A 54,001-nucleotide genomic window follows, 5' to 3' on the forward strand; every position below is an offset into this window, starting at 1 on the left:
CTCCTGGGGGAAACCCCCAGACGCTCTCTACGAGACGCTACGCGTAGCTTGCTTCTCCGTAGGAGTACGCAGGCTCGCTACCGCTGCGCTATGCGCGGCATCGTCTCCCTTTGGGAGAAGACCGGACTGCCGACGCTCCTACGTCGCTCTAAGCGTTCGCGTAGCGTCTCGTAGAGAAGCCATGCCGCAGGCTTTACGCTGCGCTAACACCAGACGGCTGGCTCCCCTACATATACTTAGATTTTTTCACGCAATCAAATCAAATTGCTATATTTGTAAATCTTATAGTAGCGAATCGCCAAGTACTAACTTTAGTAGATTATCTCCACAAGCTTGAACTCTAACTAAACACTGGAATGCTTCACCACTAGCCGTGTGACACAATTAGAAGAATAATATAAGGAACTGCTATGACACAAAGGCTAGATCGGATTGAGGTAATCCTAGAACGGACAGCACAGAGCGCTGAAGCGAATACGATAGCTATAGAAGCGAACGCACCAGCTATAGATGGTAATAGAGTAGCCATAGAAGCGAATAGAGTTGCGATCGCCCAACTACCCTCAACCGTAAATTCCTTGGTGCAGGTAGTTGAAATCCATCAGCTCAACCATCAAGCAACTCAACATAACTTTGAAGGAATTGTCACCGAACTCAGAGAAATCAGATCGGAAATTAGAGGGTTGAGAACTAAAAGTCAACCCATTCTAGAACATTTGTTCGGCAGACAGGAGGACGGGGAGTCATGAGCGATCGCCATACCACCACTGCTGCAAGTCTTAATGTCTACATCCAAGGTCAAGGATTCCCCATTTTGGGCTTACACGGTCATCCTGGTTCTGGTCGTAGTCTATCTGTCTTTACCAATCATTTATCAAAACGCTACAAAACTTTTGCCCCTGATTTACGTGGATACGGCAAAAGTCGCTGCAATAGCAATTTTGATATGAATGACCATTTGACCGATTTAGAAGCGCTGCTAGACCGCTTTGAGATTGAAAAATGCCTAGTATTGGGATGGTCACTTGGGGGCATTCTAGCAATGGAACTGGCATTACATTTGCCAGAGCGCATTACAGGGCTGATTTTGGTGGCGACAGCCGCAAAACCTCGTGGCAGTCATCCTCCTATCACTTGGCAAGATAATTTATATACTGGCGTTGCTGGCCTCATAAACTATATAAAACCGAGTTGGCAATGGAATATTGAAACTTTTGGCAAGCGATCGCTTTTCCGCTACCTAATCCAACAACATACATCTACCACTTACAACTATATCGCCACCGATGCAGTACCAGCTTATTTGCAAACCTCTCCTGCTGCTACTCGCGCCCTCTATAGTGCAATTCAATCAGGATACAACCGACTTCTAGATTTGCAACAAATACAATGTCCTAGTTTAGTACTTGCTGGTGACCAAGACCGCCACATCACATCTGATTCCAGCTTAGAAACTGCTCAACACCTCCAAAATTCTCAGTGGCAGTGCTATGCCAACACCGCCCATCTTTTCCCGTGGGAAGTTCCCCAGCAGGTGCTGAATGACATTGACCGTTGGCTCGAAGTTCATCCGCAGGTAATTGGTATTGATACTGCCCATGTCTAAAGTAGGGGGGATTCTTGAACAATTAATATAGACTTTCAAACGTGTGTACCAACCGCCCCGTCAATAGTCAAAAGTCCAAGGGTTTTTGACTATTGAACAAATAATTCGTAATTAGAACTCGAAATTACAAATTACGAATTACGAATTACGAATTACGAATTACAAACTACGAATTGTGTTCATTCTCTGGCCTAACTTAAAATTTGACCGCCAAAGGTAGGCTGTACTTTGCGGTCAATCTTTTCCCCCAAGTCGTCAGCGATTGTTAAAGTATTAGGTTTGCAGCGCTTGACATTCACAGCAATTCCCTGCGCTCCTTCTACTTCCAAATCTTCTATATATCCAGTACTTGACAATTTTGCTTCAGAAGAACTCAGAAATGGGCCGAAGTAGTACGTGCAGCGGGGATTCTGCGTCACAATCTCTACCCACCAAGCCAAGCCGAGGTAGTCGAATGTGTTAATCAACACTTCCTTGAGGTTATGCCAAATGGTTTTCATGATTTTCGCCGATTTATAAACGTGCTACAAGATGTTAAACGATATGCTACTTTATTATCTTTTACATTTCTTTATACTCTAGTTACTGTTATTTTTTCAAAGAAAATTTTTGTAATTTATCTAAGTGCAGCGTATTTAGCGATCGCTGCCGATAAATTTCATAAAGCGCCATACCCGCTGCTACGGAAGCATTGAGGCTGGGAGTCTTACCCTGTAGAGGAATCGATACTAAAAAATCACAGGAGCGTTGAGTTAACATACTCAGACCTTCGCCTTCTGAGCCGATTACCAAAACGATTGGGCCAGTGAAATTGACTGTATGCACGGGTTCGCTCCCACTTGCAGCAGTGCCGTAAATCCAAAAGCCAGCTTCTTTTAATTCTTCTAAGGCGCGGCTGAGGTTGACAACTCTAGCTACAGCAAAATTTTCTAAAGCACCTGCTGCCACTTTCATGACAGTGGAAGTGATCCCAGATGCCCTTCTCTGGGGAATCACTAATCCTTGAGCGCCTATTGCTTCGGCGGTGCGAATAATTGCTCCCAAGTTGTGGGGATCAGTAATTCCATCAGCCACGACAATTACAGGATCGGTTACAGCTTTTGTCTGTTCAATTAGATCCGGCAATTCGATGTAGGCGTAGGGAGCAATTTGTGCCGCCACACCTTGATGATTAGCCCCATTGGTGAGATGGTCTAAGCGCTTGGGTTCAACTTCATCAATAACTGTGCCATTTTCCTTCGCTTGCAAGAGAAAATGGTGAAAGCTGGGATCGTAGCGTAGACGGGTAGTAATCCAGAGCCGATTGAGATTGCGCTGATTTTGCAATGCACTCAATACTGGATGACGACCGTAAATGAGATCGCTATCTTCTTCTGTCGATGTAGATACAGACGCCTGGGAAAAGTTGCTATTTCGTTGTCGGGAGTTGCCAGAAATGGGGTTGCTATCTATTTTCCTGGGATTGCGAGTAGGATTAGCGACAGAAATGGGGTCGCTATCTATTTTTCTGGGATTACGAGTAGGATCAGCAACAGAAATGGGGTTGCTATCTATTTTCCTGGGATTGCGAGTGGGATTAGTAACAACACGCTTACCCTGAATTTTTACGGGTTGTCCACGATTTGGTTCGCTAGAAGTCTTGACTTTTCTTGGTTTATTCTGCATTTGAGTTATGGATATAGCGTATAGTTGATCATCCCGATTACCTCAATTTCTTGAGCCGAATTTACTGCTGTGGCTACTGTGAAATTGAGTTTTCACTCTTTTTCTACATGAAGTATTTGCAACAGTTCGGTTAGACGCTGGTAATCGGTGAGATATAAGTAGCCGATTAAGGTTTCTAGACTAGTTGCCTGTTGATAAATTTCGGGATTAAGTCGCTTTGGGCGTCCTGTAGCGGCGTTTCTACCCCGTCGGACAATTTCTAATTCAGTGTCTCTTAGATAAGGAATCAGCGATCGCAAATGTAGCGCTTGTGTTTCCGCTCTTACCTGCTCCACTACCAGACTATGGTAAATTCCTGACCGCTGCAATGGCAGCAGATAGAACATTCTAACATATAACTCATAAATTGCATCCCCCAAATATGCTAAAGCAGTAGGAGAAATTTGTTGCACTTGTGAAAGGGAAATCTGTTGGAATGGCCCTGTGGTTGCCAAGAGTGCTTCAGTCCAAGATAAACTCTGTTTGGGAGTTTCATCTTGTCCATCTAATAGCTCTTCCTCCTGTGACTTCACAAATAAATCATTCCTTAACGGGCTACATTTGGCAGGCATTCTTCGCAAAGACTGATTTTTCTGAAGTATGCCATGATAGTATACTTAGTATAATCAATACTATCAAAATTACTTCCTAATTTCATCTTTTTGCTTGAGAGTTGGCATTTTAAATCACCCTAATGTCAACGCCTATAAACCAAATTTCGCCTACTTCTTGTGGTCTATGCCTAAGATAGAGTAAAATTTGGACATCAAATTCACCCTTTTACTTGATCACATTGCCAGGCTTACTTAGTAAGCGACAATTTCTAACTATACAGTATCAAGTCAAGTTTATATATAGACAAATTGCTGGCTTTGTATTTGCGAGAACTTTTTCAGACTTGATTGTTTATCCGAATATTCTAGCCAACGATTACATATCCAATGTCTGTGTGTCTATATCTTTAGTTATTACTCAACTTTAAACATAATAACTTAACTGGCTTTGTGCCTCCCCCACAAGGAGAGAGGTTTTCTGCCAGAAGTTTTAAAAATTAAGCTATCCAATGTTGAATCTGGATAGCTGAATCGATCTCTCGGTTCAAGCAATCAAGATTGCTTAACGTTTTCTAGAGCGTCTTCAACTGATTTTTGCAGGGAGAGAAACTTCTCTAGGCGAACAAGCTTGACCGTTTGAGTTACGCGGGCATTCGTGACAATTTGCAAAGTGCCTTCAGCAGTTTGAGCCTGCTTGGCTAGCTGCACCAGAGCACCCAAGCCAGAGCTATCAATAAAGTCGATTTGTGAGAGATCCAAAATAATGTGCTTAGGGCCCTCGTCAATCTTGCTGCCAAGTACTTTGCGAAATGTTGGTTCAGAAAAGGCATCTAACAAACCTGTGAGGCGGAATAGCTGGCAGTTATCCCGGACTTCACGAGTGCCCCTCAGGCTAACGGTTAGATTCAGTGGTTCAGCAATAATTCCCTCCTCATGAGTTAAAGTGAACGCTCAAGTATAGATGGTTTTTGAGCAAGTTGTCTACAATCTTCTGGGGCATTAGATACTGGATACTGGGGATTGGGCATTGAGGATTGGAGATTGGAAAATAGTATTTTTAATCTTATTCCCTAGTCCCCAGTTCCTACTTCCTATTTTTACCTCACCTCGGCTGCAACGGCTTGACGTGCTGTTCGCATTACTTGAACAAATTGCTCAAACAAGTAATCAGCATCGTGAGGGCCAGGACTGGCTTCTGGGTGATACTGTACGGAGAATACAGGCAGAGATTTGTGACGTACCCCGGCAATGGTGCGATCATTTAAGTTCAGGTGGCTGATTTCCACAGATGCCGTAGGTAAAGAATCTGGATCAATAGCAAAACTGTGGTTTTGGCTGGTAATTTCTACCCGTTGTTGTAAGCCCGCAGGCTGATTTAAACCACGGTGACCAAATTTGAGTTTATAGGTTTCTGCCCCTAGTGCATGACCTAAAATTTGGTGTCCCATACAAATCCCAAAGATGGGTTTTTGACTTAACAGGAGGGCTTTGGCAGTTGCAATCCCTTGAGTGACAGCAGCAGGGTCGCCAGGCCCATTAGAAAGAAACACACCATCTGGATTGTAGTTGAGGATTTCTTCTGGTGGCGTATCAGCAGGCACAACAATCACCCGACAACCGTAACTTACTAAGCGACGCAAGATATTGCGTTTTACGCCAAAGTCAAGGGCAACAACAGTAAAGGGTTCCCCAAGATTTTCCGCAGCCTCAGAGTTGAATTCCCAAGCTGGAATTGTGGGATCTGACCATTCATAAGCCGTTGGGGTGGTGACTTCACGAACCAGATTCAATCCCGCCATGTTGGGAACCGCCTGTACCTGCTCTAGCAATTCCCCCTCATCAAGAATGGCTGTGGAAATACCACCGTTCATCGCTCCAAACATCCGAATTTTGCGAGTGAGGGCGCGGGTATCGATGCCGTATATCCCTGGTACTTGGTTTTGTTTAAGGTAGTCAGGTAAAGATTGTGTTGATCGCCAGTTACTTGGTCGGTGACAAATATTACGCGCGATCGCACCCCGCACTTGGGGGCCATCTGATTCCTCATCTTCAGGATTGACGCCAGTATTCCCTAATTCAGGATAGGTAAAAATGACAATCTGACCGCAGTAACTAGGGTCGGTCAGTACTTCTTGGTAGCCAGTCATGCCAGTGTTGAACACTACTTCTCCGATCGCGGTTCCCGTAGCACCGAAAGACCAACCGCGATAGGTGGTTCCATCTGCCAGGACAAGTAAAGCTGGTATTGCGTCAGTCAGGGGCATAGGCGATAGATTATGGATTGGGCATGGGGCACTTGTACTGAGCGACTTGTGCCGAGCAAAGCCGAGGTAAGCCGTAAAGCCTGCGGCATAGCTGCTACGCTTAGAGCGCAGCCTCTCCAAGAGTTGTATTGGGCATGGGATTAATCAATTGTTTCAATTGTTTCCCCTACTCTTTCATCCCTTATTCCCCAATACTGCGATTGTTAATTATCCCATGAGTTGGGCAATTGGGATTTTTTAGAATAGTTAATTAAAATTAAAAGGGAATTAAAGTAGCGGGAGTGGCTTTGGCAAAGCTTGGGCAGTTAAAATTAATTATGCTTCAGTCCTTTTTATCCCGTGCAACCCTTATTTTTCTATCAAGCGCTCTAGCGGTTTTGTGTGTTGCCTGTAGTGAAGACAAACGGAACATTGCGACTGGTGGCAATGAGCAACCCGCGCCAATTGGGGATCTGCCATCAATACAGCCTGCCGTCGAACCAGCAACACCAACAGCTACCCCAGAAGCACAGCCGCTAGAGCCGTCTGAAAGTGAACCAAGTCTTTTTGAGATGGGGCTAGACAAAGCCGTTGGCGCTTGGAGTATCAGCCAATCTGCTCAATCCCCAGGTGATTGGACTTTGGTGGCGAATCAGTACCAGGATGCGATCGCGCTGATGCAAAGAGTGCGGCGACAAAGCCCAGAATTTGCGATCGCTCAAACCAAGATTACTGAATATCGACGCCAAATCAAATATGCCAAACGGCAAGCTAATCCTCGCCCTGTGCGCGTTGCCGAACCGAAGAGGATAATAGTTCTTGTTCCCCACACAGCAACCACACCAAAGTATACCTCACCTCTATCGCCTCTACAAGAAACTAAACCGTTACCACCAGAGCCACGTTTGCCCTCATCAGTAGTACTGATTCCAGATGAAGCAGTATTTACAGCCCCGATTAAAAGGCGAATTGGTGGAACGCCAATTGTCGAAGTCACCTTCAATGGCCAGCGACAATTTGAGATGATTGTGGATACAGGAGCCAGTGGCACTGTGATCACCCAAGAGATGGCCGATGCTTTGGGTATAGTGCCAGTAGGGAGAGCTAAGGCAAACACCGCTAGTTCTAGAGCTGTAGAATTTCCTGTGGGCTATGTTAATTCGATGGCAGTTGGCGGGGTAATAGTGAATAAAGTAGCAGTAGCGATCGCAGGGGCAGAACTAGAAACTGGACTTCTAGGACATGACTTTTTTGGCAACTACGATGTTACCATCAAACGTAATGTTGTGGAATTTCGCCCGCAATTGCGATCGCAAATCAATTCCCCAGAAACTCAACTAACTGCTCCAACTTTGTCCAAGCCGCGCCACTTTCTAGGATATCCTTAGCTACTTTAATCCCTTGGGCGTGATCCAGCAATGCGATCGCACCCGCTACTTGCAGCGCCAACGACGCATTTAAGGCAACTGCATCTTGTTGCGCCTGAGTTCCCTTACCTTGGAGTACCGCCTTGAGAATCACCGCATTCTCTTGGACATCCCCACCCCGAAGCATACCTATGGTAGCAGGCGTTAGATCCAAATTCAGTGGATTAATAGTAGTTACCTGCACTTCTCCACCTGATAACACCGCCAAGTCAGTTTCATCTCCTAACCCAGCCTCATCGAGTTTTTCTCGCCCGTGCAGCACAATTGCCTTTTCCTTGCCCAAATTCTGTAAAGCTTCAGCAACAGTTGCCAAAAGTTTGGGAGTAAATAACCCTACCACTTGCCCAGTTGGACACAAGGGATTTACTAACGGGCCGAGCAAATTAAAAATTGTTCGCACTTTCAAAGTCCGCCGTAATGAGGCAACCGCCTTGAGGGCTGGATGCCAACCAGGGGCAAACAAGAAAGTGATCCCCACCTCTTGTAGTGCAGCTTGCACCTTGTCACTAGAGGCACTCAAGTTTACACCCAAAGCTTCCAAGACATCGGCACTCCCCGTGAGACTTGAAGCTGAACGATTGCCGTGTTTAGCGACTGGTATACCATAGGCAGCGGCGACAAATGCAACCGCTGTAGAAATATTAAAGGTTGATGAACCATCTCCACCAGTGCCACAGGTATCTATTACAGTGCTGTTAGCGGATAGCTGTTGTTTAGCCCGTGGTAAGTGCTGAGTGCTGAGTGGGGAACATTGAGATTGTAATACTTCAGCCATGCCGGTCAACTCGTCGGCAGAAATGCCTCTAAAGTTCAGCGCTGTTAAAATAGCCCCTGATAACTCTGGGGGAACCGCTTCACTAAGCCATCCTTGCATCAATTCAGCAGATTGAGTCCGGGATAATGATTGGCCATCTATTAATTGTTGCAGCAGGATATACCAGCTAACAGAGGATTCTTGAGCAGGGATTGGGGAAGTTGCCATAGCTAAGGTTTTTGTGGGTATGGGAGCTATCCTACCGAAAAATGAGAAAGTAGCAGTCAAGCTTGGAAAACTAAAATCCAACTGATTGGCTTTGCGCCGGATCAGAACGGAGATCAGCCGAAGTATACCAACTGTACCTTTTGCTGTTCTTAGGAGTTGACATTTAAGCAATTACTTATGTATTATTTAAATAGTTAAGCGTTTGCTTAAATATATGGTTAATTGGAATGAGTAGACCTGCTGCCAGTGCCGATGTATTTGTGGCGATCGCAGATCCCACACGCAGGGCGCTACTGGATCTGTTACGTAGTGGTGAGCAACCAGTCAAAGAACTAGCCCAGCCATTTGCCATGAGCTTGCCAGCTATTTCTCAGCACTTACAGATTCTTTGCGAAGCAGGCTTAGTACAAATGCGGAAAGCAGGGCGACAGCGCTTGTATCGGCTAAACCCGGAGCCATTGAAACAGATATCTGAATGGATTGCTCATTACGAGCAGTTTTGGCAAGAAAAACTCGATGCCCTTGGCAATTATTTGGAGGAAAATTCATGCCCCGATTGAATATGGAAGTGTTCTATCCCTATCCTCCCCAACGGGTTTGGCAGGTACTCACCAACCGTCAGGCATTAGCGGTATGGTTAATGGAAAACGACTTTGAGCCGCGTTTGGGACACAAATTCCGATTTGTGCATTCGACACTGCCAGGGCTGGAGGGAAACATAGACTGTGAGGTAATTGAACTTGATGAGCCAAGACGGCTTGCGTTCACTTGGCAAGACAGTATGATGTGCCAGCCTTCAATTGTTACCTGGACAATCCAACCCGTAGTTGGGGGTACGAAACTTCTACTTGAACATAAAGGTTTGATTCAAAAAGCCATCAACCTAAATGAACCAATGCAACTTTCCCAACCGTGGCAAGGTAAATTTATGCATGAGTCCAAGGCAGGGACGCAAACACTAACACTAAATAATCGTAGCACTGTATTCCCATCAATATCTGTTGGTAGATATGAAGCATTAGATAGTATCGTTCTTAGTTATTTTCTCAATGGTGGCTGGAACTACAGTTTGCATGAAAAACTACCGCAAATCTTAGTCACACATTGCACTAGTTAAAGCGGTAATTCACATATTGCACGCCAATATCTACATTTAAATTCAAAGCTTGGCAACATTATCATCTGTGGTTAGAGAAGTATTAGCCAAGCCAAATTAGATTGAGCTTTGGGAAAATTAAATATGACTAAACAGACTTTTGTTAACACTGAAGCCGAAACATGGTTTGAGTTTCAGCCTGTTCCAGGAATAAAATTATTGTCACTAGCTGAACCAGTGCCAAAAGGTTCAATTCATAGACTACGAATGATTGCTGGCACAGTGATTCCAGTTCACTACCATCCTAGTGATGAATATGTTTATGTTCTGTAATGGAACTATTGAAACTGCTGGTCGTGAATGCAAAGCAGGAACATTTTGGTTTACACCTGCTCATACCCAGAATGGACCTCACAAAGCAATTACGTCCGTTGAACTTATTACAATTAGTCTTGGTGAGATGGGAAGATTTGAGGAGTTATCAAAATCTTAATTACATCAAAAAACCAGCCTCAATAATTTCTTAAAAACCTAGTTACTTAATTAAAATATTATCTTTTTTGGAGAGATAAAATATGAATTATCAAACTCAAATCAGCATCCCAATGATTATTCAACAATCAGAAAGAGGGGAGCAAGCATTAGATATTTATTCACGCTTACTTGCAGAGCGAATTATCTTTTTGCAAAACGAAGTTACAGATGAGACAGCTAACCTCATCGTTGCACAAATGCTATTTCTTGATGCTGAAGATCCAGAGCGAGATATCACATTGTATATTAACAGTCCTGGAGGTTCGGTGACAGCAGGAATGGCTATTTACGATGCCATGAATCAAATTTGTTCAGAAGTATGTACTGTATGCATTGGTATTGCTGCCTCAATGGGATCATTCTTGCTTGCTGCTGGAACTAAGGGCAAAAGATACGCTCTACCAAATGCTCGAATTATGATTCATCAACCATTAGGAGGCGCTCAGGGAAAGGCATCCGATATTGAAATTGCAGCCAAAGAAATTTTGTATTTCCGCCAATTGATTAACAAAATACTTGCTGCCAATACTGGTAAATCGTCAGAGCAGATTGAACTGGATTCTGAACGGGACTTTTTCATGAGTGCCGAAGAAGCAAAAGCTTACGGTTTAATTGACAGTATCATATTGAAAACATCTGCATCTATTTAATCTGCAAACAACTCTAATATCGACAAACAGTAATGGAAACCAAAATGAAAATACTCATTATTGGTGGTACAAATTTTATTGGCCCTCCTGTAGTCCGTCAACTGATTGCAATGGGTCATGAAGTGAGCGTATTTCATCGGGGAAAAACTACAACTAACTTACCACCAGGTGTACATGAAATTTTGGGCGATCGCTCCCATCTTTTGGAGATGAAAAGCAAGTTTAAGCAGCTTTCGCCTCAAGTCGTGGTAGATATGATTGCCTATAACGAACAAGATGCACTAACTCTAACGAACACATTTGAGGGTATTGCCCAGCGTGTTGTTGTTATCAGCAGTATGGATGTGTATCGTGCATACGATGTGCTTTGGCGCAAAGAATCTGATGTTGTGCCTGTACCACTTACCGAAGATTCGTCCCTGCGCCAACAACTCTGTCCATACCGGGAAATGCCCTCTAGACCGATCAACGTGCCAATTGATTATGAAAAGATTCTGGTAGAGCGAGTGGTGATGGCATCCAACTTACCCGGAACGATTATACGCCTGCCAATGGTATATGGTTCCAGAGATTTCCGGCATCGCCTGTATTCCTATCTTCAGCGGATGGATGATAACCGTCCTGCGATTGTTTTGGAAGACAGTACCGCTCGATGGCGTGGCTCTTACGGCTATGTAGAGAATGTAGCATATGCCATCGCACTAGCAGTGACAAACGAACGCGCAACGGATCGCATTTATCATGTCGCTGATGTCGAAGCACTTACCGAAGCTCTACGCATCACCAGAGTCGGGGAAATAGCAGGATGGCAAGGTAAAGTTATTATTGTACCCAAAAGCCAGTTTCCATCAGAGTGGAAGTTGCCTATCAATACAGAGCAAGATTGGTTTGTAGACTCAACTCGTATCCGTCAAGAGTTGGGATATAAGGAAATTGTGCCGTTAGATGAAGCATTGCAGCGAACCATTGATTGGCAGAGGACTCATGCACCTCAAGAACCACAGCAGTTTGCAGCACCGTGGTTACTGGACTATGCAATAGAAGATGCGATTTTGTCTAAATTTCGTTGAACTTTGTAATTAGTAATGAATAGCTCTTTTCCCTTAGCAGCACCACTCTGCTTATAGTTATTCATCCCATACTGCAATTCCCATGCTGAAATATTAGCCCATTGAAAATTCTCTCGAATTTGTGGTGAGTCGTCGTAGGTAATTAGCCAGCGATGATGGCATTGTTGCAAAATTTCAGCAAATCTCTGATGTTCAAAAGAGGTGTGTAAGTCACCATCTTTACCATATAACTTTGATTTAGTAGCACTAAAATATGGGGGATCTAAAAAGAAAAATACATCTTCTCCTTCTGCTTTTAATAGGTGGCTATAATCTAAATTAGTAATTTTGACATTTTCTGATAAAATATTTTCTAACTTTTCTAGTCGTTCTATTGAAGAATCAGTAAAGCGCTTATGAAAAGCTTCTTGCGAAAATCCACCTGATTCTACAGTTCCTGAGAAAGTAATTCTATTAAGGACAAAAAAGCGAACGGCTCTTTCTAAATCAGATAAATTATTGACATCTACCTTAGCCAATTCTGTAAATAGTAATTTGCCATCTGTATATTTGATTTTAATATGTCTAATTTCTTTAACTAACTGAGCTAGATCAGATTGGGCAAACTTCCAAAATAAGAAGAGTTCACGGTTTAAATCGTTAATCCAAATCTTGATATGAGGAAACTTTTGTCTTAAATAAATAAATACAGAACCACCACCCACAAAAGGTTCTCGAAATTGCGAAAAGCTCTCTGGCAAGTATTCAACTATTTGATTTATTGCTTTCGACTTACCGCCAGGATATCGTAAAGGACTTTTAATCATAACCAAAAATTAGAACATTTAAAAATTATTGGATACTTCTATTTGAAGTCTCTGATTATTTTGAGCTTCTAAAGCCAATTTTTTGATAATTGCTCTTTGATTTGTATTAAAAATTTTAATATTAACTTCTAAAAAATATTCTAGTTCTTCTAATGATGCATCTGGAAAGACAATAGAAGCAACAACATTGTTACCTGTAAGCTTTAACTTTGTAACAAATAATACTTCTTGACCATTCAACATTAAAGTATCTAAATTAGAAAATAAAATTAGCTTGAATAAACCATCTTGAATATCAGGAAGCTTTGGCAAAGATGCTGTTGAAGTATTTTTTGACTCTTGTATAGTATACATATTATTCTCGAATAATATCTCATCAGGAGTCAAATAGTAAATTCCGCCAAGATAGTTTTCAATACTAAAAGTTGCTTTTAATCCATCCACTAAATATTCTAGCTTATGAGAAGTCAGCGCTTCTCTTTTACTAGCACTTTGAGAACCTTTAAGAGAAATATTCTTAAATTCCTCAAACTCTTCTCTAATTTTAGATAAATATTTATCTAGTCCATCTCGTGAGTGAATTATGACTCCAGTTTGATTAAAAATATAATCATAAGAATCTAGAGCTTTTTCAAAAGTTTGTGTAAATCTTTCTTCAAAGAGATTTTTGTTCCAATGGAGTGCGCTTTGGTGATATGCTAATATTTCATTGATTTGAAATTTTACAAAATCATTATTAAATTTTTGATTACTCAACTTATTCTTATTCGTTTGCGTTTTTTTGGTGCTTTTTTTTGCTGTTTCGTAATAAGCAAGTACTATATAGATATTAAGTAAATTCATCCAAGAAATTGTAGAGTATTGAATTTTATCTATATCGCCATCTTTGCCCTCATCTTTAATCACCGGGATAATAGTTATAACTTTCGATGAATTATATGTATTATAAATTCTGGCAAATGGATAACTTCTCGTTCTCTTAGGTGATACCCATTTTGAATAAGCAATTTCAGTTATATAGCAATCCTAAATGAGTTGTGAAAATGAACGAACCGCCAACGCGCAGCGTCTCCAAGAGTTGCCGCCAAGAGCGCCAAAAAAAGAAAAAGAAGTTTTCACATATGATTTAGGACTGCTATAGGTGACTTTATTAATCCATAGCCTCTTTCTTTATTGACATCAAATGCATCTAAACTAATCCTACTTAAATTGTCATCCAAGTAAGTTTTATAGGTCACTCCCTTGATAAATCCTGTAAAATGCAAAACTCCTGCCATGTTTTCAAAGTTTTATTAATATTTGTCTTTGCCAGAGTTTAGCTCAAGTTTGGTTATTAAAGCATAGAAATACTAATTATTCATGGCGTGAGTGGAATTTTAGTTATCACGGATAAATAATCTTATTCACAACAATTTTTCCCTGCAAATTATTGAAATGATTCTGCTATGTGGAATTCTGGCAGCGTTTGTCTTCCCCGTATTTTTGTCTGGTAGGAAGTCACAGGTAATTCCCTGTTGCGCGCTCGCAAACCTGTTAAAATAAAACTACGTGTCCGTAATATATACTTGCTAACTAAATTTGGTATTGAGTTTATGTTGCAATTACGTAAAAATCTGTTACATTACTTTACATGCAGTTATAACTGTTACAACATAAAAGCTCGGAGTGTTATTTATGGCAAACGTTAAGAAGACTACGCCTTCGGTTTCAGAAGATCCTAATGCTTTGCGCTGGGGCTTCACTCCTCAAAGCGAAAACTGGAACGGTCGTTTTGCAATGATAGGTTTTTTATCTGCCGTTTTACTTGAAGTGTTTTCTGGTCAAGGGATTTTACACTTCTGGGGCATTCTATAGATTTAAACTTACCTTCATTAAATAATGAGGCAAGGCAGCGATTCGTAAAATCGTCTGCCTTTGCTTTATAAGAGAATTCTGTTACCGTGATGAGCGAAATATTACACGACCTGGGGATTCTTCCTGATTAATTCGCGCATATACTCGAAGACAAGTTAATACTTCGCCAGGAATACCGCCACAGTCTAGTTGTAAGTCATCCTTGGATGAAGCACAGATATCCGCATAAAGTCCCGATAATTGGCGAATCCGCACTTCATAACCTGCTTTAATCGTTTCATCAGCGACTTTCTTTAGGATACGTCGTGATTCATGTTGTAGCTTTCCCCACCAAGAATAGCGTTCAGCCGGAGGTACAAATACTAGGGAATGTATCGCCTCGTCCATGTCAATCCAAGTACGGAGAATTGGCAGGGGATCAGTGTTTTCCTCTGCTTTTTGAGTTCGTTGGAAGCGATCGCTTAAAGCATCAATATATTGATGGCGCTGTTCTGGTTTGGAGTGGAAGGAAATGACATCGAAGCTAAAAACGCTCTTTAAAGCATGATGTAAATCGGGGTCGATTTCGATAAAATTCATATATAAAAATAGGAATGCCGCTGGCAAATTAGATGTATTACCTTGGGTAATTTTAGAGTTTAAAAGTATTTGTTGAGATAAGCCCAATCCCTGAGTCTGAACAGTACCACTAAGTCCAGGGTAGATAATTTCATCACGGATAAAAGGAAGTTGATAGAGATTAGAATTATCTGCGATCGCACCAACTTTTTGAGCTAAATCTAAGGTGCGCTGTCGCCAAGTTGCAGCCAAATCCTCTGGGACTCGCAGCAGCTTGCGTTGAATTTCATTCCACAAATCAGAGTCCGTTGTGCTTTGCAGTTGGGAATTACCCAGATAATAACTAAGTTCTGAGTCAGAATCGAAAGCTTCGCGGAGGTGACTTAGTTTTAAATCATCTGATTTTGGGGGTGTAGGTTGCAAGAGGCGATGAAGTTCTTGCAGCACTTCATCGCATATTTTAGATCCTGGATCTAGCGGAAATTCTGTGCGGGCCTGATTTAAACTAGCCTCTAGTCCATACAAACTAAACCGCAGTAACTGGGCTAATTCTGAGTTTTCTATCTCTAATAATTGACGCAAGTGCTGCATGAATATCACCTCCAAATATTTTTGTAGCGAATTAAATTTGGCAAAACTCTGCGTTTCTTTGCGTTGACAAACATTAATTTTTAAACGCAAAGGAGCATAGAAGTTTAATGCATTTGCATGAGGCTATGATTACTCCAGTTAAGGTATTTCTAAGAAATAAATTATCCAAACAAACGTAGACGCATAGCGGCTTGCCGCAAGCTACCACTTCAGATGCAGAGAACACACAGAGAGGATTTTTGCATCAGTTCTGGGATATTTGTATTATTTTTAAGTCCTTAATGTATACCGCAAAATGGATCGCGTTCTTTATCAACTTCATTGGGCTGCAACTCTAATTCAGCAAGATAAACACATCCTTCTTCCTTTAAACATTCCTGACTTTTTGATGTCCAGTAAGGCACTTCACCGGCGTGCATCCGCAGAATGCCTTGATCATCGAGAGTTACACGATATTGGCAAGGATAATCTGTTGTCACATCTGGTTTGCTGAGTGCGCCAATTCGGATCCATTTTTTGCTGTTGGTTTGGGCGTCTGTTTGATAAACATAGAAAGTGTGCTGGCCAGTTTGTGGGAAGGGAGGTAAGGGATTACTAATTAACCCAATTCCTGGCTGCGTCACACCATCGCGCAGATAGTGAAATTTTTGGAACAATTTATTACCATCATTTCCTACTTCAAATACAAGATGATAGGCATCTGGTTGATCAACAGTTGCTGACTCAATAACATTGACGGCAATATCACCATCATTTAAATCTTTACTGAAGCGTTGGACAGCAATATTCCAGTTCAATTTTCCATCAGCAAATAGCGGCGAAGTTTCTGAAACTACCGATTCCAAATTAATGCCAGGAATATCAATTAAATAATGGGGATTTCCCTGACAAAGCAATACCCTAAATTCAAGGGTTTGGTCAATTTCAAACTGAATTTTAATTTTTTTCAGAAACTCTGCTTCTTGTATTCCTAGTTTATTCATGAGGTTTTTGCCGTCGAAGCTACCCCATAGTCGTAAATCTCCATCCTCATAGTCTTGACGGTAGATGATGTTAGTTAATTGGATTCCTTGCCATGCAGTACGAACCTTGGCGACAGTTTCCCAAGGTGCAAGTTGATAGAGTTCTTGTCCAGCCTTGAATATGGTGAGCAAATCGTTACTTTGGGTTTTACGTTTGAAGTTGCAGGGCAAATAATAAAATAGGTTTTTGACATCGATTTCTAGTTGGTTGGCTCCCTTACACAGCAAGCTTTTGGACTCTTCTGGATCGAACCTTAATCTTCGCAACTTCTCGGCATAGCAAGCACCAGCGGAGGTAGCTAATTTGGTAAATTCCAGCACAAAAGTAATTCGCTCTGGATTCCACACAAAATATGGAGACTTACTAAATTCTTGGTAAATTTGGCGCTGCACTATGTCTAAATTACAAGTTTTTCCAGACAGAATTAACCAATCAACTTTTTGGGAATTCCAAGAATCTTTGGTGATATCATCGGGACGCAAGCGACTTTCCATTAATCCTTTGGCAATACCGATCGCTTCTTTAATTCCGGAAGTGGCGGCTCGTTCAAATTGTTGGTTATCTAGGGTGATGCAGACGTTATTTGGATCATTGACTTGCAATTTAACGGCGCTTTGGGTAAGCAGTTCAGAAATTTGCTGCTCAGAAAGTGTGAAGGTTAATAGAGAATTATCTGTTAGTGGTTTTTGCCCAAGTTTAAGTTTAGCTGCTTCTGCATGATCCCAGAGAATATAAAAGGATTGTAGACGTTGGGGTGCTTGTTGCCAACGGGTGGGTAATACTTTCTCGGCAGTATCTAGGGCATCTTTGTAAGCAAGATCACCTTCTGGATTCTCTTTATCTAGACATTTTAAAATACTGCCACTTTTAAATTTGCCTTGTTCTAAGAAGCGCTCGTTTAACTCAGAGTTAATTAAATCTTCTAGCTTTTCGCTTTCAATATAACCTGTTGTTACGGCTGTCAATAAAAAGTCTGCGATCGCAACTTTTAATAATCTAAAAATTCGCAGTGTAATTAATTCACCACCTAACTGTAAATGACCGGATGAACCTAATAGTTTGGGAGTGAGTTTATAGTAACGTCCTCCTAAACCTCGGTCTTCATAATTGGCAAAAGTCGGAGTTTTATCTTCTAAAGTCAGTTCAATTAAAGCTAAGTCTGTGGTTCCCCCACCGATATCCAAGACGAGAACATTTTGTGACCATTTGTTTCCTACTTGATGACAACGAGTTTTAAATGACTCAATCCCAATGTTGAGATTACCGCCAAATTCTCGCCACAAAAAGAATATTGCCACAGAAACGGCTTCATCATAAGCAGTTTGGACATCATCGATCCCCAATTGCTCAACTAATTCCTTAACTTCCTTGCGAACAACTGGTGGGGCGACAGTGGGGTAAGTGACAACTGCTGTCAAAAAAGTCCCTTCTGAAAATCTGCGTTGTGCGCGTTGGCGGTAATCTTCAGTTAACTCGATTAAATGCGCCCAAGCAGATTGGATTAGTTGATTAGCAGTAATTATTTCTTCTTCACCATCCAAAATAACTGAAAACGATCGCTCCTGACCAAAGTAGCGTTTGGGTGAATGGTGAAACCTGCTGATAATTTCCTTTAAAGAACTGCTTGTACCTTGGGCGATCGCTTTTTTGCGGTTATCTCTAGCTTCCCTACCCATCTGGAGTTTTAAGTCCATTAACTGCGAAATTTCCGACTCGCTGGGAATTTCTGTATCGCGGCGATCAATATCCAGCACAACTGGGATCAGATTTTGCGACTCTAGGGTAGGAACGCGGAACACCTCATGATAGATTTGGTAAAGTTTTTTGCTGACAGCCCGACGGAACCTCTCGCTGTTTCCTAAAGAAAGTTCAATTTGGCGAATTGCTTCCAAAAATCGCTCTTTATTATCACTTTCAAATACTTCACTCAACTTTCTTGGATCTATCTCCAAGTTTTTGCTAATTTCTGTGATAAACTTTGCCCAATCATCATCGCTGACATCTGGTAAAGCCACTGAGGCGGGAGAACTTAGCCATTGGGATAAGCGATCGCGCAACCGCACTTCTTGTTCTTTTGGTAGAATTTCTGCGATCGGCACTTCAATGGGATCGAAAAGTGTGACTGTAGAGTTCGACGTGCCAAAATCTAAGGCAAACCATCCTGGAAATCTTTTTTGTTGTTTCTCGCTTGGTTGTTGATCAGTATAGTTGTTCAATTGGAAAGGGTTCATTAGAGTATAACTTTCTGTTGTTTGTTTTATAGCTAGCTAAAAACAGTGAGATTGTATCATCAAATGGCAAATTCAGAGAATCTTTGTCGTAAAGACTTTTAATCGTTGGTCTTGTACCACTGATTCTCTTTAACACTGGCTTTTTTATTTGGCGCGATGCCTACGCTTTTATATAAAAGGGCGTAGCCCAATCTAAGCATCGCTATGAAAATTGCGGCAGTTACTAAGTTCATGTTGAAGATTTTTGATCGCTTGCAAGTCTTACTTGTTCGATGGTTAAATCAAGTAACTGAGCAATCTCTTTTATCGAAATACCATAAGCTAAAAATCTATCTATTATCTCCTTCTTCGCTAAGACAGTTATCTATTCTTGTTGCACCCGCTCAATTAAACGTTTCGCTTCTTGCACCATTTGACTCTTTGAAGCAATAGTAAACTGCATTAAACTGATAGCATCACGTCTCACAAATACATCCTCAGATCCGTATGCGATCGCAATCAGTCATTTTCTGAGTTAGCTCATCTCAAATCATCTAAGTGAGAAACAGCGGCGAGTTCTGAAATAATCTCCAACCAAGTAGGAATTTTTATCTCAGATGGCAATTCCCCAGCTGCCAAATATCTCAGCAAAGCTTCTTTTTTTGAAAGGTTTTGCAGACTAGGAATAATTTGATCCAAAATGCCTTCTAGTTCGGAATTAATTTGTTGATTAACTTCGCTAACATACTGCACAAGATGAAGGCTGGCACTAGCAGTGATTTCATCTCGCAGCCGCAGTACTAAAAGTTGGTGATTGCTCGATCTGGGTAAACCTTGGCTTTTCTCTGGTGCCCAGTCAAAGATTTGACCAACATTGTGTTTATCGTCTTGACGCGCTAGAGGAAAAATGATTTCGGGTGCAACGGTTTTGTCTTTGCTAGTGATTTCGGAGATGATTGCTTCTTTCCATTCGTTAGGATCGCATCCTAGTAATAATTTGTAAAAGAGATCAGCATCTTCAAAACCAAATTGCTCTTCGATTTCTTGCTCCATTTTTGGATGGAAAATTGCCTGCAATTGTTCGCGTTCTGGGGCTACATAATTTGACAATTGGTTCAACAAATCTACTACTGCTTGATGAATGCGATCGCGGGCAAAATCTTCTACTTCCTTAACGGTTTTTTCAAATACTGGATAAAAATCATCGCTCTTGGTTGGAAGAGAACTATTTACACGGTTTCCTCGGTCAAATAATTTCCCGGCTGCACCTTTAGATTCTGCCAGAGCGATCGCTCCATTGTTGGCTTTGTTGAAGAGTAAAGTCCACTGGTTCCAATTGAGGATTCTAAAGGTGAGTTCGTCTTTCACTACATCGCTGACGACAACACCGCGTCGGTCTTTGAGTGGTTCTTTCCCTAAATCTTTTTGAAAATTTCTGTAGATTTTATCCAAACTTTCGACTACAAAGCGCAACTCGATAAAAGCGGGACTGTCTCCTGTAGGAATACCTTCCTCGTGAATTTCATCTATGATGTCCTTCAAGTGATCTTGTTGCTGACTCACCACATCAGCAGCTCTTTGAGTATCTTCATACAGTTGCTTCAGACCATGAGTTGCTACGTGGGTTTGAATCAATTCCCGCAGCTTACCAAGTCCCCCATCTTGACTAAAGTAACCTAGCTGTTTGCCTAAATAACTGCGGGGATCAGAGTCTAACAGCCGTTCACTTAAGTGCTGCCATTTGTCTTGTAGCCGTTTAGACCTATCTAAGTAATCAGGATAGTCCAAGTTAGCCAAAAAGTCTGTTGAGCCTGCTTTGACTGTACTAGAACGTTTTGCTAATTCAGCTAGTCCCAAGAGTGGCGATAGTAAAACGATCCGATCTTTTTGGGTAGTAAACGCTTCTGCACCATCAATGGTAGTTTGCAGAACTTTGAGTTTTTGGAAAACGGTTTCCTCTTGTAAAGGGCTATTGGCTGGGCTATCTTCAATCAGTTGGTCAAGTTCTCTTTCGCCACCCTCACTGTCTAAAGGCAGTTGATCGAAGCGACCCACACCTACGAGAATTAAATCTTTCAGGTCTTGTCCCGGTCGCTGCTGCTGCATCATCGTAAAGATTTTATTGGCGCGATCGCTACCGGGAGATTTACCATTTAGCAGTACTAAAATTGTCTGTACTTCTGCCAATTCCCGCAGTGACAAAAAGGTATCCCTAGCCCCCGAATTAGCAGCCCCCAATCCCGGAAAGTCGATGAGAATAAATTTGGCTGCGTCTGCAAAATCCCAAATTTCCCGTGAGATTTTGACATCGATATTTACGCGGCGGATGAGTGGGAAACTGTTTTGCAATAACTTTGTTGGTAGCCTTTGAGGTGGACTCGGTAATCGGATATGCGCTGGAGGTAGATCCTCAAAGTTCAGAGTTTGGATTGCCATTGGCTGTTCGACCAGCTGTAGCCCCTCACGGGCGGTGATAGCATCAATCTGGTAGCGGCCACCACACATAACTTCCCCATAGGCTTGATAAGCCCGCAGGAATAACACTAACTCTCGGAGTAAATAACGTAGCTCTAAATTGTTACTACTATTCCATCCTTCTTCACACCAGCTAATAATATCTTTGCCAGAGTTGAGTTTCGATACTGGTATAGGAGGAAGCCCTGCTGCTGTTGTCCGTTTATTGGCTTCCCCTAGCATGAAGCGTAGACACTCATGTACTCCTTCATGAGAAAGATACTCTACAGTAAAATTACTTACTTGAGTCGTCGCAAACTCCTCTTGCGGGATGATATGTATGGCAGTAACATTACCTGTAGTGGGGTTTTCACTGACTGGCAAAGCATCTGCATATCCAATCAGACTGCCTAAAAGTAAGGTTTTCCCACTACTGAATTCCCCCATCACCCCAATTTTGACAGGTGAAGTTGCAAGGTCTACAGTTTTCTGGGCAGCTGACCGCAGACGCAGGAGACAGTCATCAAGACTAGCTGGAACCCAATCTTCTTGTTTTGAAGGGTGTTGGGGCACAGAATCTATCTTTCGGACGATGAATTCGCCGTACTCCTTAAAACGGCCCAGTTTGTCTGGTTCCATAGAGTAGTTTCCGCCTAACATTAATTTCTGTGAGCTTTATAACATATAAAACGCCATCGCCAGCCATTGTTGCAATGTCTTGATATCACATTTAGCATTCCTCTCATTTAATTTGCGATTTTGGTATAAGGCGTTTTGAACGGTAAAGACAATTTTGAAAAATCGGGTTTCACTGAGAAAAATAAAAAACAATACATTTGTCAGAATGCACGATTTTGAATACAAAAGTGGGTTTTTATACTACATATTTACTGGATCCTGCTTAGGATAGATGTGGGTATTGAACCCTTTTTTAGCGGTTATTGCATAGGTAAGGTACAGAAAAAACAATTAATCACAGATGAACACAGATACAAGGTAGCACACGGCATTGCTGTGTCCCTACCTGTGTACTTCATTTAAATGAGAATCGCTATATACCTCTTATTTTAAGCAAGCTACATCGATTAACCGGACTCTAATTCATGCTGAATTCTTCTTGATAAAAAATCAATATTTATTTGATATGAAATTCTTGATTATTGTGAATTTATTATAAAGACGTAAAAGGATGCTTGGAAAATCAATAAGTATACTCGAAACCTCACTTCCATTTCTCTCTCCTGCTCTTGAGAGGCTTTGAAACCCCTATTTTCACACCAATTCACAAAAACCCTGATACAAATAAATAGATTTCTTGTAGGGGCGTGGCAATGCCATGCCCCTACCAACGTATTTGGATGATGATTAAAGTGAAATGGTATCACACTTCGTGCCGCAACTCTTAGAGACGCTCTTGCGTTCGCCAACGCTAACATAAGGGGGTAGCGGGGTTAGGTTTCGAGGATTTTGATGTTAATAACGATACTTTTCAAACATCCTCTAAGTGCTCCACAGAGAATCATCTAGTTTCCATAAAGCTAAATCAGGTTTTTGAGTAATTCAATTACATAGCTAATATGAATTTATAGGTAATTTTAATAAAAAACAAAGTCAAACAACTTCCCTAACATATAGATAGTTTAATTTTTACCAAAAAGGCTGAAGTTAATCTTAATGACAACTTCAACGTTTTTTCAATTTATTCACAGTAAAAGAGTAATTTTTGCAGATATAAAAAAAAATAAAGTATTAAGATAAATAGCAGGTTGGCATGAAGAAGACTATATCAATCTATATAACAAATCCTATTTTCAGACTATTACATTAATAATTTAGGCAGAGCAGGCAGGCAAAAGTGTTTTCTAAAAAAGTGCAAAGCTACATTAACCAAATCATGGTCGCCCCATCAGAAATACAACAAGATGAAAAAGTATTTTACCAGCAGGTGGGTACTGCTCCTCTGATGATTTGGATGGCTGGATGCAATGCACTTTACTGTTACTTCAATTCAAATTGGCTGGAATTTACTGGAACATATTTAACAACAAGCGCGTCTGCATCGGCGCGAGAAGATGAGATAGGCAATATCTGGGCTTGTAGCGTTCATCCAGAAGATAATCATAAATGTAAAAATATATACTTAACAGCATTTAAAACGCATAATTCCTTTCAGAGGCAATATCGTCTGCGTCGGGCTGATGGTGAATATCGCTGGATTTTAGATACAGCCGCGCCACGATTCGCAGCAGATGGTAGCTTTGTCGGTTACATTGGTTATTGTGTGGATATAACAGAAGTGCGATCTACTATGAGAGAAAGTTGCTCGACATCTACAAATTCCTCTTATTGTCTGCATGAAATTACAGAAGAAAAACAGGCGGCAGAATTAACAAAAGCACTAGAGCAACTACAAGCCGAAACTGCAAAACGCCAAGCAGCTGAAGCACAATTACGCCAAAAAACATCAGAAATTGCAGCGATTTTGCAAGTGCTTCCTGATTTGTACTTTCGTCTTGATGCTGATGGAAGTATTCTGGATTATAAGCAAGGATTGATGGAGAATCCGTATATTCCAACAGGAGATTGTCAGGGCAAGAGTTTGCGAGAATATCTACCAACTGCTGTAGGCGATCGCTTCCAGCAAGCAATAACTCAAGTACTGGAAACTCAATCTTCAGTCACTTTTGAATATACCTTACCGCTACCACAAGAGAATAATAATTTTGAAGCTAGGTTATTACCATTACCAGACGAGCAAATCATAGTTCTTGTCCGCGACACTAAGGACAACATCCAAGCAGCATTAATAGAAAGCAATGCCAAGTTTCGCAGCATGGTCGAAAACGCCCATGACATTATTTTTGCAGTCACCCTTGAAGGGATATTGTCTTACGTTTCTCCTAATTTGACTGATATTTTAGGGTATGAAGTTGCAGAGATTGAAGGTAAATCCTTTATTCCCCTTATACATCCTGACGATGTGTCTATTTGTGCAGATTATTTCCAAAGAATTTTGACAACAGATGAAAAACAAGACGCAATGGAATATCGAGTCAAACACAAAAATGGCAGTTGGCGATGGCATACAAGCAACTCATCTGTTATTAAAGACATTAATGGTAATGTTTTAAACTTCGTTGGTATTTGCTATGACACCACTGAGCGCAAACTAGCAGAGGAAGCTCTAGCAGAGCGAGCGCGTTTAGCAAATTTTCGTGCCGATGTAGACGCGGCGCTTACCCAGAGTGACACCTTACAGAACATGATGCGCCGCTGCACTGACGCTTTAGTTGAACATCTTGATGCAGCATTTGCTCGCATCTGGACGCTGAACAAAAAAGATAACGTATTGGAGTTGCAAGTCAGTTCTGGGATGTATACCCACATCAATGGGCCCCATAAATGTGTGCCAGTTGGTCAATTCAAAATTGGTTTGATTGCCGAAGAGGGCAAACCCCACCTAACTAACTCTGTGCAGACAGATCCTCGCGTGGCTAACAAAGAATGGGCGCGGCAAGAAGGTATGGTTGCCTTCGCTGGCTATCCCCTGATTGTTGAAGATGAAACTGTAGGGGTGATAGCCATGTTTGCCCGCCAAACGGTGACAGAATCAACTTTTAAAGCACTAGAATTTGCTGCCCAAGAAATTGCCATTGGCATCAAGCGCAAACAAGCAGAAGTCGCACTCAGAGAAAGCGCCCAACGGGAAGCCCTACTCAATCGTCTTTCTAACCAGATTCGAGCTTCTCTGGATCTTAATTACATTGTGGAAACCGCAGTGCAGGAGATTCGCAACTTATTCCAGATTGATCGCTGCGCCTTCTTTTGGTATCGCCAAAACGCTGATGTACCCTACTGGGAGAGTGTATATGAGGCGAAAAGTTCCTCTTTACCCTGTCTAATTGACGATCAAGCAACTAATGCAGAAATCGAACTAATCGCAGCTAAAACCTTGAATAGAGAAATCATTCGCATTGATGATGTTAAGACTGTGGGCGATTCCATAGCACAGCTGTTTTTTCAGGATTTCGGTTTCACTGCCTTTATGTCGCTCCCTGTACATACCCAATCTGGCGAAATAGGTGCATTTAGCTGTGGTTCTTATAGTGGCTTTCGACCTTGGCTGGACAATGAAGTAGAATTACTACAAGCAGTTACAGTTCAACTAGCGATCGCCATTGACCAAGCCAAACTTTACACCCAAAGCCGCATCGCTGCCCAAACTGCCCAAGACAAAGCCCAGCAACTAGAAGCGGCGCTGCTAGAACTTCAACAAACCCAAGCGCAACTGATTCAAACTGAAAAAATGTCCAGTTTAGGACAATTGGTTGCAGGTATTGCCCATGAAATCAATAATCCCGTCAATTTTATTTACGGCAATATTAGCCACACCCGTGAATATATCAAGGACTTGTTACACTTGGTAGACCTTTATCAACAGAACGACTACCCACCAACACAAGAAATTAAACAACAAATCTACGCCATTGATTTAGACTTTCTCAGGCAAGATTTGCCCAAAATCCTGGATTCTATGAACATGGGAGCCGAACGCATTCGGCAGATTGTCTTATCTTTACGCAATTTTTCTCGCCTTGATGAAGACAGCACAAAACCAGTAGATATTCACGAAGGTATTGATAGCACGTTACTGCTGTTGCAAAATCGCCTGAAGCCCAAACTAGGACATTCCGAAATCCAAGTAATCCGAGACTACGGCAACCTACCACCGATAGTGTGTCACGCTGGACAGATGAATCAGGTGTTTATGAATTTGTTGACAAATGCGATCGATGCTTTAGAAGAGGGATTGGGGAGTAGGGAATGGAGACTAGGGGCACAGGGGAGGCAGGGGGAGAATGCTCAATGCCCAATGCCCACAATTCGCATTCGCACCCTCATCCAAGAAGACCGTCTAATCATTGGCATTGCTGACAATGGCCCAGGCATGACTCAGGAAGTACGCAAACGCCTATTTGACCCGTTCTTCACTACGAAATCCGTCGGTAAAGGTACGGGGATGGGGTTATCAATTGGCTACCAAATTATTGTTAAAAAACACGGCGGACAAATCCAGTGTATTTCAGCACCAGGAGAAGGTGCCGAGTTTGTCATTGCGATTCCACTACAGGAGCAACCCTCAACGTAGATATTACGCAAGCTTAACCTAAGCTTAATCATAAATTAACCTAGTGGTTGTTAACTAAGATTAATTCACTTTTTGCTGCAACATTTGAATCCCCCCCAATAACCTAAAATTTACAGGAATTGGGGGGATTATTTATCCTAGTATAGGGAATTAAGAGTAGAAATATTGCAGTTCAATTGATTCAAAAACGTTGTAATGGTAGTGGTATATTTGCGACGCCGAATAGCCCAACCCAGGCGATGTCTAAGACGGGCTGTGACGCTCGTTCCGACGCTCGTTCCGACGCTCGTTCCTCGCTAACGCTACCGCTTCGCTAACGCTGCGCTAACGCTACGCTATCGGCGTCGCACCTTTGAAAAAATCCCTGAGTATAAATAAAATAGAAGGCTGGGATGATACAACCCCAAAGTCAAAATAGTATCACCTACACACGCGTTATCCACCTAAGTCATGTAATTGACATAGATATTCCTCAATGGTCTGGAGATCCCACAGTAGAATTTGAAACTGTGGCTGAACTAAATAATGATGGCTATTATCTGCGACGTTTCTCCTTGGGTGAACATAGCGCTACCCATATCAACGCCCCTAACAGTTTTCATAGTTCTACCGTGGGAATTGACCAATACCCCGCCCAGTCCCTGGTTGTACCTGCGGTGGTCATAGATATTCGCCAAGCCACAGCGGTTAATCCTGATTATGCCCTGACTATTGCTGATGTTGTGGCTTGGGAAGAACAATACGGTGAAATTTTTGCTGGCTGCGTAGTTATACTGAATACTGGATGGCAAGACAAGTGGTTGGATAAAAGTGCATTCCTAAATCATGATGCTCAAGGAATTGCCCACTTTCCAGGGTTTGGCAGCGAAGCAACTCAATTATTACTGAATGAACGGCAAATCGCTGGGGTAGGAATTGATACTCATGGCGTAGATCCTGGACAGGATAACAGTTTTGCGATTAACCGCTTAGTTTTAGAACAACCGCGGATTGTGTTGGAGAATCTCACCAATTTGGATCAGTTACCACCGAAAGGTACTACTCTAGCGATCGGGATTCTTCGGTTGCGTGGTGGTTCTGGTTCTCCTGTGGGTGTCTTGGCGTTAGTGCCTTAATTTTTATATCGATATTTCTATCTCACACCAATTTTTCAGACTAGCGGATAACCTAGAAAGCAAGCAAACTTAATACACAAGTTCCAGTGGATCATCAGCCGGAGATTTTCAAGATGACAACTCCGCTATCTTGCCGCAATTACATAGACGGTCAATGGTTGAGTGCTATAGGGGAAGCAACTTTAGAAAGTCGCAACCCTGCTGACAAAACCGAAGTCGTTGCCACATTCCCCCGTTCCCAAGTTAATGATGTAGATACAGCGGTAGCCGCCGCCCGGAAAGCCTACCACAGTTGGCGCACAGTCCCGGCCCCAGCTAGGGCAGAATACATCTTTCGCGTCGGGGAAATATTACTCCAGCATAAAGAAGAACTTGCCCAGTTAATCAGTCGGGAAATGGGTAAACCCTTGACAGAAGCCAGGGGAGATGTGCAAGAAGGTATTGACTGTGCCTTTTACAGTGCTGGCGAAGGGCGGCGACTTTTCGGGCAAACCACACCATCGGAAATGTCCAATAAATTCGCCATGACTGTGCGAATGCCCATAGGAGTTTGTGCCTTAATTACTCCCTGGAATTTCCCAGTGGCAATTCCTTGCTGGAAAGCTATGCCAGCCTTGGTATGTGGCAATACAGTCATCCTAAAACCTGCCGAGGATACCTCCGCCTGTGCAACTAAATTGATTGAAATTTTCCAACAAGCAGGTTTACCACCAGGAGTGATTAACTTGGTGCATGGTGTAGGAGAAGAGGCGGGGAAAGCTTTAGTTGAGCATCCCAATGTAGATTTAGTATCGTTTACTGGTTCTTCAGAAACGGGTGCCTTTGTCGGCGCTACTTGCGGACGCACTCACAAGCGTGTCTGTCTGGAAATGGGTGGTAAAAATGCCCAAGTGGTGATGGAAGATGCAGATTTGGAACTTGCCTTAGATGGTGCAGTGTGGGGTGCTTTTGGGACAACTGGTCAACGGTGTACGGCTACTAGTCGCCTAATTTTACATCGTGATATTAAAGAAAAATTTACCGCTATGCTTCATGAGCGTACCAGTAAGTTACGCTTGGGTGCTGGCACTGACCCCAATATAGAGATTGGGCCAATTGTCAATGAAAAGCAACTCCAACAGGTGAGCAAGTATTTGGATATTGCCCGTGAGGAAGGAGCAAAGGTTTTAATTGGTGGAGAAATTGCCAGTGAAGGCTCATTGAAAAACGGTTATTTCTTTCAACCAACTATTTTGGATGATGTAACTCCTGAGATGCGAGTTGCCCGTGAAGAGATATTTGGCCCAGTGGTGGTATTAATTGAGGTTAGCTCCTTTGAGGAAGCGATCGCAATTCTCAACGATAGCAATTATGGTCTTTCTTCTTCAGTTTACACCCGCGATATCAACCGGGCTTTTACTGCCATGCGCGACATCGAGGCAGGTATTACCTATATTAACGGCCCCACGATTGGTGCAGAGGTACACTTGCCCTTTGGTGGTGTGAAACAAACCGGTAACGGACACCGAGAAGCTGGAACTACTGCAATGGATGTTTTCACAGAATGGAAAAGTGTTTATGTTGACTTTTCTGGAAGTTTGCAACGCGCTCAGATAGATAACCGCAGTTAATTTCGCAATAAGCGCGATTTTCATCTGAGTAGACTATGAAAAAAGACCTAACCCCCCAGCCCCTTCCCTACAAGGGAAGGGGAGTAAGCCTTTTAGAAGAGAGAATCTAAATAACACGCATTGGAATGCGAAATTTGTAGTATCCTCTTGACATTATGTAGAAAATATACTACATTTGTAGTATCCAAAATAAAAGCCTCCTTAAAGACAAAACTAAAACCTCTCAGAAGCTTGACAATTGCATAGATGCCACTGTTTGGGGTCGCGATTGGTGTTCGACTGCTCCGAGCCAACAAACGGACGGTTGCAGGAATTCGGGTATCCTTTGCCACGCAACGCTAGCGCGAACGGGAAGGCAAAGCCTACAATTCCCGACGGCTTCACTAGACTCTACTTCGTGTAGACGCTTCCTTAGCAAGTCGAGTTACATCGCCTGAATAAGAGCATCACAATTATGCCTGCCTTGGGTCTGTAGCTCTAACGGTAGAGTTCCCAGATGTCACTTGTGCCCTGACAGAAAAAGCTTACATACTTGCTCAATGGTAGAGCGATCGCATTTAAAACGATAAGTGCAGGTTCAATTCCTGCGGTGTAACCACAGCTTTTTCAACTTGCACGAGGTGTGAGTGTAACTCTCACAGGGAAGGTATCGGTTCAATCCCGATCAGATCCACTAATATCAATTTGTAATTAAAATCAGAGGTGATTGCAATGGTTCATATTCGATTTGAAGGACGTTCCGTTGATGTCCCAAAAACACAATTGGGAATTGCAGCAGGGATGAATGATGTGGCAGTGAAGGAGCGCGTTGCTCGGCATTTAGATGTGAATAGCGATCGCCTCTCTGTTTACGTAATTGATCGCCGTCCCAGTGGTGATTTGATTATCCGTCCTGAAGCTGTCTATGGTTAAAGGAGGCAGGAGGGAAGAAAGTTTAAAACATAAACCTTTGCTTCATTTCTAACCGCATAGTTTTATTCCGCGCCCTAACTTGTAAAGCCTACACACACTCCGGCAACGGAATGCAGGTTCAAATCCTGCCGCTCCCGCTGATGGGAGCGTAGCCAAATTGGTATAGGCAATTGTGAAAACTGCTTTGCTAACTTGTGCGGAATTCCAATTATTTAAATATGTGACGGATGTTGTTAAAGATATAATTCATCGTTCTGCCGCAATGTATAGAGGTCGAATGATTTACGCTGTTAGTAAAAAGCAATGTAACAAGAAAGAAATTCGATTTATTTTAAATCAACTTTCTAAAAACTAAAATTTTCACTTCGTGCCCTAACTGAAAAAGCTTACATACTAGCCGAATGGTAAGGCACTTGACTTGAGATCAAGCAACTACGGGTTCAAATCCCGTGTGTGAATCAACAGCTTTTTCGACTTGCACGAGGTGATCTTATTTCATTTCAACATGGAGGTGAGAACGATGAAAAAGATTAATTCTTTGAACATCGAGCCTGAAAACTTTGACGAATTTGACGATTTCTGCTTTTGAATCATCGAGTAAACGTCGTCGTGGCTACCCATCTGAAAAAGCTGTCAAACGTGGCGACCGCCTTGTTCATGGCGACAAGGAACTACAAGAAAAGCTTGGTAACAATGACCTTTGTCTTTGTGGTTCTGGTCGCTGCTTTCAAAAAGTGCTGTCGCAATAGCGGCAGATATGATGGCAGCTTACGCAGCTACTACTTTTAGGGAGTAGTACTAACGATTTCGATACGTTACATCAAAACTGGCAGTTGTTGCCGCGCCCCGATCGCAGAAGCTTACATAACTCTGCACAAGTTATACACAATGCTTCTACAACTTGCGCGGTGACTTGATCGCCCCGCGTGCAACATCTGCCTCCTTCAATTTTGGATTTGAGATTGCAATCCAAAATCTAAAATCCAAAATCCAAAATTCCTAGAGGAGGTTCTTATGAAAACCGCAGAACGTGACCTGCGCCTGGAAATGCTCAACAGTTTGCTCACAACTCCTCACCGCAAACTTGAGCAAGTCGCAGAAATTCATCAGTTAATTGTTGAACTCGATCCAATTTTCTATGGACATCTGGCAGTTTGGTATCAGCGTCATGGTGATGTCCGCGACCACAAGGAAGTGTTTGTTGCTCACTTGCTGACTAGCAATTTGACTGAACACCGAGATGCTGGATTTGTGATGCTGCAACAGTTTCCGCCCTATCAGGTGGCTCGTGTGGTGGACTTCATGAAGCAGCAGCAGAATAAACTGCCTCGTTCCGCTCGGACTGCGGTACGGCGTTACTTGAAGACACGGGAGAGCAATCCGGCTCTGTTTGATCGTACTGCCTTACGAGGTCGTAAGGCAATGAAGCACTTATATGCTTCACTGCATATCAAGCCAAATGAGCGGGCAAATGCGATTCTGTTTGGCGATACTCCACCAGAGGGTTCGTTAGCAGATATGCTAAAACAGCTTGCCAAGGCAGAAAGTGCCGCAGAACAGGCACGGCTGATTGTGGAGTTCAAAATTCCATATACGATCGCAATTGGTGCTATCAACCAACTCACACCAGTTGTATTGGTGGCGTTAATCAACAGCATGACTCCTCAAGAAGCGATCAATAACCTCAAATCGCTCCAGACTAGAGGTGCAATGGATCACCCAGAAGTCAAGAAGCTGATTGATTCCAAGCTGGAAGAAGCGTCTAAGAGTACGCGTGTCTCAGCATTCAAAGCACAGATTGCCGCAAACGCCGCAGATTTTGACGCAGACACTGTTACCCGACTGGAAAAAGTGACTAACGAACAGGTGAAGCAGCGCGGTGCGATCGCTCGTCCAACTGCCTTACTGGTGGACAAGTCTGGTTCAATGGAAAATGCGATCGCGACGGGTTTGCAACTCGCTGCCCTCATCTCTGGTATCACTAAGGCAGAACTGTTTGTCTACGCCTTTGACACCATTCCTTACGCTGTTACAGCAAAGGGCAAGGAGTTGAGCGACTGGGAGCGTGCTTTCCAGCACATCAAGGCAGGCGGTGGTACTAGTATCGGTTGTGCATTGGAAGCAATGCGGCGGAAAAAGCAGGTGGTTGACCAGATTATCCTGGTGACGGATGAGGGCGAAAATGCGGCTCCTTACTTCGGTGAAGTCTACAAGAACTACTGCCGGGAGTTGGCGATAATGCCCAATGTGGTGATTGTCCGTGTGGGTACTCATTACGACTGGGTGGAGAGCCAACTGAAGCAGCAGCAAGCACCTGTAGATACGTTCACTTTCGCGGGTGACTACTACAGTTTGCCGAACCTTGTCCCACTCCTGACGCGCCCCTCTCGTCTGGATTTGCTAATGGAGATTCTGGACATGCCGTTGCCTGTGCGAAAAGATAAATAGAGTCTATCAGGGTGCGTCATAGTTATTTCTAACGCATCCTGATAAAAATATTAAAATTAAGCTTTGAGACAGTATGTCAGAAAATACTAGCTTTGCTTTTGTAGCTAACCTACTCAATGTCAACTGCAATCTACCTTTTAAAGTTATTGAAGATTGCTACTTTCAAAAAGCTAACTTTATTCAAATTGACCAGATTAAAAACTATTTTTCAGACTCAGGACATTTTTCTCAACTTTTTAGAGCGAATTTATCTCCTTATGAATTCGTGTATGTTGAATACACGAACACACATCAAGAAAAAAGTTTTAAAGGTCAACAGCTTGAACCACATAATTGGAAATATTATGTACTAAATTTTGATGGCGATACCTCTAAAATATATGATTTAATCAAGGCAGCAAATTTATTAGAAATAGAACTACAATTTGGATTACAGTTTATCTATTCTAAAGAAATAAAAATTTTTGGCATTTAGAAAAATCCTACACATACCTTTAATTATTTCCATGAAATGAATAGTAACTTGCCTTTAATTGAATCTATTGATGATATTAATTTACAAGATTTAGGCTCAATATATCAAAATTATCAGCAGTTAGATGAGATGAAGTATCCAGACATAAAAGAAGCTATTAATATGCTAGAAGAACTCAAGCATATTTCTCATAATTCTAAATTTAAGATTCTGGGACTATTTACTATAATTGAATTTTTGATTACACATAAACCAATTAATAAAAGAGATTCAATTACACAACAAGTTACAAATAAAATCAATTTATTATCAAAGCGTTTTAGTAAGAAACTTGACTACTCTCAGTTTTTTTTAAATACACCCGAAAGTACAGTTTGGAAAAAACTTTACGCTTATAGAAGTAATATAGCGCACGGTGATCAACCAGATTTTGCAAAAGACCTATTAGTTTTAAAGGATGATTTCACTGCTAAAAAATTTCTAAAGTTAGTTGTAAAAATGCTTTTGCAACACTCTCTAATCGAACCTCAACTATACACTGATTTGAAATAATGCTAAATGAATATTGTTGGCAGATCAAACTTGGAACCCTTGAACCCTAGCTGACTGAGAAGAATTCTAGCTCAATTTCCTTTATGGCAATGACAACCGCGATCGCTTTTCCATTTAGCTTGTAGTATGCTGTATTGTAGTAATATCCTGCGTGCCCTAACTTGTGGAGCCTACATACTAATACAAGAGGAAAGGTAATGCTACCAAATGCAGTGGGCGTGTGTGAACGAGGAGTGCGAAAAACCTGGAAACTGGGCTTAGAAATAGCCATCTTTGAAAGAGTGTGTAACAACTCACTAGCGGAGTTCCTTTGGATATTGCAGTAACCAGGACTGTTTTAGGCATTGGTTTTAAAATGAGGTTTTGATTCATTTATTCTTTTTCGTAGTTGAGTAATCGTAAAATAAGCAAAAAATATCCCCAAAGGTGCAACAATCGATGCCGATTCAGGAACACGTTTACTCTCTACTGTCACATTGGAGTCAGCAGCATCACCTGTGTAATAAACGTAATTAAAAGCGTCTTTATCATTAAGAATACTTGCACGTAAAAATAAACCACTCCACCGGGCAATTGTTTCAATAGCCACATCTTGATTAACTGTAGAATTTATCGGGTCAGGAATTGCACCAGCAGGATTATTTGTATTTGTGATACTAAAATGATTGGCACCTTTGATATTAATTAGTGCAGCGGGTGGATTTTTAATTTTGTCATAAGTTAAACTAGCCCGGAAAGGCAGCGCTCTACCATCACGATCCCCTTGCAAGAGTGCAACTGGTATTTTATCATTGTTAATAGGAAGATAAACATCATTCTCATTGCGAAGATTAACACCATAGAATGCTCCTGCTACAATTTGTTTGGGTCGTGAAAAAGAACCCGGACAAAGTGTTGGTGTCACGCATAAATTTCCAATTGCAGATAATCCTACAGCACTGCCCAACGAATGACCCAATAATCCTACTTTCTCTGTATCCAGCTTGCCTACAACAGGTGAACTAGCATTCTTATTTTCAACTACAATTTGTTGTAAAGCTGTATCAATTTGGCTTGTTTGGGGTAATAATGCTTCGCCAAATATTGGAGCTATACGCTTGCTGTTTGGCACCACTACTACAAATCCATAGCGTGCAACTTGTTTAGCGTAATTAGAGTAATTTGATTTGTCAACTAGTGCACCTTGTAGTAATAGTGCTACTGGAAAGGAATAATTGCTTGTTTTTAAATTTGTCGGATTAGGATAATAAATATCAGCTAGATTATTATCTCCGGTAATAGTAGTAGTGTAGCTAGCAACGTTGTCAAACACAGGTGTCGGATTAAAGGAAGAAGCAGACGCTATTTCATTAACACCCAATACAAGTAACGACGTGCTTGTACAAACTACTGACAAAGCTTTGATATTCAACAAAATAGCTACTCCCTTTCTAAGCAACAAGACGTATTGATTCTAATACTTCTGTCTAAAATACCATAGTATTTGTACCCTGAATTTTTTTACCGTAGGTAGATGTTAAGGTGTAACCCAAGAGGTTTTGGAAACTCAAACCTATCCTTTACCAATCATTAAAATAACGTTGATGCCATTACCGCGCTGCGATCGCTGTAGATTTTTAGTAAGGCAAACTGTATCTATTTTGACCGAGTAGTTCCAGTGGCAATCGTTATATTTAGTCATACATACCGAGTGCGATCGCCCCCCAGATTAAGGATACTTCCGTACCATCGCCCTTACGCATGGCAGGTGTAAATCAGCGATCACTGATCCAGTTGATAATTCAATCATCTTCATTTAGCTTTACCTCTTGTCTTGTAATCCGGAAAGTAGCAATTTTTTGTAGTATGTTGTATTATATTAATATCCTGCGTGCCCTAACTCGTGAAGCCTACATACTAGTACGAGAGGAACGGTAACACTGTCAATTACAGTGGGCGTGTGTGAACGGGGAGTGCGAAGAACCTGGGAGGTAGGCTTAAAAGTAGCCATCCTTGAAAGAATGTGTAACAACTCACCAGTGGAGTCCCTCTAGTAACTGAGAACACGCAATGCTCCACCAACTTGCACGCAGGAAATAATCATACTAATTCGTAATTAAGAGGCTATTTATAAAAAAATATTAAGTAAGGGAGGCAGGATGAGCCGAGGTTTCTTCATTCAGATTTACTTCAAGCCTTTGACTTTAATACTTGTATAGCTTTAAATCCTTCCCATGTCTGACTGAAAAATACGATGGGAATAATCAAGCCAACTGGTTTACCACTTTGAATCATATTGTGAATGCCAGTTAAAAAATTTAGTAGCATAAATCCTACTGCAATACCCAACGCAAGTTTGGATTTACGTTGTACAAAAAAACCTAAAACTAGATAGAGTAAACCAAAAGCTAAAAAGGAAATTCCCAATATCATACCTTCAGGAACTCGATTGCCAGCTATTAATGCCAATATTCCCAAAAAAATACCCAAAACTCCAACTGCGTAAATTGCCCGGTAAGCAGATGCTAACCTTTTTCGGTACTCTGATATTTGTTGTATTTGGGTAGTCATTATTTTTAAATTTATTTTGTCAATTGAAATTTTATTGAATAAATACAAGACTACTGTACTTACTGGATTCATCTAGTCATAAAATTTAGAAATCGGGAAAAGCTTTTTTCTTCCAAGTATGGGAAATTTTTATGTATTGACGCTCTAGTTCAGCAGTTGTGCAAGTCAGTGTACGTACTTTTTCCTCAACCTGGCCTAACTGTTTCATAACACTAGCAGCAAACCATAATAGAAAGAATGAAAATACCCCTGTAAAACCTTGATTAAAAATATAAGCGATACCACTAACAAATGCACCAATAAATAAAACTGTTTGAGCCAGCGCTCCATACATATTAAGACGCACGAGTTTTTTATAATCTTCTAACGATTTTTCATTGGCAATTGCTGTATTTTTTTCTAGAAAATTCTCAAACTTAGCTTTCACATAGAAAGATATCACAATCGATAAAGAGCACATTCCAATATATGCAAAATGCAAAAACATTGTTTCACCCAATGAAAATAGTTGTCTAATTGCTGTTTTATTAAAAATAGATGTTCTTTTATATACTAATTTTTTGGTAATTATCTTGAGTAATTATGCGTAAATAGAGAGAATTATGTCTGATATCTTTAAGCTAATCAACCAAATTGCGATCGCAGAAGCACAGTTATCTGCTACCCAATTTCTCGCCCCCTGTGTCAAGGGTGGAAGAGTTCGCACACGGGTAGCAGGGATGATTTACACTTTCAGTCCAAAGCCTAGTAAATTTGAAGGTTGGGGCATTTTTCAGCCTGTAGATGAGAAGACAGCAACGGTTGTGGAAGAGGCAGACTTGCCCCAAGTTGCGGAATACCTGCAACAGTTTCCCCAAATACGGCTGCGGTTAGCACATCCACTGAGGGGACAAACTTGGTTAGCATACCCCGTGAATGAAGTAGATATGCGTCAACGGTTAAAGGTGGTGAAGCCGATCGCAGTGCATCTAGTAACCGAGGGTATCGCCTTTGAGCAAATTATTGCCCGCTGGAATGGACAATCCTGCTGGTTTGAGGAAGTCGATCGCCGTACCGATCCGGCAATTTCTGAAACTCTGCAATCTGCTGTCAAACAACTCACTACTACTGAGGAATTACAGTTTAAGGGCATTACTCCAGAAATCCGCACAGTGTATGGATTAGCAACTCGCCGGATTCAGGGATTTACTCAACCCCAACAGGATGAAAAGCGACTGAGAAAGGCTTTGCAAATGGGCGGCGGTACCTTAACTCAATTCCACGATCGCAGCGATTATTGGACAGTCGATTGGACAACTGCTGATGGTGTTCGCCATAGTAGTGCGATCGCTAAAACTGATTTGACTGTTGTTAGTTCTGGTATTTGCTTAAGTGGACGCGATCGCGATTTTGACTTGCAATCCTTAGTGGGTGTAATGGAACAACAAGAGTGGTGAGGACAATGAGCATCTTTTTTCACGAACAACTTTACCGCACCAATGCTGTGATGGCAAAGCTTAAGGATTATCCGGTAACAATTTGTGGCGCTGGAGCATTAGGAGCTAACATTGCGGAAAACTTAGCTCGGTCTGGTTTTGATAAACTTACAGTGATTGATTGCGATGCCTGCGGCGGGCTACGCCTACGCATTGAGGAGCGTAACCTTTCGACTCAGCCTTACTACCGTTCCGATGTTGGAGCGTTCAAGGCGAAAATCTTGGCAAATAATTTATATCGAGCAATTGGTACTAAAGTTGATGCCAAAACAAAGGAGTTGACACCAGCAAATGCAAATCAATTACTCAAAGACAGCCAGCTAATTGTCGATGTTTTTGACAATAGCGTGGCACGTCAAGCAGTGAAAGATTATGCTGAACAATTAAGCATTCCTTGTCTTCATGCTGGACTATCAGCAGATTATGCAGAAGTGATTTGGAATGACGTTTATCGCGTTCCTTCCGAGGTGAATGATGATGTCTGTGATTATCCGCTGGCACGAAACCTGGTAATGTTAACCGTGGCTGTGGCGTGTGAAGCGATCGTCTCATTCATTGCCACAGCAGAACAGCGTAACTTCACCATCACTCTAAAGGATCTGACTATTCAATCTCTGTTTTTGTAGATTGCGTAGACGCTCTCAGCGGCTTGTCGCAGACATAGCCCATCAGAATTTACCAAATTCTCAGGGTTTAAGTAAAGAGCAACTAACAAGCGGCAAGTTTTGTGGCGAGGTGTAAATCTCCGTTACAAAACTTAATTACTCTCTTCTCTGCGAGACGCTACGCGCAGCGTCTCCTAGAGAGCGCCATTATGAATTACAAATTAACTAGCTAGATAGTTGTGTATCTTATCCTTCTGTTTTCGTAGATTACCCAAAGCTTGTTGCTCTATCTGTCTTACTCGTTCTCGACTAATACCCATACGTTGACCAATCTCTGCTAAAGAAAGTTCCTTTTCATTTGTTAAACCAAAACGCAAAGTTAATATTTCTCGTTGCTGAGGAGTTAATGTTGACAATAAAATTTGAATATTTTGTTGGAGAAACTTTTGGTCAGTATATAATTCTGGGGAAAGTCCATCATCCTCTAACACATCTTGTAATTCTGTATCTTTTTCTGAGCCAACTCGCAATTCTAGAGAGACAGGTTGACGTGCTAAGAGGAAATAATCTCGAATTTGTTTAGGATCTAAAGATAGTTCTTCGGCAATATCAACTGCGGTAGGAGTCCGACCTAGTTTTTGAGTTAGTTCACGTTGAATACGCTTGATTTTGTTGAGTTTTTCTGTAATATGAATAGGCAAGCGGATAGTACGTCCTTGTTCGGCGATCGCTCGTGTAATTGCCTGACGAATCCACCAATAGCCATAAGTTGAAAACTTGTACCCTTTAGTAGGGTCAAATTTCTCAACTCCTCGCTCTAAACCTAAACTTCCTTCTTGAATTAAGTCGAGGAAATCTAGGTTATGTCTTTGATACTTCTTAGCAACAGACACCACAAGTCGCAGGTTAGCCTGAATCATTTTCTGCTTGGCTTGATGTCCCTGATGTAGCTGTTGCAGCAGTGATTTTTCACCGATATTTATATTTTCAACCCACTCTTGTTGTGTCGGTTGACGTTTTAATTGAATAGCTAATTTTTCTTTTGCAGCAAGTAAAGCTATCATTTGTTGAACTTGCTTGGCGAAATTAATCTCTTGCTCATTAGTTAATAAAGGTATACGTCCAATTTCACGAAGATAAGTACGCACTGGATCAATAGTAGATAAATATTTTTCATTTTTATCATTTACTTCTAGAGACTGGAAAGATAGATTATTCATAATTATTTTAACCTTCAGAAATACTTGTCGGTTTAGAGGTAAAAATTTTTCAATCCGAGAGAATTAGTGTAACATTCAAAAATCAAATTAGAATCAGATTATTAATTTTGATGATTAAGTTGCTGAGGTGACTTGTGACTGGAATAGGTTTTTAGCTTGATTTTAAAATGTGAAATTAAAAGATTGGTCAAGAATTTTCTTGTTGTGATCACGGATAATTATTTTGCCAAAACTAATATTTTTTAAGTTAAGAGCTTGATGTTACAGGAGCTTGTCAAAGAAGTGAAAAGGTTATGTCTGTCCAAATTAAAGTCCGTTATGAAGCAGTAGAAATACCTCTATAAACAGTTTCTGCAACGGGTTTTGCAGCACTGGAGACAATGGATTATGCCTTGATTACACAATCCCTTTCGCAGGGGAACCTACTTGCTTTTATATCTTAAAAGATGCGATCGCTCTTAAGTAAAGTTATGTCTTTTCTAATCCTTCTCAGATTTTGGCCTTTTCCTACCAAACAAACTAGTCATACTTAATCCAGTAACTAACAATCCCAATAGTCCTAGTCCGTTCAAAATCGGGTAGATTCCCTGTAAACCAAAGATTTCACCACGATGAATCGAAAGCAGTAGACTACGCTCAACTCCAAGGTTAGCTGACCACTCACCTACCAGCGTAACTGCAATACCAGTTAACAATGTTACAGCAAGCGGTAAAGCCAAAATAATCGCCAGAGTCCGGTGGTACTTGCGAAATGAACGCATTATCCAAAATCTCCAGTGGAAACTATAGCAGTTTGCAACTTGATCAGGTACAGAACTATTTATCTCCAAGCCAGATAAAAAGCTTGTTTTCCTACTATTTCCTGTCTTTTGACTGAATTCTATATTTTAAATTTTGGATAATGGAATTCAAAGATTCAAAATTCAAAATTTAAAAAGGTCTGTCCCTTGCGCGTCTTGTAAGAGTTTCCCCCGAATTTAAATGCGAAAACAATTCTATTATCCAAAATCTAAAATTATTTATTCAGAACAACTACCTGGAAACATGGGGTCAATCTAAAATCTAAAATCGTTCGACTGAGCATAGCCGTACTCCTTCTCTACGAGACGCTCCGCGAACAAAGAAGCAAGCTACGCGTAGCGTTCCGCAGGAAAGTCCAAAATCCAAAATTGTTTGATTCCTGCTGTATGTTAGTTTTTCCTCACCCTTTAGAAACAGTGGCGATATTTGTGTCAAGTGTTTGTAACCCCTTAAGAGCTTTCGCTTTATCTTTTGCTTTCAGCGCACCCTTCACCTGGGTCGCAGTATCTTCGATTACATTATAGGTTTTTGAGGATTTAGTTTTGACACCATCCTCAACCTTAGACCAAGAGTTTTCAAACTTATTAAATTGCTGTTGAGCTTTGTCAAAATTTCCGGCTTGCACCGCAGTTTTTGTATTTGAAACTACACTGACCAAAGGAGCAAAACCTCCCTGCGTAGCACCAGGAGTTTTGGATGCTGTTGTCCCCCCAGTGGTTTGAGTGGTAGCAGGAGTCTGGGTAGTAGATTTTTGATCGCTGTTACATCCTACCAATGTCAGTAAGCCGATTGCAGTAACGGGGATGATGTAGATTAAGTGTTTCATAAAACCTCTTGAATAATTATAAATCGCCAAGTACTAACGGTATCAGTTACTATATCAGCAAACCTGTCATCTAAAGTTGCTGGAGACGTAGGAAGATTTTATGCAGGTTTTGTTTTGGTAAATGCTGTAATAATCTATACTTGTATATATTACTACGGCTACATCAAGGCTGTTTTAGCATCTTAATTGCGGGTTTATGCCTGATCATTTTTGATGGGTAATAAGGTCTAATTTGTTACTTTGTTTCTGATTAAAAAGTCTTGAATGCAGTTGACAAATTCTTTTAACTCTAAAATTAAGTTAGTAGTATCTTTAAGCTCTCGATGGTAAGCCAATTGTTCTAGTTTGTCAGCTGCTAGGTACATAGCTGTGGCTCCAATATTGCCAGTAGCACCTTTAAGGTGATGAGCTTCTCGCAGAATTTGCCTAAAGTCATGAGATGCGATCGCTGCAATAATTATTTCTAAACGGGGATTAATATCTTCAACGCATATTCGCAATAGATTTAATTCAAATTCTGTGTCATTTCCCGATATCCGATGCAAATGTTCCCAATCAATTTCTAGGTCAGTGGAAACTGTCTGTTCATAGACAACTGCCTTTTGTTGTGAGAAGATCACGCCTGTCCAATGCTCTAGAGTCGCAGCCAATTTTTCTTTAAACACTGGCTTACTCAGATAGTCGTCCATTCCGGCATTTAGACACATTTGTTCGTCTTCTTTCATCGCATTAGCTGTCATCGCAATCACCACAGGACGACGACGCAGGGCAAAAGCGTCTTCTTGCCAACGATGAATTTCTTTTGTGGTTTCCAAACCGTCGAGAATTGGCATTTGGCAATCCATTAGAATCAAATCGTAAGGAATTTTTTCTAATAGCTGCAAAACTTCCTTTCCATTAGCAACAACATCGGCTTTGTAGCCCAAACTCTGGAGTTGCTTCAAGGCTACTTTCTGATTCACCAAATTATCTTCAGCTAGCAGAATTCTTAATTTAGATTTAGTAGAGGGGTTAGGGGAAGAGGAAGTAAGAATGCTTGAAGTTTCTGTACTCTGGATTTTTTCAGTAGCCTCAAGCCTTGAGTCTCTAACTCGTTGTTCTAATTCCGGCACAGTTTCTAAAATAGTTATGATGGTATCGCGCAGTCGTGATGGCTTAATGGGTTTGACCAAATAAGCAGCAAATCCGATTTGGAGCGCCTGCTGCACTTGATCCCGTTGATTAGTAGAGATGATCATAATCAAAGGTATCTCAGCAATTGCAGAATTGGCTTTAATTTGTTCTCCTAAAGTCATGCCATTTGTTTGGGGTATTTGCATATCAACCAAGGCGACATCATAGGATTTTCCTTGCTCACAAGCTTTCTGAATAACTTTGAGGGCCGCAGCAATACTGTCAGCTTGATCTACCTGCATTCCCCAATGAGTAGCTTGATGGTAGATAATTTTGCAATTAGTAGCGTTGTTATCCACCACTAACAAGCGGCGATTGTGTAAAAGTCCGCGTTCGCCCTTGGTGTTGGCGTTCACGTAGCGTGTCGCAGACAAGCCATCGGATTTTGGCAAAACAGGCTCAACAAGCTTTGTAAAAAGCACCTCAAACCAAAACTTAGATCCTTTCTCCATCTGACTTTCTACCCCAATCACTCCTCCCATCAAGGTCACCAGTTGTTTACAGATGGCTAATCCCAAACCTGTACCACCATACTTGCGAGTCGTAGAAGCATCCACTTGGGTAAATGGCGTAAAGAGTTTGCGTTGGTCTTCAGGGCTAATGCCAAGACCTGTATCTGTGATGGCAAAATGGATGGTGGCTGTAGTGGAGGAAAGCGATGGCTCTGCCAACGCCAAGGGCGAACGCAATTCGGCTTGCACTAATACTTCGCCAGCGCTAGTGAACTTGATTGCGTTGCTGATTAAGTTCATGAGAATTTGCCGCAGCCTACCACTATCTCCTTTGAGGCGGCTGGGGACGTTGTGCTCAATCATGACGGCAATTTCTAATCCCTTGTTATGAGCTGAGGGAGCCAATAATTCCACTACTTCTTCCACACAAGTGAATAGGTCAAAATCCAGAGTTTCAAGAGCCATCTCTCCAGCCTCAAGTTTGGAAAGATCCAAAATCTCGTTGATTAAACTTAAAAGGGCGTCTCCACTACTCCGAATTGTTTCAATAAAATCTCGCTGTTCTGCGTCTAAGGGAGTATCTAACACTAAACTGGTCATTCCCAATACAGCATTCATCGGAGTCCGAATTTCATGACTTATATTTGCCAAAAAGGCACTTTTCGTCTGAGAAGCTAATTCGGCTTGGCGACGGGCAATTTCAAGTTCTTGTCGCTGACGAGTTTCTGCTGCTAATAGTTGGGCTTGGGCTAAGGCAATACCTACTTGGTCGGCTATTTGCCGCAAAAGATCAGTTTCAAAGTTAGACCAGTGGTGGGAATCATCACACTGATGAACTATGAGCAAACCGCGAAGTTCTTCTTTGACAAGAATGGGCACAACCAAATTGACTTTCACCCCAAACTGTTGCATTAATTCCAGATGGCTTTGTTCGACTTTTAGCAGATCCAAATTAGCTAGCCCTAAAACGTGTCCTTGACGGTACTGCTGTAGATAGTATTGTTGTAGATATTCCGCTTGGAAGTAGGGAGGAGTGATGCTTTGCTCTTTGATTGCTGGTAAGCCAGAAACTACTGCTTCAATAACGGTGGGTGCAGACTCATCTGGCAAAAGCTGATAGATCAAAACTCGGTCAGTCTGGAGAATCTTTTGCACCTCCTCGACAGTGATTTGGAGAATTTCTTCGATTTGTAAAGACTGACGGATCTTGAGGGTGATTTCGGTAAATAGTTGCGATCGCAAGTTTTGGCGTTGTACTTCTTCTTCAGCCTGTTTACGCTGAATAAACTGCCCCACTTGTTCGCCAATCGAATTCATCGTTTTTGCTAAATCTTGGTCAGGTGGCTGGATTTCACGGTTGAAGCAGGTAATGACACCAAGGATTTTGTGACCGCTGCGGATCGGAAAACCAAAAGCTGCTTGTAATTCTACTTGAGCGTTAATTTTGAAGCGGGAGAAACTGAGTTCTTTAACAACATCAGCGATCCAAACAGGTTCAGAACTAGCCCAAACCCGACCAGGTAGTCCAATTCCTGGTAGAAACGTGGTTTGGCGATTCAGTGCTTCAAACTCTTGCACCTCAAGGGATGCTTTATGCCACATATCGAGAAAACGCAGCACATTTGCTTGCTGATCTACCATCCAAATTTCACCCAAATCCCATCCCAAACTCTCGCAAATCCCTTGCAGTATTTGGTGAGTAGCTTCGCCCGTCGTGGCGGACTCCGCTAAAACGCGGGTTGCAGCATATTGTGCAATCAGATGCTGTTCAGATCGTTTGCGATCAGTGATGTCAATGCCAGTGCTAACAATGTGTTCCACTGATCCTTCATAGTCTTTTAAGAAGGTATTCGACCAGGAAATCAGCCGCCGACTGCCATCCTTCATTACCCAATAGTTTTCGTACTCTAGGAAGCCTCCACCAGTTAGCAATTGTTCAAAAACTGCTTTGACTGACTCCACCTCTTCAGGAATTAGGAACAAGTTCCAGAAATACCTACCCTTCACCTCATCGAAGGAGTAACCTGTTATTTGCTCACAAGCTTGATTGAAGCGAACGATTTTCCCTTGAGAGTCAAAAACTATTACTAAAGCGCTGGCTGTATCAAGGACTGCTGAGATAAAGTTGCGTTCTTGATTTAAGGTTTCTTCTTTCCTTTGGCGCTCAATCACCTGACGATAGATGAAGTAGTAGACTACAGCAAGAACGATAAAACTTACGCAGATGGCGATCGCAAATGTCAGAATTGTGTTGCGACTCGTGTGTTGGAGTCGTCCCCCTTCCTCGTTTTCCATCTCATTGATCACCTTACGGCTATCATCCATGAGATTTTGTTGATTATTTCTCACTACTACTTGCAATACTGCCTCTAATCCCTTGTTCTGGCGCAAGTCGATAGTCTGTTTGAGTTGAGTTTTAGCCGTTATCAGAGATTCAAGCGTTGTGATCTGCTGTCGTTGGTTCGGTTGATCTGTTGTTAAACTCTTCAGTTCGGGAATTTCTTGATCGACGTTAGCAAGTGCTGTTTGATAAGGTTTGAGATAAATTTGTTTTCCAGCGAGTATATAACCATTTTGCCCAGTCTTTGCATCCTTGATCTGGGACAGTAGTTCTTCTAGACTGTTAATTTTTTTAGAAGTATTTTTTCCGATACTGCCATTATTAGTATATAATTTTGTATTTTGATCGAAAACCACACCAATCAAAACTAAAATTGCCGATGCCAAACTGAAACCTGCCACAATCCTTTTGAAAAATTGCTTGCGTACCCTCTGCGTCTGTTTGCCTTTGTGGGTCACAAGTACCAAACTTGCTAAATTTCGGCGCAATTCCAGTTGCTTAATGACTTGACGACCTAAGGTTCGCAATGCCTCTATCTGATCTGGAGTAAGTTCTCGTGGTACGTAGTCAATCACGCAAAGTGTTCCTAGCGCATATCCCTCAGGATTAATCAGAGGTACATCAGCATAAAACCGAATATTTGGCTCAGAAGTGACCAGTGGGTTTGCGGCGAACCGTTGGTCATTTGTTGCATCAGGCACAATCAAGACATCAGGCTGTAGAATAGCATGGGCACAGAATGCCAAATCTCGATGTGTTTCTTGGGCTTCCATTCCGACTTTTGACTTGAACCACTGACGGTTTGTATCAATTAAGCTAATTAAAGCAATAGGAGTCTGACAAATATACGAGGCTAAACGGGTGACATCCTCAAAAGGGCCTTCAGATGGCGTATCGAGGATTTTATACTGCAAAAGTGTCTCGATTCTCTGTACTTCGTTATCAGGTAATGGTGCTTTCATCCTTGAGCCTTATCTACATTCTGGGGACTGGGGAAAAAGCAGAGGGGTAGGGGAACCAATGCCCAGTGCCCAATGCCCAATACAACTCTTGGAGAGGCTGCGCTTAGAGCGAGTCATTAAGCGTCGGGAACCTCCGCAACGCACTGGCTCCCCAATGCCCAGTTCAACAAACTTACTTCAATTAATGACAATAGTTTAGTTAAAAGCGTTAGCGTAATTTCACTGAGTTCGACCTTATTAAAAAATCAGTTAAATGATTAAGTCCTTGCTGTATTTTTTATGGGCTGGTTTATTTGAAATTGGGGGCGGCTACCTAGTCTGGTTGTGGTTGCGTGAAGGTAAGCCGTTCTGGTGGGGCATATTGGGTGGAATTGCTTTAGCTTTCTATGGGGTTATTGCAACTCTCCAATCGACAAATTTTGGTAGAGTGTATGCGGCTTACGGTGGCGTGTTTATCGCAATGGCAATGCTTTGGGGTTGGAAGGTAGACGGGGTAACTCCAGACCGCTACGACCTAATAGGAGCAAGTTTCGCTTTAGTGGGTGTTTTAATTATCATGTTTGCACCCAGAACTTAATTGACACTCTCAGTGTTTTTATGGCTGATAGTTGGGCAAATTCTCTGATAATTTACAATAATTATCAATTATCACAAGGATCTTCGTTTGTAACAGTAGGTAACTAAAAATTTGGAATTTTGTAGCGGTTGAATAAAATATTATTCTTCAAAAACAAAAAAAGATGCAATTATTGCATATGTACAGGCTTATTTAAATCTTGGTAACTACAATCAGGATTATATTTTTGTTAACATTTGCAGAAAATTAAGGTTAAGTATCTTTTAAGACAAAAATGTCTAACTAAAAGTAATCAAATGTAGTGAAGTATACAAATAATTGGTGCTTAGGAAGAAAAACAAGTGTTGAAGAAAGTTGTAATGATTGGGGCTATGACCCTACTGATTTTGGGAGTACCGCTGATGGGCAATGCTTTTGCCCAAACACCAGCTGCTGCGCCGCCTGCTGCTGATACTGGAGATACGGCATTTATGCTGATTTCAGCAGCACTCGTGCTGCTAATGACACCAGGATTGGCGTTTTTCTATGGTGGATTTGTGCGATCGCGCAATATCCTAAACACATTGATGATGAGCTTTGTGGTGATGGCGATCGTGGGAGTTACCTGGATTTTGTGGGGCTATAGTCTTGCCTTTGCGCCAGGTTTACCGTTCATCGGTGGATTGCAATGGTTGGGGTTGAATGGTGTCGGTTTAGAGATTCAAGGCTACTTGCCGCATCTGCCATACGAAGATGCGCTCAAAGCAGCAGACTCCAAATATGCTGATGTTGTCTCCTATGCCGGAACGATTCCCCACCAGGCGTTCACGATTTATCAAGCCATGTTTGCGATTATCACCCCAGCCTTAATTTCTGGGGCGATCGTTGAGCGGATGAGTTTCCGCGCCTATTCCCTGTTTGTGCTGCTGTGGTCAACCTTTGTTTACGCCCCCCTGGCCCACATGGTATGGGCCAAAGGTGGATTCTTAGGTTTGGCTGGTGGATTAGGTGCCCTCGACTTTGCAGGCGGTACAGTAGTTCATATCAGTTCTGGTGTTTCTGCCCTAGTAGCAGCGATCGTCCTTGGGCCTCGGAAAACCCATCCTGATCGTCTTAGCCCTCCACACAATGTTCCTTTCATTTTGCTGGGTGCTGGCTTGCTGTGGTTTGGCTGGTTCGGTTTCAATGCTGGAAGTGCCTTATCTGCTGCTAGTGGAACTTCTGGTAATGTAGTCACAAATTTAGCAACAACAGCCTTTGTTGCCACCAATACAGCGGCGGCGGCAGCGGCTTTAATGTGGCTAATTTTGGAAGCAGTTTTACGGGGGAAACCGACTGCCGTGGGAGCGGCTACAGGAGCCGTTGCTGGTTTAGTGGGCATCACTCCCGCCGCCGGATTTGTGACACCGCTATCAGCGATTTTAGTTGGTTTTGTCACCGCCTTGGTTTGCTTCTATGCTGTGAGTTTCAAGCACAAGTTAGAAATTGACGATGCCTTAGATACCTATCCAGTGCATGGCGTTGGTGGTACAGTGGGGGCGATTTTAACAGCCATCTTTGCCACGACTGAAGTCAACGGAGGAGGTAAAGACGGAGTGCTGCGGGGTAATTTTGGTGAATTGGGAGTTGAACTAGTAGCAATTGCCGTTGCCTATGTGATCGCAGGTGTTGGTACGTGGATTATTCTCAAGGTTATTGATGCTACAGTCGGGCTGCGAGTCAAAGAGGAAGCTGAATTGCAAGGTTTGGATATTAACGAACACGGTGAAGAAGGTTACAACTCCGAGTTTGGCGATCGTCCCACTTAGTAAAGAGTGCTGTTAGCGGATAGCTATGGTTTAGCCGATGCTGAGTTAAGAGTTTGGAAGGAAGAACTTTCTGTTTGCTTCCCCAGTTCCCAGTTTAAGATTGTGTAATTTGCGATCGCTAGCGTTAAAATTTGATTCTAATAATTGGTAAATTTCGCTAGTCGTGTCTACTTCAGCAAAAACCTTTCCGATCTGGGCATTTTTATCGCTGTTAACCAACGGCATCCTCATGTTGGCGGTCATCCTGCTAATTTGGCAACAGCAGAGATTGGCCGCTTTTTTTGGGGGGGGGTAATAACATCCCCAGAGCCAATCAACCTGAACAACTCACCCCAAATTGTTACACCTGATTTAGGTCGCCGTCACCAACTCACTTACCAGGAGTGGGTAAACATCCTTAAGCAAGAAGCCAAGGTAGCTGCTGACCAACGTCCTCCGCATTTAAGCATCCTGGCGGGAGATTCTTTGAGTCTGTGGTTTCCCCCCGAGTTATTACCCGAAGGTAAAAATTGGCTCAATCAAGGAATTTCTGGCGAAACCAGCAATGGACTTTTGAAAAGATTGAAGATATTTGACCGCACGCAGCCAGAGTTAATTTTTGTGATGATTGGCATTAATGATTTAATTGGGGGGATGAGCGACGGGGTAATTTTAGATAATCAGCGGCAAATTATTAGTTACCTACAAAAGGCGCATCCCACAGCCCAAATTATTGTCCAATCGATTTTGCCACACGGGGCAGAGGAAGCAACCTGGAAAGGACGAGAGAAACTCCAGACTATTGCCAATAGTCGCATTCGCCAGTTGAATCAGCAACTGCGAAGCATTTCTACCAAAAAAGGTGTCAAATATCTCGATTTATATCCCCTGTTTACCAACAAGCAAGGTAATCTCCGCCGCGAATTTACTACTGATGGCTTACATTTAAGCCCTGAAGGCTATATAGTTTGGCGTTCTGCATTGCAGATTTATAGCGAAATCGAATTAAAACCCCAGCGTTAACGTCCTTCAAGGGAAAAAGGGTGAAGCACAAAAAGAAGTAATATCTTTGAAGACAACTGTGTATAAATCGCCTCTTGGCGCGAGAAAATAAAAAATAGTGGTTTAAGTAGACAAATCAAATGGATACAAAAGCTTTTAAGCGCAGCCTGCAACATTCAGAGAATTACAATCGCAAGGGCTTTGGTCATAAAGCAGAAGTTGCCACCCAGTTACAATCTGAGTATCAGAGTAACTTGATTCAAGAAATTCGCGATCGCAATTACACCCTACAACAAGGTGATGTGACGATCCGACTAGCCCAAGCTTTTGGCTTTTGCTGGGGTGTAGAACGAGCTGTGGCCATGGCCTACGAAACCCGTCAACACTTCCCCACAGAACACATTTGGATTACTAACGAGATTATCCACAATCCTTCTGTAAATCAGCGGATGCAGGAGATGGAGGTAGAATTCATCCCCATTGAAGGAAAGAATAAAGACTTTTCTGTTGTTGGAACTGGTGATGTAGTCATATTACCTGCTTTTGGGGCTAGCGTTCAAGAAATGCAGATACTTCACGATAAAGGCTGCAAAATTGTAGATACAACTTGTCCTTGGGTATCTAAAGTTTGGAATACAGTAGAAAAACACAAAAGAGTCGATTATACTTCCATTATTCATGGTAAATATAAGCACGAAGAAACAGTCGCTACTAGTTCCTTTGCTGGCAAGTATTTAATAGTGTTAAATTTGCCAGAAGCAGAATATGTTGCTGACTATATTAGCAATGGTGGGAACCGTGAAGAATTTCTGACAAAATTTGCTAAAGCTTGTTCAGCAGGATTTGATCCCGATCAGGATTTAGAAAGAGTTGGCATTGCCAACCAAACTACGATGCTTAAAGGCGAAACTGAGCAAATTGGCAAGCTTTTTGAGCGGACTATGTTGCAAAAGTATGGCCCCACTGAGTTAAATCAGCATTTCCAAAGCTTCAATACCATCTGTGACGCCACCCAAGAACGGCAAGATGCAATGTTAGAGCTAGTAGAACATAATTTAGATTTGATGGTAGTAATTGGTGGGTTTAATTCATCGAATACTACTCAATTACAACAAATTGCTTTTGAGCGGGGAATTCCTTCCTATCATATTGATACTGTTGAACGGATTAAATCAGGAGATTCGATAGAACATCGGCAATTAAATGGGCAGTTAATAACTACAGAAAACTGGTTACCAGATGGAGAAATTGTCGTGGGAATTACTTCTGGTGCTTCTACGCCAGATAAGGTGGTAGAAGATGTGATTAAGAAAATTTTTACTGTGAAAGCAACAGCAATACTGGTTTAACAGTGGTCAGTTATTGATTTTATCTCTTGGCGAAACACTACACCAATAACAGTTATCAGTAACTATTGTTCACTAGTTAGTGATAACTGTTTTGTAATCGCCGATAAAGTATGAATCATGAATTAGCATGACACAGAAATGGCTTTCTATCGTCGGTATTGGAGAAGATGGATTACAGGGGTTAAGCGCGATCGCTCTTTCCCTAATCACTCAAGCTAAAGTAATTGTGGGAGGCGATCGCCATTTAGCAATGCTCCCTACAGATGACCAACGTGAGAAACTAGTCTGGACATCCCCGATTAGCGCCTCAGTTGAGGAAATCATCCAGCGTCGGGGTGAATCAATTTGCGTACTCGCAAGCGGCGATCCGATGTGTTACGGCATTGGTGTTAACTTGATGCGGCGAATTCCCATTTCAGAAATGACGATTATTCCCGCACCTTCAACCTTCAGCCTCGTCTGTGCCAGGGTTGGATGGTCTTTGACTGAGGTAGAAACCTTAAGTTTGAATAGTCGTCCATCCTCCCTACTCCAGTCTTACATCTATCCGGGAGCGCGGCTGTTGATTTTGAGTGAAGGGAAGGACACACCCGCCATTGTTACCGAAATTTTGACAAATCGCGGCTATGGTGGCAGCAAAATCACCGTATTGGAGCGCATGGGTGGCATTCATGAAAGAATTGTGGAAGGTACAGCTGCATCTTGGAGTGAAACTGAACTTGCTGCTTTGAATGCGATCGCAGTTCATTGTATTGCTGATGCTGGGGTTGTGCCATTACCAAGATTACCAGGATTACCAGATAACGCCTACCACCACGATGGACAGTTAACTAAGCGTGAAGTTAGGGCAATCACCTTAGCAGCTTTAGCACCCACACCGGGAGAATTGTTGTGGGATGTGGGCGCGGGTTGCGGCTCGATTTCTATCGAATGGATACGAAGCCATGCCCGGTGTCGGGCGATCGCGATCGAACAAAACTCGTCTAGACTACTATATATTGCCGATAATGCCGCGACTCTCGGTACTCCAAATTTGCAAATCATTGAAGGTAAAGCGCCCCATGCCCTGAAAGACTTGCCTGTACCAGATGCGATTTTTATTGGTGGTGGAGTGACAGCAACGGGACTTTTTGATGTTTGTTGGGAAGCACTACGGCCTGGTGGACGTTTGGTGGCAAATGTTGTGACGGTAGAGGGTGAGCAAACTTTATTTCAATGGCATGAACGAGTCGGTGGTGATTTAACTCGTATTGCAATTCAACGAGCAGAACCTATTGGTAAATTTTTGGGTTGGCGAGCAATGGCACCTGTGACGCAATGGATGGTTGTAAAATAACAAGATTTGTGTCTAGTATGAGGTGTTATTGATGTCCCGCAAACCATGCGACCTCAAGCCAGAATACTGCTACCATGTCACAATTCGTTGTAATAACCGCGAGTTTCGCCTCACTCGATATGAATGTAGGAAGGTGTTTCTCTATGCAATTAAGAAAGCTTTAGATAAATTTGGTTTTAAACTCTATTCCCTGTGCATTATGAGCAATCACGTTCGTTATCTATTGGAACCAAGAGAATTACAATACTTATACCATTTCTTTGTAAGGCTGCGCCAAATTTTCTTGGCTTCTTATTTCTTTCTTTCTTTGTGTCCTTTGCGTCCTTTGCGGTTCGTTCCTCATGTAGTTTGGCGCATCTTCATACAGAATTGGTATTACCCAAAATCATGCAATTATCGTTATTAGCAGCGGATTTGTAGCGATATCTGCTATGGCAATATTCTGAGTTTTTAAGTATTATAAGTTACAAATATTTTAGCACTCACTCTTTTGTTAAAAACTTTTTGGTTTACTGATTATATTGAATTGAAGTCTGTTTCCCAGAACGATCGCAAAATTTTTCGGTCTACTGAAGTTGGTTCAGTTTCGCACCTCATCAAATCAGTGCGATAGTTTAGGACAGGATCAGGACTTACAAAACTGTCACATAGTACCTAGATGCTATCTAAATGTGATCACATTGTACCAATAACCTAAGTCTTGATAAATTAATTATCAAAAGTGATAAACTTTTTTATACTTTTCCAAAACTAGATCATAAATTACTATTTTTTAACGCTCACAAAACTTTTTGGTCTACTGAGTTTTGTTGTTTTTTGAACACTGACAACAGCAAACACACAAGTCCCATTATTATCAGCGACACTGAAGAAGCAGGTTCTGGGACAGACTGAAGGTTTTGCACAGACTGATAATCAATCACATTCCCTTGAATTGGGCTGAGTGATGCCAAAAGTTGCTCGATATCTTTAGATATATTAGTGTCATTAATACCAACACTTCTAGAAGAGATGAGCCGATTAAACGTCTGGCTACTTGATACATCAAAATCTCCTGTTAACCCAAGAAAATTTTGACCTATCTTACCTATAAGGGAGTTAATCAGATTGTTAGCATCAGTTTTGATCCCTTGCGGAAATAACTTTAAACTGCTGGAGCTGGGGTTATTGATGTTTCCAATGGTTGTGTTATCACCATCCGCTAACCATTTGCCATTACCAATGATTTCATTTCCACTCGTAAAAACCCAGTTACCATTACCAATAATTGTGTTGTTACTACCGAAGTCCCAATTACCATTTCCAATGACTGTGTTGTTACTCCCAAAGTGCCAATTACCATTACCTAATATTGCATTATTATTTCCGTCGTCCCAATACCAGTTACCGTTACCAAGAGTTGTGTTACCCTTTGCAAATAGCCAGTTGCCATTACCGATAGTTGCGTTATCATTATTAAAGTTCCAGTTACCATTCCCAATGGTTGCGCTGTTGCTCCCATAGTCCGAGTTAAAATTCCCAATGGTTGCGTTCTTACTACCAAAGTTCCTATTGCTATTACCAACAGGTAGGTTGCCCTTATTAAAGGGTGGGCTACCAGCATTAGTAATAGAGTTACTACTACCAGTATTAAACGTATTGCCACTGTTACTAAAGGGTATATTATTACCAAGGACTTCTCTCAACGGATCGAAAGGCGATTGTTGAAGTAAACTTCCAGCACCTGCTATAGGGTTACTGTTGCCAGTAAAGGGGTTGATACCGCCACTTGCAATGGTATTGCCACCGTTTAGAAATGGGTTACTTCCATTTGTTAATGTGTTGTTAGTCTCCTGGAAAAAATTTTTACCCAGAATTAACTTCAAGCGATCAAAGATTAATTGCTGAAGCTTACTGCCAGCATCCCCAGCAAAGGGGTTGACACCGCCACCTGGAATGGCACT

The 54,001-nt window shown here is 41.8% G+C and carries 45 protein-coding genes, 1 tRNA gene, 1 pseudogene and 1 other annotated feature; of the genes and pseudogenes, 26 read left to right on the forward strand and 21 right to left on the reverse strand.

From position 1 onward, the window contains the following. The first annotated feature begins 410 nt into the window (after positions 1–410). Positions 411–749: a hypothetical protein gene (locus Q0541_RS26715; protein ID WP_298918190.1), complete on the forward strand. Its 339-nt coding sequence runs from the start codon at positions 411–413 to the stop codon at positions 747–749. Further along, the gene (locus tag Q0541_RS26720; RefSeq protein ID WP_298918193.1) at positions 746–1,606 is read left to right on the forward strand and encodes an alpha/beta hydrolase; all 861 of its coding nucleotides are present in this window, start codon (positions 746–748) and stop codon (positions 1,604–1,606) included. The genes Q0541_RS26715 and Q0541_RS26720 overlap by 4 nt, the downstream gene beginning before the upstream one ends. A 191-nt stretch (positions 1,607–1,797) precedes the next feature. Here Q0541_RS26720 and Q0541_RS26725 read toward each other — a convergent pair whose 3' ends face one another. From Q0541_RS26725 to carA, 5 genes are all read right to left on the reverse strand, one after another. Further along, positions 1,798–2,106, reverse strand: coding sequence for a DUF1816 domain-containing protein (locus Q0541_RS26725; RefSeq protein ID WP_298918196.1), 309 nt, complete (start codon positions 2,104–2,106; stop codon positions 1,798–1,800). An 88-nt stretch (positions 2,107–2,194) separates the two neighbouring features. Then, on the reverse strand, positions 2,195–3,271 hold the full coding sequence (gene rlmB, locus Q0541_RS26730) for a 23S rRNA (guanosine(2251)-2'-O)-methyltransferase RlmB (protein WP_298918200.1): 1,077 nt from the start codon (positions 3,269–3,271) through the stop codon (positions 2,195–2,197). A 92-nt stretch (positions 3,272–3,363) separates the two neighbouring features. Beyond that, entirely contained in the window at positions 3,364–3,843 is a 480-nt protein-coding gene (locus tag Q0541_RS26735; protein ID WP_298918203.1) for a ribonuclease III domain-containing protein, read from the reverse strand. A gap of 573 nt (positions 3,844–4,416) precedes the next feature. After that, entirely contained in the window at positions 4,417–4,788 is a 372-nt protein-coding gene (locus Q0541_RS26740) for an STAS domain-containing protein (RefSeq protein ID WP_273769590.1), read from the reverse strand. 173 nt (positions 4,789–4,961) lie between these two features. Continuing rightward, positions 4,962–6,128, reverse strand: coding sequence for a glutamine-hydrolyzing carbamoyl-phosphate synthase small subunit (gene carA, locus Q0541_RS26745; protein WP_298918206.1), 1,167 nt, complete (start codon positions 6,126–6,128; stop codon positions 4,962–4,964). A 317-nt stretch (positions 6,129–6,445) separates the two neighbouring features. Between carA and Q0541_RS26750 the strand changes: the two genes are divergently transcribed. Beyond that, positions 6,446–7,495 (forward strand): retropepsin-like aspartic protease, encoded by a 1,050-nt coding sequence (locus Q0541_RS26750; RefSeq protein WP_298918209.1) that lies wholly within the window; start codon positions 6,446–6,448, stop codon positions 7,493–7,495. On the opposite strand, the gene trpD is transcribed toward Q0541_RS26750, so the two are convergent. Further along, a complete protein-coding gene (gene trpD, locus Q0541_RS26755; RefSeq protein WP_298918212.1) occupies positions 7,425–8,516 on the reverse strand; it encodes an anthranilate phosphoribosyltransferase in 1,092 nt (363 codons plus the stop codon). The genes Q0541_RS26750 and trpD overlap by 71 nt on opposite strands. 227 nt (positions 8,517–8,743) lie before the next feature. On the opposite strand from trpD, the gene Q0541_RS26760 reads away from it, so the two are divergent. From Q0541_RS26760 to Q0541_RS26780, 5 genes are all read left to right on the forward strand, one after another. Then, the gene (locus Q0541_RS26760) at positions 8,744–9,076 is read left to right on the forward strand and encodes a metalloregulator ArsR/SmtB family transcription factor (RefSeq protein ID WP_298918215.1); all 333 of its coding nucleotides are present in this window, start codon (positions 8,744–8,746) and stop codon (positions 9,074–9,076) included. Beyond that, positions 9,064–9,633, forward strand: coding sequence for an SRPBCC domain-containing protein (locus Q0541_RS26765; RefSeq protein WP_298918218.1), 570 nt, complete (start codon positions 9,064–9,066; stop codon positions 9,631–9,633). The genes Q0541_RS26760 and Q0541_RS26765 overlap by 13 nt, the downstream gene beginning before the upstream one ends. A 123-nt stretch (positions 9,634–9,756) precedes the next feature. Then, on the forward strand, positions 9,757–9,945 hold the full coding sequence (locus Q0541_RS26770) for a hypothetical protein (RefSeq protein WP_298918221.1): 189 nt from the start codon (positions 9,757–9,759) through the stop codon (positions 9,943–9,945). 242 nt (positions 9,946–10,187) lie between these two features. Further along, positions 10,188–10,796: an ATP-dependent Clp endopeptidase proteolytic subunit ClpP gene (clpP, locus tag Q0541_RS26775; protein WP_298918223.1), complete on the forward strand. Its 609-nt coding sequence runs from the start codon at positions 10,188–10,190 to the stop codon at positions 10,794–10,796. Positions 10,797–10,840: 44 nt separating this feature from the next. Further along, the gene (locus tag Q0541_RS26780; RefSeq protein WP_298918226.1) at positions 10,841–11,866 is read left to right on the forward strand and encodes an NAD-dependent epimerase/dehydratase family protein; all 1,026 of its coding nucleotides are present in this window, start codon (positions 10,841–10,843) and stop codon (positions 11,864–11,866) included. Here Q0541_RS26780 and Q0541_RS26785 read toward each other — a convergent pair. Together Q0541_RS26785 and Q0541_RS26790 are read right to left on the reverse strand one after the other, a co-directional pair. Beyond that, positions 11,827–12,672, reverse strand: a complete 846-nt coding sequence (locus tag Q0541_RS26785; protein WP_298918228.1) for a DNA adenine methylase — start codon at positions 12,670–12,672, stop codon at positions 11,827–11,829. The two genes, Q0541_RS26780 and Q0541_RS26785, sit on opposite strands and share 40 nt — an antisense overlap. 18 nt (positions 12,673–12,690) lie before the next feature. After that, the gene (locus Q0541_RS26790) at positions 12,691–13,578 is read right to left on the reverse strand and encodes a hypothetical protein (protein ID WP_298918231.1); all 888 of its coding nucleotides are present in this window, start codon (positions 13,576–13,578) and stop codon (positions 12,691–12,693) included. Positions 13,579–14,346: 768 nt separating this feature from the next. On the opposite strand from Q0541_RS26790, the gene Q0541_RS26795 reads away from it, so the two are divergent. Next, on the forward strand, positions 14,347–14,526 hold the full coding sequence (locus tag Q0541_RS26795; protein WP_273763134.1) for a high light inducible protein: 180 nt from the start codon (positions 14,347–14,349) through the stop codon (positions 14,524–14,526). 81 nt (positions 14,527–14,607) lie between these two features. Here Q0541_RS26795 and Q0541_RS26800 read toward each other — a convergent pair whose 3' ends face one another. From Q0541_RS26800 to Q0541_RS26810, 3 genes are all read right to left on the reverse strand, one after another. Further along, positions 14,608–15,675, reverse strand: a complete 1,068-nt coding sequence (locus Q0541_RS26800; RefSeq protein WP_298918236.1) for a hypothetical protein — start codon at positions 15,673–15,675, stop codon at positions 14,608–14,610. Positions 15,676–15,953: 278 nt separating this feature from the next. Beyond that, positions 15,954–18,929, reverse strand: a complete 2,976-nt coding sequence (locus Q0541_RS26805; protein ID WP_298918239.1) for a molecular chaperone — start codon at positions 18,927–18,929, stop codon at positions 15,954–15,956. A gap of 519 nt (positions 18,930–19,448) precedes the next feature. Further along, the gene (locus tag Q0541_RS26810; RefSeq protein ID WP_298918241.1) at positions 19,449–22,001 is read right to left on the reverse strand and encodes a proteasome protein; all 2,553 of its coding nucleotides are present in this window, start codon (positions 21,999–22,001) and stop codon (positions 19,449–19,451) included. Positions 22,002–23,217: 1,216 nt separating this feature from the next. Here Q0541_RS26810 and Q0541_RS26815 point away from each other — a divergent pair. The 9 genes from Q0541_RS26815 to Q0541_RS26855 all read left to right on the forward strand — a co-directional run bounded on the left by Q0541_RS26815 (position 23,218) and on the right by Q0541_RS26855 (position 33,623). Beyond that, a complete protein-coding gene (locus Q0541_RS26815) occupies positions 23,218–26,511 on the forward strand; it encodes a PAS domain S-box protein (RefSeq protein ID WP_298918244.1) in 3,294 nt (1,097 codons plus the stop codon). Between the two features lie 392 nt (positions 26,512–26,903). Continuing rightward, a complete protein-coding gene (locus Q0541_RS26820) occupies positions 26,904–27,626 on the forward strand; it encodes a cyclase family protein (protein WP_298918247.1) in 723 nt (240 codons plus the stop codon). A gap of 113 nt (positions 27,627–27,739) precedes the next feature. Then, positions 27,740–29,236, forward strand: a complete 1,497-nt coding sequence (locus Q0541_RS26825; protein ID WP_298918249.1) for an aldehyde dehydrogenase family protein — start codon at positions 27,740–27,742, stop codon at positions 29,234–29,236. 711 nt (positions 29,237–29,947) lie between these two features. Further along, complete coding sequence (locus Q0541_RS26830) at positions 29,948–30,148, forward strand: hypothetical protein (RefSeq protein WP_298918252.1); 201 nt, start codon at positions 29,948–29,950, stop codon at positions 30,146–30,148. Positions 30,149–30,535: 387 nt separating this feature from the next. Then, positions 30,536–30,604: transfer RNA gene (locus tag Q0541_RS26835), tRNA-Ser, on the forward strand. Between the two features lie 104 nt (positions 30,605–30,708). Then, positions 30,709–30,897 carry a hypothetical protein gene (locus tag Q0541_RS26840; protein WP_298918255.1) on the forward strand — a complete coding sequence of 63 codons (189 nt, stop codon included), beginning with the start codon at positions 30,709–30,711 and terminating at the stop codon, positions 30,895–30,897. A 265-nt stretch (positions 30,898–31,162) separates the two neighbouring features. Further along, complete coding sequence (locus Q0541_RS26845) at positions 31,163–32,596, forward strand: VWA domain-containing protein (RefSeq protein WP_298918310.1); 1,434 nt, start codon at positions 31,163–31,165, stop codon at positions 32,594–32,596. Between the two features lie 73 nt (positions 32,597–32,669). After that, positions 32,670–33,071 carry a hypothetical protein gene (locus Q0541_RS26850; protein WP_298918313.1) on the forward strand — a complete coding sequence of 134 codons (402 nt, stop codon included), beginning with the start codon at positions 32,670–32,672 and terminating at the stop codon, positions 33,069–33,071. Between the two features lie 48 nt (positions 33,072–33,119). Then, positions 33,120–33,623 carry a HEPN domain-containing protein gene (locus Q0541_RS26855; RefSeq protein WP_298918316.1) on the forward strand — a complete coding sequence of 168 codons (504 nt, stop codon included), beginning with the start codon at positions 33,120–33,122 and terminating at the stop codon, positions 33,621–33,623. Between the two features lie 46 nt (positions 33,624–33,669). On the opposite strand, the gene Q0541_RS26860 is transcribed toward Q0541_RS26855, so the two are convergent. From Q0541_RS26860 to Q0541_RS26880, 5 genes are all read right to left on the reverse strand, one after another. After that, positions 33,670–33,894 carry a hypothetical protein gene (locus Q0541_RS26860; protein WP_298918321.1) on the reverse strand — a complete coding sequence of 75 codons (225 nt, stop codon included), beginning with the start codon at positions 33,892–33,894 and terminating at the stop codon, positions 33,670–33,672. 66 nt (positions 33,895–33,960) lie between these two features. Continuing rightward, positions 33,961–35,037, reverse strand: coding sequence for an alpha/beta hydrolase (locus Q0541_RS26865; protein WP_298918323.1), 1,077 nt, complete (start codon positions 35,035–35,037; stop codon positions 33,961–33,963). A gap of 138 nt (positions 35,038–35,175) precedes the next feature. Then, the gene (locus Q0541_RS26870) at positions 35,176–35,304 is read right to left on the reverse strand and encodes a hypothetical protein (protein WP_298918326.1); all 129 of its coding nucleotides are present in this window, start codon (positions 35,302–35,304) and stop codon (positions 35,176–35,178) included. Between the two features lie 282 nt (positions 35,305–35,586). Continuing rightward, positions 35,587–35,642 (forward strand) — a sequence feature (23S ribosomal RNA rRNA prediction is too short). A gap of 150 nt (positions 35,643–35,792) precedes the next feature. Next, positions 35,793–36,245, reverse strand: a complete 453-nt coding sequence (locus Q0541_RS26875) for a hypothetical protein (RefSeq protein WP_298918329.1) — start codon at positions 36,243–36,245, stop codon at positions 35,793–35,795. 13 nt (positions 36,246–36,258) lie between these two features. Beyond that, the gene (locus Q0541_RS26880) at positions 36,259–36,600 is read right to left on the reverse strand and encodes a hypothetical protein (RefSeq protein WP_298918332.1); all 342 of its coding nucleotides are present in this window, start codon (positions 36,598–36,600) and stop codon (positions 36,259–36,261) included. 175 nt (positions 36,601–36,775) lie between these two features. Between Q0541_RS26880 and Q0541_RS26885 the strand changes: the two genes are divergently transcribed. Then, positions 36,776–37,609, forward strand: a complete 834-nt coding sequence (locus Q0541_RS26885; protein WP_298918335.1) for a hypothetical protein — start codon at positions 36,776–36,778, stop codon at positions 37,607–37,609. 5 nt (positions 37,610–37,614) lie between these two features. Next, positions 37,615–38,274, forward strand: coding sequence for a ThiF family adenylyltransferase (locus Q0541_RS26890; protein ID WP_298918338.1), 660 nt, complete (start codon positions 37,615–37,617; stop codon positions 38,272–38,274). Positions 38,275–38,474: 200 nt separating this feature from the next. On the opposite strand, the gene Q0541_RS26895 is transcribed toward Q0541_RS26890, so the two are convergent. The 4 genes from Q0541_RS26895 to Q0541_RS26910 form a co-directional block, all read right to left on the reverse strand. Next, complete coding sequence (locus tag Q0541_RS26895; RefSeq protein ID WP_298918341.1) at positions 38,475–39,473, reverse strand: RNA polymerase sigma factor, RpoD/SigA family; 999 nt, start codon at positions 39,471–39,473, stop codon at positions 38,475–38,477. A 479-nt stretch (positions 39,474–39,952) separates the two neighbouring features. Next, positions 39,953–40,234, reverse strand: a complete 282-nt coding sequence (locus tag Q0541_RS26900) for a peptidase (protein WP_298918344.1) — start codon at positions 40,232–40,234, stop codon at positions 39,953–39,955. A gap of 440 nt (positions 40,235–40,674) precedes the next feature. Beyond that, on the reverse strand, positions 40,675–41,100 hold the full coding sequence (locus Q0541_RS26905) for a DUF4363 family protein (protein ID WP_298918347.1): 426 nt from the start codon (positions 41,098–41,100) through the stop codon (positions 40,675–40,677). 227 nt (positions 41,101–41,327) lie between these two features. Beyond that, the gene (locus tag Q0541_RS26910; RefSeq protein ID WP_298918350.1) at positions 41,328–46,028 is read right to left on the reverse strand and encodes a GAF domain-containing protein; all 4,701 of its coding nucleotides are present in this window, start codon (positions 46,026–46,028) and stop codon (positions 41,328–41,330) included. Between the two features lie 253 nt (positions 46,029–46,281). Here Q0541_RS26910 and Q0541_RS26915 point away from each other — a divergent pair, with 253 nt between their 5' ends. From Q0541_RS26915 to Q0541_RS26940, 6 genes and pseudogenes are all read left to right on the forward strand, one after another. Further along, positions 46,282–46,605, forward strand: coding sequence for a YnfA family protein (locus tag Q0541_RS26915; protein ID WP_298918353.1), 324 nt, complete (start codon positions 46,282–46,284; stop codon positions 46,603–46,605). 341 nt (positions 46,606–46,946) lie between these two features. After that, the gene (locus Q0541_RS26920; protein ID WP_298918356.1) at positions 46,947–48,392 is read left to right on the forward strand and encodes an ammonium transporter; all 1,446 of its coding nucleotides are present in this window, start codon (positions 46,947–46,949) and stop codon (positions 48,390–48,392) included. A gap of 163 nt (positions 48,393–48,555) precedes the next feature. After that, a pseudogene (locus Q0541_RS26925) lies at positions 48,556–49,394 on the forward strand (SGNH/GDSL hydrolase family protein). A gap of 119 nt (positions 49,395–49,513) precedes the next feature. Next, complete coding sequence (locus Q0541_RS26930; protein WP_298918361.1) at positions 49,514–50,722, forward strand: 4-hydroxy-3-methylbut-2-enyl diphosphate reductase; 1,209 nt, start codon at positions 49,514–49,516, stop codon at positions 50,720–50,722. Between the two features lie 127 nt (positions 50,723–50,849). Further along, entirely contained in the window at positions 50,850–52,058 is a 1,209-nt protein-coding gene (gene cbiE / locus Q0541_RS26935; protein ID WP_298918364.1) for a precorrin-6y C5,15-methyltransferase (decarboxylating) subunit CbiE, read from the forward strand. Between the two features lie 31 nt (positions 52,059–52,089). After that, positions 52,090–52,464: a transposase gene (locus Q0541_RS26940; protein ID WP_298918368.1), complete on the forward strand. Its 375-nt coding sequence runs from the start codon at positions 52,090–52,092 to the stop codon at positions 52,462–52,464. A gap of 373 nt (positions 52,465–52,837) precedes the next feature. Here the strand turns inward: Q0541_RS26940 and Q0541_RS26945 are convergent. Further along, positions 52,838–54,001 (reverse strand): hypothetical protein (locus Q0541_RS26945; RefSeq protein ID WP_298918370.1); only part of this gene is annotated, 1,164 nt, incomplete at its 5' end.

This window comes from uncultured Nostoc sp. (assembly GCF_937863485.1).
In the GTDB taxonomy this organism is placed as follows: domain Bacteria; phylum Cyanobacteriota; class Cyanobacteriia; order Cyanobacteriales; family Nostocaceae; genus Nostoc.

Bases quoted from the DNA above. Each gene is read 5' to 3' on its own strand.
- Q0541_RS26900 (WP_298918344.1), bottom strand. From the start codon at position 40,234: ATGCGTTCATTTCGCAAGTACCACCGGACTCTGGCGATTATTTTGGCT.
- Q0541_RS26720 (WP_298918193.1), top strand. From the start codon at position 746: ATGAGCGATCGCCATACCACCACTGCTGCAAGTCTTAATGTCTACATC.
- Q0541_RS26940 (WP_298918368.1), top strand. From the start codon at position 52,090: ATGTCCCGCAAACCATGCGACCTCAAGCCAGAATACTGCTACCATGTC.
- Q0541_RS26770 (WP_298918221.1), top strand. From the start codon at position 9,757: ATGACTAAACAGACTTTTGTTAACACTGAAGCCGAAACATGGTTTGAG.
- Q0541_RS26785 (WP_298918228.1), bottom strand. From the start codon at position 12,672: ATGATTAAAAGTCCTTTACGATATCCTGGCGGTAAGTCGAAAGCAATA.
- Q0541_RS26915 (WP_298918353.1), top strand. From the start codon at position 46,282: ATGATTAAGTCCTTGCTGTATTTTTTATGGGCTGGTTTATTTGAAATT.
- Q0541_RS26875 (WP_298918329.1), bottom strand. From the start codon at position 36,245: ATGAATCCAGTAAGTACAGTAGTCTTGTATTTATTCAATAAAATTTCA.
- clpP (WP_298918223.1), top strand. From the start codon at position 10,188: ATGAATTATCAAACTCAAATCAGCATCCCAATGATTATTCAACAATCA.
- Q0541_RS26805 (WP_298918239.1), bottom strand. From the start codon at position 18,929: ATGAACCCTTTCCAATTGAACAACTATACTGATCAACAACCAAGCGAG.
- Q0541_RS26820 (WP_298918247.1), top strand. From the start codon at position 26,904: ATGATACAACCCCAAAGTCAAAATAGTATCACCTACACACGCGTTATC.
- Q0541_RS26765 (WP_298918218.1), top strand. From the start codon at position 9,064: ATGCCCCGATTGAATATGGAAGTGTTCTATCCCTATCCTCCCCAACGG.
- Q0541_RS26890 (WP_298918338.1), top strand. From the start codon at position 37,615: ATGAGCATCTTTTTTCACGAACAACTTTACCGCACCAATGCTGTGATG.
- Q0541_RS26715 (WP_298918190.1), top strand. From the start codon at position 411: ATGACACAAAGGCTAGATCGGATTGAGGTAATCCTAGAACGGACAGCA.
- Q0541_RS26750 (WP_298918209.1), top strand. From the start codon at position 6,446: ATGCTTCAGTCCTTTTTATCCCGTGCAACCCTTATTTTTCTATCAAGC.
- trpD (WP_298918212.1), bottom strand. From the start codon at position 8,516: ATGGCAACTTCCCCAATCCCTGCTCAAGAATCCTCTGTTAGCTGGTAT.
- Q0541_RS26860 (WP_298918321.1), bottom strand. From the start codon at position 33,894: ATGGCTATTTCTAAGCCCAGTTTCCAGGTTTTTCGCACTCCTCGTTCA.
- Q0541_RS26800 (WP_298918236.1), bottom strand. From the start codon at position 15,675: ATGCAGCACTTGCGTCAATTATTAGAGATAGAAAACTCAGAATTAGCC.
- rlmB (WP_298918200.1), bottom strand. From the start codon at position 3,271: ATGCAGAATAAACCAAGAAAAGTCAAGACTTCTAGCGAACCAAATCGT.
- Q0541_RS26870 (WP_298918326.1), bottom strand. From the start codon at position 35,304: ATGACTAAATATAACGATTGCCACTGGAACTACTCGGTCAAAATAGAT.
- Q0541_RS26725 (WP_298918196.1), bottom strand. From the start codon at position 2,106: ATGAAAACCATTTGGCATAACCTCAAGGAAGTGTTGATTAACACATTC.
- Q0541_RS26885 (WP_298918335.1), top strand. From the start codon at position 36,776: ATGTCTGATATCTTTAAGCTAATCAACCAAATTGCGATCGCAGAAGCA.
- Q0541_RS26825 (WP_298918249.1), top strand. From the start codon at position 27,740: ATGACAACTCCGCTATCTTGCCGCAATTACATAGACGGTCAATGGTTG.
- Q0541_RS26930 (WP_298918361.1), top strand. From the start codon at position 49,514: ATGGATACAAAAGCTTTTAAGCGCAGCCTGCAACATTCAGAGAATTAC.
- Q0541_RS26905 (WP_298918347.1), bottom strand. From the start codon at position 41,100: ATGAAACACTTAATCTACATCATCCCCGTTACTGCAATCGGCTTACTG.
- Q0541_RS26795 (WP_273763134.1), top strand. From the start codon at position 14,347: ATGGCAAACGTTAAGAAGACTACGCCTTCGGTTTCAGAAGATCCTAAT.
- Q0541_RS26830 (WP_298918252.1), top strand. From the start codon at position 29,948: ATGGTTCATATTCGATTTGAAGGACGTTCCGTTGATGTCCCAAAAACA.
- Q0541_RS26910 (WP_298918350.1), bottom strand. From the start codon at position 46,028: ATGAAAGCACCATTACCTGATAACGAAGTACAGAGAATCGAGACACTT.
- carA (WP_298918206.1), bottom strand. From the start codon at position 6,128: ATGCCCCTGACTGACGCAATACCAGCTTTACTTGTCCTGGCAGATGGA.
- Q0541_RS26780 (WP_298918226.1), top strand. From the start codon at position 10,841: ATGAAAATACTCATTATTGGTGGTACAAATTTTATTGGCCCTCCTGTA.
- Q0541_RS26895 (WP_298918341.1), bottom strand. From the start codon at position 39,473: ATGAATAATCTATCTTTCCAGTCTCTAGAAGTAAATGATAAAAATGAA.
- Q0541_RS26760 (WP_298918215.1), top strand. From the start codon at position 8,744: ATGAGTAGACCTGCTGCCAGTGCCGATGTATTTGTGGCGATCGCAGAT.
- Q0541_RS26850 (WP_298918313.1), top strand. From the start codon at position 32,670: ATGTCAGAAAATACTAGCTTTGCTTTTGTAGCTAACCTACTCAATGTC.
- Q0541_RS26810 (WP_298918241.1), bottom strand. From the start codon at position 22,001: ATGGAACCAGACAAACTGGGCCGTTTTAAGGAGTACGGCGAATTCATC.
- cbiE (WP_298918364.1), top strand. From the start codon at position 50,850: ATGACACAGAAATGGCTTTCTATCGTCGGTATTGGAGAAGATGGATTA.
- Q0541_RS26845 (WP_298918310.1), top strand. From the start codon at position 31,163: ATGAAAACCGCAGAACGTGACCTGCGCCTGGAAATGCTCAACAGTTTG.